Origin of the sequence: Kosakonia radicincitans DSM 16656, assembly GCF_000280495.2 — a bacterium.
In the GTDB taxonomy this organism is placed as follows: Bacteria; Pseudomonadota; Gammaproteobacteria; order Enterobacterales; family Enterobacteriaceae; genus Kosakonia; species Kosakonia radicincitans.
This window is the reverse complement of the sequence record NZ_CP018016.1, coordinates 1,432,807-1,490,477: the sequence shown is the minus strand read 5'-3', so window position 1 is coordinate 1,490,477 and position 57,671 is coordinate 1,432,807. Positions and strand designations below refer to the sequence as shown.

Annotated in this window: 49 protein-coding genes (1 of these 49 running past the window's edge); 30 read left to right on the top strand and 19 right to left on the bottom strand. The window is 56.1% G+C overall.

Going from position 1 to position 57,671, the window contains the following annotated elements:
* A protein-coding gene (gene amiA / locus Y71_RS07375) for an N-acetylmuramoyl-L-alanine amidase AmiA (protein ID WP_007370895.1) crosses the window boundary here: on the top strand, nucleotides 1–385 show its 3' portion. Its footprint begins 491 nt before the window's first position; only the last 385 of its 876 coding nucleotides appear in the window; its start codon lies off the left edge, out of view; its stop codon occupies nucleotides 383–385.
* Nucleotides 385–1,284 carry an oxygen-dependent coproporphyrinogen oxidase gene (gene hemF / locus Y71_RS07370; protein ID WP_007370894.1) on the top strand — a complete coding sequence of 300 codons (900 nt, stop codon included), beginning with the start codon at nucleotides 385–387 and terminating at the stop codon, nucleotides 1,282–1,284. Before amiA ends, hemF begins: the two co-directional genes overlap by 1 nt.
* Nucleotides 1,285–1,358: 74 nt before the next feature.
* On the opposite strand, the gene maeB is transcribed toward hemF, so the two are convergent.
* Nucleotides 1,359–3,638, bottom strand: a complete 2,280-nt coding sequence (gene maeB, locus Y71_RS07365; RefSeq protein WP_007370893.1) for an NADP-dependent oxaloacetate-decarboxylating malate dehydrogenase — start codon at nucleotides 3,636–3,638, stop codon at nucleotides 1,359–1,361.
* A 281-nt stretch (nucleotides 3,639–3,919) separates the two neighbouring features.
* Between maeB and tal the strand changes: the two genes are divergently transcribed.
* On the top strand, nucleotides 3,920–4,870 hold the full coding sequence (gene tal, locus Y71_RS07360; protein WP_007370892.1) for a transaldolase: 951 nt from the start codon (nucleotides 3,920–3,922) through the stop codon (nucleotides 4,868–4,870).
* Nucleotides 4,871–4,890: 20 nt separating this feature from the next.
* Nucleotides 4,891–6,885 (top strand): transketolase, encoded by a 1,995-nt coding sequence (tkt, locus tag Y71_RS07355; protein WP_007370891.1) that lies wholly within the window; start codon nucleotides 4,891–4,893, stop codon nucleotides 6,883–6,885.
* Nucleotides 6,886–6,949: 64 nt separating this feature from the next.
* Here tkt and Y71_RS07350 read toward each other — a convergent pair whose 3' ends face one another.
* From Y71_RS07350 to aegA, 3 genes are all read right to left on the bottom strand, one after another.
* Complete coding sequence (locus Y71_RS07350) at nucleotides 6,950–7,993, bottom strand: DUF1176 domain-containing protein (RefSeq protein ID WP_007370890.1); 1,044 nt, start codon at nucleotides 7,991–7,993, stop codon at nucleotides 6,950–6,952.
* Between the two features lie 123 nt (nucleotides 7,994–8,116).
* Nucleotides 8,117–8,692 (bottom strand): GDP-mannose pyrophosphatase NudK, encoded by a 576-nt coding sequence (gene nudK, locus Y71_RS07345; protein ID WP_007370888.1) that lies wholly within the window; start codon nucleotides 8,690–8,692, stop codon nucleotides 8,117–8,119.
* 67 nt (nucleotides 8,693–8,759) lie between these two features.
* A complete protein-coding gene (gene aegA, locus Y71_RS07340; protein ID WP_007370887.1) occupies nucleotides 8,760–10,739 on the bottom strand; it encodes a formate-dependent uric acid utilization protein AegA in 1,980 nt (659 codons plus the stop codon).
* Nucleotides 10,740–11,187: 448 nt separating this feature from the next.
* On the opposite strand from aegA, the gene acrD reads away from it, so the two are divergent.
* The gene (acrD, locus tag Y71_RS07335) at nucleotides 11,188–14,301 is read left to right on the top strand and encodes a multidrug efflux RND transporter permease AcrD (protein WP_007370886.1); all 3,114 of its coding nucleotides are present in this window, start codon (nucleotides 11,188–11,190) and stop codon (nucleotides 14,299–14,301) included.
* Between the two features lie 96 nt (nucleotides 14,302–14,397).
* Here acrD and ypfM read toward each other — a convergent pair whose 3' ends face one another.
* Nucleotides 14,398–14,457 carry a protein YpfM gene (gene ypfM / locus Y71_RS29925; protein ID WP_100181659.1) on the bottom strand — a complete coding sequence of 20 codons (60 nt, stop codon included), beginning with the start codon at nucleotides 14,455–14,457 and terminating at the stop codon, nucleotides 14,398–14,400.
* Between the two features lie 186 nt (nucleotides 14,458–14,643).
* On the opposite strand from ypfM, the gene Y71_RS07330 reads away from it, so the two are divergent.
* From Y71_RS07330 to Y71_RS07315, 4 genes are all read left to right on the top strand, one after another.
* On the top strand, nucleotides 14,644–15,081 hold the full coding sequence (locus tag Y71_RS07330; RefSeq protein WP_007370885.1) for a GNAT family N-acetyltransferase: 438 nt from the start codon (nucleotides 14,644–14,646) through the stop codon (nucleotides 15,079–15,081).
* A 91-nt stretch (nucleotides 15,082–15,172) separates the two neighbouring features.
* On the top strand, nucleotides 15,173–15,529 hold the full coding sequence (locus Y71_RS07325; protein ID WP_007370884.1) for an ArsC family reductase: 357 nt from the start codon (nucleotides 15,173–15,175) through the stop codon (nucleotides 15,527–15,529).
* Between the two features lie 3 nt (nucleotides 15,530–15,532).
* Nucleotides 15,533–16,660, top strand: a complete 1,128-nt coding sequence (gene dapE, locus Y71_RS07320; RefSeq protein WP_007370883.1) for a succinyl-diaminopimelate desuccinylase — start codon at nucleotides 15,533–15,535, stop codon at nucleotides 16,658–16,660.
* Between the two features lie 17 nt (nucleotides 16,661–16,677).
* Entirely contained in the window at nucleotides 16,678–16,878 is a 201-nt protein-coding gene (locus Y71_RS07315) for a YpfN family protein (protein WP_007370882.1), read from the top strand.
* Nucleotides 16,879–16,920: 42 nt separating this feature from the next.
* Here Y71_RS07315 and ypfH read toward each other — a convergent pair whose 3' ends face one another.
* The 6 genes from ypfH to dapA all read right to left on the bottom strand — a co-directional run bounded on the left by ypfH (nucleotide 16,921) and on the right by dapA (nucleotide 23,463).
* Nucleotides 16,921–17,613, bottom strand: coding sequence for an esterase (ypfH, locus tag Y71_RS07310; RefSeq protein ID WP_007370881.1), 693 nt, complete (start codon nucleotides 17,611–17,613; stop codon nucleotides 16,921–16,923).
* Between the two features lie 76 nt (nucleotides 17,614–17,689).
* Nucleotides 17,690–19,705: a tRNA(Met) cytidine acetyltransferase TmcA gene (locus Y71_RS07305; RefSeq protein WP_007370880.1), complete on the bottom strand. Its 2,016-nt coding sequence runs from the start codon at nucleotides 19,703–19,705 to the stop codon at nucleotides 17,690–17,692.
* Nucleotides 19,706–19,714: 9 nt separating this feature from the next.
* Complete coding sequence (gene ypfJ, locus Y71_RS07300) at nucleotides 19,715–20,581, bottom strand: KPN_02809 family neutral zinc metallopeptidase (RefSeq protein ID WP_071531983.1); 867 nt, start codon at nucleotides 20,579–20,581, stop codon at nucleotides 19,715–19,717.
* Between the two features lie 129 nt (nucleotides 20,582–20,710).
* Nucleotides 20,711–21,424 (bottom strand): phosphoribosylaminoimidazolesuccinocarboxamide synthase, encoded by a 714-nt coding sequence (gene purC, locus Y71_RS07295; protein WP_007370878.1) that lies wholly within the window; start codon nucleotides 21,422–21,424, stop codon nucleotides 20,711–20,713.
* A gap of 109 nt (nucleotides 21,425–21,533) precedes the next feature.
* A complete protein-coding gene (gene bamC, locus Y71_RS07290) occupies nucleotides 21,534–22,568 on the bottom strand; it encodes an outer membrane protein assembly factor BamC (protein WP_007370877.1) in 1,035 nt (344 codons plus the stop codon).
* A 16-nt stretch (nucleotides 22,569–22,584) separates the two neighbouring features.
* Nucleotides 22,585–23,463, bottom strand: coding sequence for a 4-hydroxy-tetrahydrodipicolinate synthase (gene dapA / locus Y71_RS07285; protein WP_007370876.1), 879 nt, complete (start codon nucleotides 23,461–23,463; stop codon nucleotides 22,585–22,587).
* A 145-nt stretch (nucleotides 23,464–23,608) separates the two neighbouring features.
* Here dapA and Y71_RS07280 point away from each other — a divergent pair, with 145 nt between their 5' ends.
* From Y71_RS07280 to focA, 14 genes are all read left to right on the top strand, one after another.
* Nucleotides 23,609–24,181, top strand: coding sequence for a glycine cleavage system transcriptional repressor (locus tag Y71_RS07280; RefSeq protein WP_007370875.1), 573 nt, complete (start codon nucleotides 23,609–23,611; stop codon nucleotides 24,179–24,181).
* Nucleotides 24,181–24,651: a thioredoxin-dependent thiol peroxidase gene (bcp, locus tag Y71_RS07275; RefSeq protein WP_007370874.1), complete on the top strand. Its 471-nt coding sequence runs from the start codon at nucleotides 24,181–24,183 to the stop codon at nucleotides 24,649–24,651. The genes Y71_RS07280 and bcp overlap by 1 nt, the downstream gene beginning before the upstream one ends.
* A gap of 267 nt (nucleotides 24,652–24,918) precedes the next feature.
* Nucleotides 24,919–25,539 (top strand): 4Fe-4S dicluster domain-containing protein, encoded by a 621-nt coding sequence (locus Y71_RS07270; protein WP_007370873.1) that lies wholly within the window; start codon nucleotides 24,919–24,921, stop codon nucleotides 25,537–25,539.
* Nucleotides 25,539–27,560 carry a hydrogenase 4 subunit B gene (gene hyfB / locus Y71_RS07265; RefSeq protein ID WP_007370872.1) on the top strand — a complete coding sequence of 674 codons (2,022 nt, stop codon included), beginning with the start codon at nucleotides 25,539–25,541 and terminating at the stop codon, nucleotides 27,558–27,560. Before Y71_RS07270 ends, hyfB begins: the two co-directional genes overlap by 1 nt.
* Before the next feature lie 13 nt (nucleotides 27,561–27,573).
* The gene (locus tag Y71_RS07260) at nucleotides 27,574–28,521 is read left to right on the top strand and encodes a respiratory chain complex I subunit 1 family protein (protein ID WP_090396346.1); all 948 of its coding nucleotides are present in this window, start codon (nucleotides 27,574–27,576) and stop codon (nucleotides 28,519–28,521) included.
* Nucleotides 28,522–28,537: 16 nt separating this feature from the next.
* A complete protein-coding gene (locus tag Y71_RS07255; protein ID WP_007370870.1) occupies nucleotides 28,538–29,977 on the top strand; it encodes a hydrogenase 4 subunit D in 1,440 nt (479 codons plus the stop codon).
* An 11-nt stretch (nucleotides 29,978–29,988) separates the two neighbouring features.
* Nucleotides 29,989–30,639, top strand: a complete 651-nt coding sequence (gene hyfE / locus Y71_RS07250) for a hydrogenase 4 membrane subunit (protein WP_007370869.1) — start codon at nucleotides 29,989–29,991, stop codon at nucleotides 30,637–30,639.
* Between the two features lie 4 nt (nucleotides 30,640–30,643).
* Nucleotides 30,644–32,227, top strand: coding sequence for a hydrogenase 4 subunit F (hyfF, locus tag Y71_RS07245; RefSeq protein WP_035942133.1), 1,584 nt, complete (start codon nucleotides 30,644–30,646; stop codon nucleotides 32,225–32,227).
* 68 nt (nucleotides 32,228–32,295) lie between these two features.
* A complete protein-coding gene (locus Y71_RS07240; protein WP_090397560.1) occupies nucleotides 32,296–33,957 on the top strand; it encodes a hydrogenase large subunit in 1,662 nt (553 codons plus the stop codon).
* An 11-nt stretch (nucleotides 33,958–33,968) separates the two neighbouring features.
* Nucleotides 33,969–34,517 (top strand): hydrogenase 4 subunit H, encoded by a 549-nt coding sequence (hyfH, locus tag Y71_RS07235; RefSeq protein WP_007370866.1) that lies wholly within the window; start codon nucleotides 33,969–33,971, stop codon nucleotides 34,515–34,517.
* A complete protein-coding gene (locus Y71_RS07230) occupies nucleotides 34,514–35,290 on the top strand; it encodes an NADH-quinone oxidoreductase subunit B family protein (RefSeq protein ID WP_035888107.1) in 777 nt (258 codons plus the stop codon). The genes hyfH and Y71_RS07230 overlap by 4 nt, the downstream gene beginning before the upstream one ends.
* Complete coding sequence (locus Y71_RS07225) at nucleotides 35,283–35,696, top strand: formate hydrogenlyase maturation HycH family protein (RefSeq protein WP_007370864.1); 414 nt, start codon at nucleotides 35,283–35,285, stop codon at nucleotides 35,694–35,696. Before Y71_RS07230 ends, Y71_RS07225 begins: the two co-directional genes overlap by 8 nt.
* Nucleotides 35,697–35,963: 267 nt before the next feature.
* Nucleotides 35,964–37,913 (top strand): sigma 54-interacting transcriptional regulator, encoded by a 1,950-nt coding sequence (locus Y71_RS07220; RefSeq protein WP_007370863.1) that lies wholly within the window; start codon nucleotides 35,964–35,966, stop codon nucleotides 37,911–37,913.
* 123 nt (nucleotides 37,914–38,036) lie between these two features.
* Nucleotides 38,037–38,894 (top strand): formate transporter FocA, encoded by an 858-nt coding sequence (gene focA, locus Y71_RS07215; protein ID WP_007370862.1) that lies wholly within the window; start codon nucleotides 38,037–38,039, stop codon nucleotides 38,892–38,894.
* Nucleotides 38,895–38,934: 40 nt separating this feature from the next.
* Here focA and Y71_RS07210 read toward each other — a convergent pair whose 3' ends face one another.
* Nucleotides 38,935–39,996, bottom strand: coding sequence for an AI-2E family transporter (locus Y71_RS07210; protein ID WP_081120716.1), 1,062 nt, complete (start codon nucleotides 39,994–39,996; stop codon nucleotides 38,935–38,937).
* Nucleotides 39,997–40,217: 221 nt separating this feature from the next.
* On the opposite strand from Y71_RS07210, the gene bepA reads away from it, so the two are divergent.
* Together bepA and arsC are read left to right on the top strand one after the other, a co-directional pair.
* Nucleotides 40,218–41,681 (top strand): beta-barrel assembly-enhancing protease, encoded by a 1,464-nt coding sequence (gene bepA, locus Y71_RS07205; protein ID WP_007370860.1) that lies wholly within the window; start codon nucleotides 40,218–40,220, stop codon nucleotides 41,679–41,681.
* 12 nt (nucleotides 41,682–41,693) lie between these two features.
* On the top strand, nucleotides 41,694–42,053 hold the full coding sequence (gene arsC, locus Y71_RS07200) for an arsenate reductase (glutaredoxin) (RefSeq protein ID WP_007370859.1): 360 nt from the start codon (nucleotides 41,694–41,696) through the stop codon (nucleotides 42,051–42,053).
* Nucleotides 42,054–42,136: 83 nt separating this feature from the next.
* Here the strand turns inward: arsC and Y71_RS07195 are convergent, their stop codons facing one another.
* The 3 genes from Y71_RS07195 to upp form a co-directional block, all read right to left on the bottom strand.
* Nucleotides 42,137–42,838, bottom strand: a complete 702-nt coding sequence (locus Y71_RS07195) for a DnaA inactivator Hda (RefSeq protein WP_216637211.1) — start codon at nucleotides 42,836–42,838, stop codon at nucleotides 42,137–42,139.
* Between the two features lie 96 nt (nucleotides 42,839–42,934).
* Entirely contained in the window at nucleotides 42,935–44,224 is a 1,290-nt protein-coding gene (gene uraA, locus Y71_RS07190) for a uracil permease (RefSeq protein ID WP_007370857.1), read from the bottom strand.
* A 109-nt stretch (nucleotides 44,225–44,333) separates the two neighbouring features.
* Nucleotides 44,334–44,960 (bottom strand): uracil phosphoribosyltransferase, encoded by a 627-nt coding sequence (upp, locus tag Y71_RS07185; RefSeq protein WP_007370856.1) that lies wholly within the window; start codon nucleotides 44,958–44,960, stop codon nucleotides 44,334–44,336.
* Nucleotides 44,961–45,195: 235 nt separating this feature from the next.
* Here upp and purM point away from each other — a divergent pair, with 235 nt between their 5' ends.
* The 4 genes from purM to ppx all read left to right on the top strand — a co-directional run bounded on the left by purM (nucleotide 45,196) and on the right by ppx (nucleotide 50,812).
* The gene (purM, locus tag Y71_RS07180) at nucleotides 45,196–46,233 is read left to right on the top strand and encodes a phosphoribosylformylglycinamidine cyclo-ligase (RefSeq protein ID WP_007370854.1); all 1,038 of its coding nucleotides are present in this window, start codon (nucleotides 45,196–45,198) and stop codon (nucleotides 46,231–46,233) included.
* Nucleotides 46,230–46,871 (top strand): phosphoribosylglycinamide formyltransferase, encoded by a 642-nt coding sequence (gene purN, locus Y71_RS07175; RefSeq protein ID WP_007370853.1) that lies wholly within the window; start codon nucleotides 46,230–46,232, stop codon nucleotides 46,869–46,871. Before purM ends, purN begins: the two co-directional genes overlap by 4 nt.
* 335 nt (nucleotides 46,872–47,206) lie before the next feature.
* On the top strand, nucleotides 47,207–49,267 hold the full coding sequence (gene ppk1, locus Y71_RS07170; RefSeq protein WP_007370851.1) for a polyphosphate kinase 1: 2,061 nt from the start codon (nucleotides 47,207–47,209) through the stop codon (nucleotides 49,265–49,267).
* Between the two features lie 3 nt (nucleotides 49,268–49,270).
* Complete coding sequence (gene ppx / locus Y71_RS07165) at nucleotides 49,271–50,812, top strand: exopolyphosphatase (RefSeq protein ID WP_035888122.1); 1,542 nt, start codon at nucleotides 49,271–49,273, stop codon at nucleotides 50,810–50,812.
* A 12-nt stretch (nucleotides 50,813–50,824) separates the two neighbouring features.
* Here ppx and Y71_RS07160 read toward each other — a convergent pair whose 3' ends face one another.
* A complete protein-coding gene (locus tag Y71_RS07160) occupies nucleotides 50,825–53,041 on the bottom strand; it encodes an EAL domain-containing protein (protein ID WP_035942128.1) in 2,217 nt (738 codons plus the stop codon).
* 341 nt (nucleotides 53,042–53,382) lie between these two features.
* Between Y71_RS07160 and Y71_RS07155 the strand changes: the two genes are divergently transcribed.
* Entirely contained in the window at nucleotides 53,383–53,574 is a 192-nt protein-coding gene (locus tag Y71_RS07155) for a YfgG family protein (RefSeq protein WP_071531982.1), read from the top strand.
* A 129-nt stretch (nucleotides 53,575–53,703) separates the two neighbouring features.
* On the opposite strand, the gene Y71_RS07150 is transcribed toward Y71_RS07155, so the two are convergent.
* The 3 genes from Y71_RS07150 to Y71_RS07140 form a co-directional block, all read right to left on the bottom strand.
* Entirely contained in the window at nucleotides 53,704–54,981 is a 1,278-nt protein-coding gene (locus Y71_RS07150) for a DUF4062 domain-containing protein (RefSeq protein ID WP_007370847.1), read from the bottom strand.
* Between the two features lie 49 nt (nucleotides 54,982–55,030).
* Complete coding sequence (locus Y71_RS07145) at nucleotides 55,031–56,992, bottom strand: tetratricopeptide repeat protein (protein ID WP_007370846.1); 1,962 nt, start codon at nucleotides 56,990–56,992, stop codon at nucleotides 55,031–55,033.
* Between the two features lie 127 nt (nucleotides 56,993–57,119).
* Entirely contained in the window at nucleotides 57,120–57,503 is a 384-nt protein-coding gene (locus Y71_RS07140; protein WP_007370845.1) for a hypothetical protein, read from the bottom strand.
* Between the last annotated feature and the right edge of the window lie 168 nt (nucleotides 57,504–57,671).

The following is a 57,671-nucleotide window of genomic DNA, read 5'->3' as shown; positions in this document are numbered from 1 at the left end:
GTCGGATAAAGAGAACGCCGCGGATGAAGTTGCCGGGAAAAAAACCACCGATAAAGACCATCTGCTGCAGCAGGTGCTGTTCGATCTGGTACAAACGGACACCATCAAAAACAGCCTGACGCTCGGCTCGCATATTCTCAAGCAGATCAAACCGGTCCACCGTCTGCACAGCCGCAATACCGAGCAGGCCGCGTTTGTGGTGCTAAAATCCCCGTCGATCCCCTCGGTACTGGTGGAAACCTCCTTTATCACTAATCCGGCGGAGGAGAAGCTGCTCGGCACCACGGCGTTTCGCCAGAAGATTGCCACCGCCATTGCCGACGGTATTCTGAGCTACTTTAGCTGGTTCGATAACCACAAAGCCCATGTGAAGAGACGCGGATGATGACCCCAGAGATAGCGCCAGTAAAAAACGCCCTGCTTGCCCTGCAGGATAAGATCTGCCGCCAGCTTAGCGACATCGACGGCGCGACGTTTGTTGAAGACGCCTGGCAGCGCGCGGAAGGCGGCGGCGGACGCAGCCGCGTGCTGCGTGACGGCGGCGTATTTGAACAGGCCGGGGTCAATTTTTCCCACGTCCACGGCGATGCGATGCCCGCATCCGCCACAGCGCACCGTCCTGAGCTGGCGGGTCGCAGCTTCGAAGCGATGGGCGTTTCGCTGGTTGTGCACCCGCGTAATCCCTATGTTCCCACCAGCCATGCTAATGTGCGTTTCTTTATTGCGCAAAAACCCGGCGCCGATCCGGTGTGGTGGTTTGGCGGCGGTTTCGATTTAACGCCCTACTACGGTTTTGAAGAAGATGCGATCCACTGGCACCGCACCGCCCGCGATATCTGTCTGCCGTTTGGTGAGGAGATCTATCCGCGCTACAAAAAATGGTGCGATGACTATTTCTACCTCAAGCACCGCAATGAGCAGCGCGGCATCGGTGGGCTCTTTTTTGACGATTTGAACACGCCAGATTTTGACCACTGTTTTGCGTTTATGCAGGCCGTCGGCAACGGTTATCTCGACGCGTATTTGCCCATCGTCGCGCGCCGTAAAGCGCTGCCTTACGGCGAGCGCGAGCGCGATTTCCAGCTCTATCGCCGTGGCCGCTACGTAGAGTTCAATCTGGTGTGGGATCGCGGAACGCTGTTCGGTTTGCAAACCGGCGGGCGTACCGAGTCGATTTTAATGTCGATGCCGCCGCTAGTGCGCTGGGAGTATAACTATCAACCCGCCGAAGGCAGCCCGGAAGCGGCCCTCAGCGAGTTTATTCAGGTTAAAGATTGGGTGTAATGGCAGGTTTTACAGGCCGGATAAGCGCTTACGCGCCATCCGGCCAATAATGCCTGAACAGGCCTGCAACACATTTACAGCGGCTGGGTCTGCGCTTCCACCACCGCCAGCGCCACCATGTTGACGATACGCCGTACTGAGGCGATTGGCGTCAGCACATGCACCGGTTTGGCAACGCCCATCAGCACCGGCCCGACGGTCACCCCTTCTGAACTGGAGACGCGCAGCAGGTTGTAGCTGATTCGCGCAGCTTCAACGTTCGGCATAATCAGGATATTCGCCGCCCCTTTCAGCGGGCTGTCCGGCATCCGCTCATGGCGGATACTCTCATCGAGCGCCGCATCACCATGCATTTCGCCATCGATCATCAGATCCGGCGCGCGTTGACGCACCAGTGTCAACGTATCGCGCATTTTCACCGCAGCGGGCGCACTGGATGAGCCAAACTGCGAGTGCGACAGCAGCGCCACACGCGGTTCGATACCAAAGCGCCGCACGGTTTCCGCTGCCAGCAAGGTGATCTCCGCCAGTTGTTCGGCGCTGGGATCTTCATTGACATAGGTATCAGCAATAAACGTGTTACCGCTGGGCAGCAGCAGCGCATTCATCGCCCCGGCCGCATGCACATTATCGCGATAGCCGAATATCTCCTGCACTACACTGAAGTGCTCATGGTAATCGCCGATGGTGCCGCAAATCATTGCGTCGGCTTCGCCACGATGTACCATGATCGCGCCGATCACCGTGGTGTTGGCGATCACAGCGCGCTGCGCCTGCTCTTGCGTAATCCCCCGACGCTTCATGATGCTGAAGTATTCCGTCCAGTACTCTTTAAAGCGCGGATCCGACTCGTTGTTGACGATCTCAAAATCGACGCCCGGACGAATTTGCAGGCCGAGCTTCTGAATGCGCATCTCAATCACGCCCGGTCGCCCGACGAGGATCGGTTTCGCCAGCCCCAGCGTAACCAGCTCCTGCGTTGCATGCAGCACGCGCGGCTCTTCGCCTTCGGTCAGCACCACGCGTTTCGGCGCATTGCGGGCCTGGGAGAAAACCGGCTTCATAAACAGGTTGGTTTTGTAGACGAACTCGGTGAGCTTATCGACGTAGGCATCGAAATCAGCAATCGGCCGTGTCGCCACGCCGGAAGTCATCGCCGCTTTCGCTACTGCGGGCGCGATTTTAACAATCAGCCGTGGGTCGAAAGGTTTCGGGATCAGATAATCCGGGCCAAAGCTCAAATCCTGATCGCCATATGCCGAAGCCACCACCTCGCTCTGCTCCGCATGCGCCAACTCAGCGATAGCATTGACCGCCGCCAGCTTCATCTCTTCGTTGATCGCCGTAGCGCCCACATCCAGCGCGCCGCGGAAGATAAACGGGAAACAGAGCACGTTGTTTACCTGATTCGGGTAATCGGAGCGGCCGGTACAGATAATCGCATCCGGGCGCACCGCTTTCGCCAGATCCGGCAGGATCTCCGGCTCCGGGTTCGCCAGCGCAAGGATCAGCGGCTGCCGCGCCATGCCTTTTACCATCTCCGGCGTCAGCACTTTTGGCCCGGAGCAGCCGAGGAAGATATCCGCGCCCGCGACCACATCCGCCAGCGTTCGTCTACCGTCATCGTCAACGGCGTAGGCCGCTTTGGTCTCGGCCATATTCGGCTCACGGCCTTTATAAATAACGCCTTTTGAATCGCAGACCACAATATTGTGTTTCTGCATTCCCAGCGCCACCAGCAGGTTCATACAGGCGATAGCCGCCGCACCCGCCCCCGACACCACCATGCGCACGTCAGAGAGGTTCTTCGACACGACGCGCAGGCCGTTAAGAATGGCGGCAGTGCTGATAATCGCCGTGCCGTGCTGATCGTCATGAAAAACAGGAATGTTCATGCGCTCGCGCAGTTTGGCTTCAATATAGAAGCACTCCGGCGCTTTGATATCTTCAAGGTTGATACCGCCGAACGTCGGTTCCAGCGCGGCAACCACGTCGATCAGTTTGTCCGGATTTTGCTCATCCACTTCAATATCGAATACGTCGATACCGGCGAATTTCTTGAACAATACACCTTTGCCTTCCATCACCGGCTTACCGGCCAATGCGCCGATATTGCCAAGCCCCAGCACCGCAGTGCCGTTAGAGACCACCGCCACGAGGTTGCCGCGCGCGGTGTATTTGTAGGCCGCCAGCGGATCTTTTTCGATTTCAAGGCAGGGCGCAGCAACGCCCGGAGAGTATGCCAGCGCCAGATCGCGCTGCGTGGCCAGCGGTTTTGTCGGGGAGACCTGAATCTTTCCCGGTCGCGGGAATTCATGGAAGTCGAGGGCACTTTGTTTTAGTTGGTCGTCCATTTGAGGTTCCTTTCGCGTTTTGCTTTCAGAGTGATACCGCGTGATGTCTATCCCAATACGGCGCTTAGTATGGCCGCTGTTGCGATGGCAAACTTTGAACATAGCCAAACTCTCACCATACATAAGCAAAATTGTTATCAATTTATCGCATCTTTGTTACATCCCAGAAAAAGCAGGCCGGGACGCTTCTGCTATGCTTTTTTGTTATGCATCTCTCATTCTTATCAAAGTGCGAACGGAAGCACTCCAATAACACATTGCTTTTAAAGGAGTTATTTTTCATGAATTACTTAGACGGCCTGAAACAATTCACCACCGTTGTGGCAGACAGCGGCGATATCGAATCGATCCGCCACTATCAGCCGGAAGATGCCACGACTAACCCTTCTTTACTGCTGAAAGCAGCCGCGCTGGAGCATTTCTCCCATCTGATTGATGACGCGATTGCCTATGGCAAAAAGCGCGGCAAAACGCAGGAGCAACAAGTAGCGGAAGCCAGCGACAAACTGGCGGTCAATTTTGGTGCGGAAATTCTGAAAAGCATTCCAGGGCGCGTTTCAACCGAGGTGGATGCGCGCCTCTCTTACGATAAAGCGAAAAGCATTGCCAAAGCGCACCGCCTGGTTGAACTGTATGAGGAACAGGGCATTCCGAAATCCCGCATTCTGATCAAACTGGCCTCCACCTGGGAAGGTATTCGCGCGGCAGAGGAGCTGGAAAAAGAGGGTATCAATTGTAACCTGACGCTGCTGTTCTCCTTCGCCCAGGCGCGCGCCTGCGCCGAAGCCGGGGTCTTTCTCATCTCGCCATTCGTTGGCCGTATTTACGACTGGTACAACGACCGCAAACCGCTCGATCCCTACGTGGTGGATGAAGATCCTGGCGTGAAATCGGTGCGCAATATTTACGATTACTTCAAACAACATCGCTACGAAACCATCGTCATGGGCGCCAGCTTCCGCCGCACGGAACAGATCCTGGCGCTGGCCGGTTGCGATCGCCTGACTATCTCTCCGGCGTTGCTGAAAGAGTTGCAGGGACAAGAAGGGGTCGTGGAACGCAAGCTGGTTCCTTCCCGCCAAACCTTCCACCGCCCGGAACCGCTTACGGAAGCGGAGTTCCGCTGGGAGCATAACCAGGATCCGATGGCCGTCGACAAACTGGCCGACGGTATCCGCCAGTTCGCCGTCGATCAGCGCAAACTGGAAGATCTGCTGGCCGCCAAACTTTAACTTTTGCCAAGGAGTGAACGATGTCCCGTAGAGAGCTTGCTAACGCCATTCGCGCCCTGAGTATGGACGCGGTGCAAAAAGCCAATTCCGGCCACCCTGGCGCGCCGATGGGGATGGCGGATATCGCCGAAGTGCTGTGGAATGATTTTCTTAAACATAACCCGGCCGATCCCACCTGGTATGACCGTGACCGTTTTATCCTGTCCAACGGTCACGCTTCAATGCTGCTGTACAGCCTGCTGCACTTAAGCGGGTATGATTTGCCGCTCGAAGAGCTGAAAAATTTCCGCCAGTTACACTCGAAAACACCGGGTCACCCGGAAATTGGTTACACGCCGGGCGTGGAAACCACCACCGGTCCTCTGGGCCAGGGGCTGGCGAACGCGGTCGGGCTGGCGATTGCCGAACGTACGCTGGCCGCGCAGTTTAACCGCCCCGGCCACGATATCGTCGATCATTACACCTATGTCTTTATGGGCGACGGCTGCCTGATGGAAGGCATCTCCCATGAAGTCTGTTCGCTGGCGGGAACACTGGGGCTGGGCAAGCTGATTGGTTTCTACGACCACAACGGTATCTCGATTGATGGCGAAACCGAAGGCTGGTTTACCGACGACACCGCCAAACGCTTCGAGGCGTATCACTGGCATGTGATTGGCGATATTGATGGCCACTCTCCGGAAGCGGTGAAAAAGGCCATCGAGGAAGCGCAAAGCGTGAAGGATAAGCCGTCGCTGATTATCTGCCGCACGGTGATTGGTTTTGGCTCGCCGAATAAAGCCGGTAAAGAGGAGTCGCACGGCGCAGCGCTGGGTGAAGAAGAAGTAGCACTGACCCGGCAAAAACTGGGCTGGAAATACCCGGCGTTCGAAATTCCCAAAGAGATCTATCAGGCGTGGGATGCCCGCGAACGCGGGGCGAAGCAGCAGCAATCATGGAATGAGAAACTGGCGGCCTGGGAGAAAGCGTACCCGGAACTGGCTGCCGAGTTTAAACGCCGCATGAGCGGTGGTCTGCCGGAATCGTGGGAGAAAACCACCAGCGAATGGATCAATAATTTGCAGGCGAATCCGGCGAAAATCGCCACCCGTAAAGCCTCGCAGAACACGCTGAATACGTATGGTCCGGTACTGCCGGAGCTGCTTGGCGGCTCGGCCGATCTGGCGCCCAGCAACCTCACCATCTGGTCGGGCTCTAAATCGCTAAAAGAAGATCTTGCCGGTAACTACATTCACTATGGCGTGCGCGAATTCGGCATGACCGCCATTGCTAACGGCATTGCCCACCACGGCGGCTTTGTGCCTTACACCGCCACCTTCCTGATGTTTGTCGAATATGCGCGTAACGCAGCGCGCATGGCTGCGCTGATGAAGGCGCGGCAGATTATGGTCTACACCCATGACTCCATCGGTCTGGGGGAAGATGGCCCGACGCACCAGGCCGTTGAACAGCTTGCCAGCCTGCGTTTAACGCCGAACTTCAGCACCTGGCGACCGTGCGATCAGGTTGAAGCTGCGGTTGGCTGGAAGCTGGCCATCGAGCGCCATAACGGCCCGACAGCGCTGATTCTGTCGCGGCAAAATCTGACGCAAATGGAGAGAACGCCGGAGCAGGTGCAGGCCATCAGCCGCGGCGGCTACATTCTGAAAGAGAGCGCCGGGAAACCAGATCTGATCCTGATTGCCACCGGTTCGGAGATGGAAATCACCGTCAAAGCCGCTGAGCAACTGAGCGCCGAAGGCGTGAATGTGCGCGTGGTTTCCCTGCCTTCAACGGATATCTTTGATGCCCAGGATGAAGCGTGGCGCGAAGCGGTTCTGCCGTCGGATGTCAGCGCACGCGTCGCGGTAGAAGCGGGGATCGCCGACTACTGGTACAAATATGTCGGCCTGAAAGGAGCGATTGTCGGGATGACCGGCTACGGTGAATCCGCGCCAGCGGAAAAACTGTTCCCGTACTTTGGCTTTACCGTCGAAAACGTGGTGGCGAAAGCCAAAGCGGTACTGAAAAAATAAACCTGCGGCGCGCCAGCTTGTCACGGCTGGCGCCCCCCTTTCTTTCACACCCGTCGGGCGCGCTCTAGCGCGTCACCCACAGCGTGGGCCACGCATCAGGGCCATGCCAGCCATCGCAGGCCGGTTCCTGAGCGTAACGTACCAGGCGAAAACGCTGGCCATCAAAACGCCAGCGGCTCGACACGCCACAATCCTGCAAACCACGGCCTTTCGACAATGTGTTCAGCTCGCCGCTTTTCTCGTCAAACACCGCGTTCATCAGCTCCATCTCATCGTTACCATTATCCGGCGTAAACGGCAGATGCAGGCGAACGGGTTGTGAGGCGAACGGTTTCTGCCGCGACACCAGCCACGCCAGATCGACAATGTTATACGCACCGGCTTCACAGTCGATCATCAGCAACGCTTTGTCATCGGTGAGCGCCGAGACGCGAACCTGGCGGCGCATCGGATCCAGCGAACACTGGCTGTTGTTCATGCGCCAGTTGCCGTAATCCAGCAAATCATTCAGTTCCGCATGGGTCAGCGGCGTCGGGGTCACGCTCGCCTGAGCCACCTCTTTCAATGCGGGCGCAGGCGGGACGCTAAGCGGCGGGCCATCGCCCTTTTTAATCCACGCCGTTTCGCTGCCGACGCGTTTTTGCAGCGAATCAATGAACAGCAGCGAGGCTTTCAGCCCCACCAGCGAAATCATCCCTTTGCTGCCCTGCAAGGTAATGGCCTGCCCTTCCTGAATGGTTTGCAGAAAACGGGCGATGGTTTCGCTGTCACTGGTTATCAGATGCCAGGGTGTGATTTGCCAGCGCGCTCCGGCCAGCGTTAACGGTTGTTCGTCAAGCTGCAGGCGGCCAGCGATGGGCGGCTCTTTGGCCGCAGGCAGATCAAGCCCGCCCAGATCGATACGCAGCGTCGCATCGGTTCGCGCACCGGCGCTACGCTCTAATGTCATGACCAAGCCATTGTGTTCGCCGGTGTTACGCGCAACGCAGAAATTCTGGTTATTGCAGGTCACCTGCCAGTCGGAAAAAGATTGTTGTGCAGGCGCAGCCCACAGCAACGGCGCAGAGAAAAGCCCGAACAGCAGAGTGAAAACGCCGCGATAACGCATGAATGGTACAACCCCGGAAGAAGAGACGCAGAACCTGCGTATCTTCTATCTCCGGCTTCGCTTGCTCAATCGGATTTATCGGATAGCTTCATCTGAAACTGCCCGCTATTAACCCTTTAAAATTCAGTCCATTAACCCGGATAATTTCAGGTACTGCAATAAAATCACCGCCTTGCCATCGCGAATCTCGCCGCTGGCGACCATTTCCAGTGCCTGGCTGAACGGAAATTCCAGCACTTCAATATCTTCATCTTCCACGCCGCCGCCATTATTGACCCGCTGCGCATCGCCATATTCAGCAATAAAAAAGTGTACCAGCTCAGTCACGCCGCCCGGCGACATATAGAGTTCGAAGACTTTACGCACCTCGCCGACCTGGTAACCGGTCTCTTCAATCGCCTCTTTGCGAATACAGACTTCCGGTTCATCGTCATCCAGCAAACCGGCGCAGCTCTCAATCAGACGGCCATCCTCATTGCCGTTTACCCAGGTCGCCACCCGGAACTGGCGGATCAGCAGGACGCTCTTTTTATCGCGGTTATACAGCAGGATCGTTGCGCCGTTGCCCCGGTCATAAACTTCGCGTTTATGGCGGATGACTTCGCCGTTGCTACGGGTCAGTTCATAGGTGATATTGCGCAGAACAAAGTAGTTCTCAGAAAGGATTTTATCTTTGATGACGTTAATTTTCAGTGACATACAGGCTCCAGGGCACTAACACTTAGCGTTATAGTATGCCGAAGAGCCTGTTTTGTCGCGCCAGGTGTTAATGCGTATCCGGCGTTTTTACCCCTAACCAGTCCAGCATGCCTTGCGCGGCATGACGCCCTTCCGCCATGGCCGTCACCACCAAATCGGCACCTCGTACCGCATCGCCACCGGCGAAAATTTTTGGATTGCTGGTCTGGTAACGGTACGGGCTGTTAACGCTGGCGGCAATGCGTCCCCACTCATCCATGCGCACACCCTGACGCTCCAGCCACGGCATGGAATGTGGGTTAAAGCCAAACGCCATGATCACCGCATCGGCAGGCATGACAAACTCGCTGCCCGCAATCGGCACCGGGCGACGGCGCCCTTTGGCATCCGGTTCGCCCAGTTGCGTCCGCAGCAGACGGATGCCGCAAACCTTGCCGCTTTCATTCAGCTCCACGTTCACGGGTTGCACATTAAATTCGAATTCCGCCCCTTCATCGCGAGCGTTTTTCACCTCTTTTTTCGAACCGGGCATATTGGCTTCGTCGCGCCGATACGCGCAGGTCACTTTGCTCGCCCCGTGGCGCAGCGCCGTGCGCACGCAGTCCATCGCCGTATCGCCGCCGCCCAGCACCACCACATTCAGGCCTTCGGTATTGATAAACGGCTCTTGCGCAATTTCCGGTAGCCCCATCAGTTGTTTCGTATTGGCGATCAAAAACGGCAGCGCATCATACACGCCAGGTGCATCGTCGTTCGGCAAATTGGCCTGCATTGAACGGTACGTACCCACGCCGATAAACACCGCGTCGTAATCACTCAGCAGCGTATCCAGCGCGATATCCTTGCCGATCTCGCAGTTCAGCTCGAAACGGATGCCCATCGCGCTGAAGATTTCCCGGCGGCGCGCCAGCAGGGATTTATCCAGCTTGAAGGAGGGAATACCAAAAGTCAGCAGACCGCCGATTTCGGGGTGACGGTCAAAGACGGTCGCGCTGACGCCATGACGCGCCAGCACATCCGCGCAGGCCAGCCCGGCAGGACCGGCACCGATAATAGCGATGCGTTTATCCACTGCCTGCACCTGCCCTAAATCTGGTCGCCAGCCCTGCGCCAGCGCCCGATCGGAAATGTAACGCTCGATATTGCCGATGGTCACCGCGCCGTACTCATCGCGCACCGTGCAGGCGCCTTCACATAAACGATCCTGCGGGCAGACGCGCCCGGTGATCTCCGGCAGGCAGTTAGTTTGATGGGAAAGCTCAACGGCGGAGGCAATATCGCCCTCTTTCACCCGCGCAACCCACTGCGGAATATGGTTGTGCAGCGGACAGGTCCATTCGCAGATGCTGTGTTCACCGCAGCTCAGACAACGTTGCGCTTCACGCTGCGCCTGGTCAGCGCGAAACGGCAGATAGATTTCATCAAAACCGCACTTGCGTGCCGCCAGTGGCAGTTTATCCGGCTCTCCGCGCGCGGGCGTTTTACGCATCTGCAGCACCTTGCGATCGTCAAACGCAGAAGTCTGCGCCGCAACACTGTGCCACGGCTGAGCTTCATGGCCTGCAGTACGCAGACGACGTGTTTTTGCCAGATTCGCCAGCACGTCGCTATTAACCAGTTGCATCGCGTCTGCCGGACAATTTTGCACGCAGGCCGGACCGTCAGCGCGACCCGCGCAGAGATCGCATTTGTGCGCTGTCGCTTTTACCTGGCCTTCGCCAACGGGGGTAACAAGCACTTGCATGGTGCCGAATGGACAGGCGACAACGCAGGATTTGCAGCCAATACATTTCTGCTGGTTAACCTGTACGGAATCATCAACGCGGCTAATGGCGCCGTTCGGGCAACTGCGGGCACAGGGCGCAGCTTCACAATGATGACAGGTCACCGCGCTGCGCTGCTGTTGATTTTTAATAACTGTAATTCGCGGATGAAATTGTTCGGGGCTTAATACATGTAGCTCATTGTTATGCGCCATCACGCAGGCAACTTCACAGGCACGACATCCTATACATTGTTGGCTGTTCGCCATAATAAAACGATTCATGGCAACCTTCTTTTTATTTAATTTGTTTAACCCTGGTTTTAATCAGGCATTTTATTTACCGGGAGTCTCAGAGACAGGCAATGTTCAATTGCCCAGGAAGGTTATCTATTTGTCACGAACTTGTAGCAGATCAATTTCCAGACGCATTTTGGAACAAATGCGTCTGATTGGCAGGGTTAAAAAGGGCTCCGTGCGGCGCGACCATCAGGCGGGTGTTTTTTGCTGCCAATAGCGCAAATAATCAATAACTGTAAAAAAACGTCTTTAGACTGACGAAATGACGGAAGAAAATTTGGGTTAAAATAGGTTCTGCATAGATACGCCTTAAACAGGCATGATAATTTACATTTTCTCCTTTTTTTCTCCACGATTGGTTTCTGCATTGCCGCTACATTGATGCAAGCAATGTGACTATAACGATACGCAGCGATATGAGGTTTTCTTTCTGATGGCGAATTTTTTTATTGATCGCCCCATTTTTGCGTGGGTGCTGGCGATCCTGATCTGTCTTACGGGGACACTTGCCATTATCTCTTTACCCGTCGAGCAATATCCTGATTTAGCACCACCGAACGTTCGTATTACTGCTAACTACCCTGGCGCTTCAGCGCAAACTCTGGAAAATACCGTCACCCAGGTTATCGAGCAGAATATGACTGGCCTCGATAATCTGATGTATATGTCATCGCAAAGTAGCGCAACCGGCCAGGCGACGGTGACGCTGAACTTTAGTGCCGGAACCAACCCGGATGAAGCCGTGCAACAGGTGCAAAACCAGTTGCAGTCCGCGCTGCGTAAGCTGCCGCAGGCGGTACAGAATCAGGGCGTAACGGTGCGTAAAACCGGTGATACCAACATCCTGACCATCGCCTTCGTATCCACCGACGGCTCGATGGATAAACAGGATATCGCCGATTATGTCGCCAGTAATATTCAGGACCCTATCAGCCGCGTCAACGGCGTCGGCGATATCGACGCGTACGGTTCGCAATATTCGATGCGCATCTGGCTCGACCCGGCAAAACTCAACAGCTACCAGCTCACCGCATCCGACGTTACCAAAGCCATTTCGTCGCAGAACGCGCAGATCGCTGTCGGCCAGCTTGGCGGTACGCCTTCCGTTGACCGCCAGGCGCTTAACGCCACCATCAATGCGCAGTCGCTATTACAAACGCCGGAACAGTTTCGCAATATCACGCTGCGCGTCAACCAGGATGGTTCCGAAGTGCGGCTGGGCGATGTCGCAACGGTGGAACTGGGCGCAGAAAAATATGATTACTTAAGCCGCTTTAATGGTAAAGCCGCCTCCGGTCTGGGGGTGAAGCTGGCCTCCGGCGCCAACGAAATGGAGACCGCCGAGCAGGTGATCAACCGGCTTAACGAGCTGGAGCCCTTTTTTCCGCATGGTCTGGAATATAAAGTCGCTTATGAAACCACGTCGTTTGTAAAAGCCTCCATTATCGACGTGGTGAAAACCCTGCTGGAAGCGATCTTACTGGTATTCCTGGTGATGTATCTGTTCCTGCAAAACTTCCGTGCCACCCTGATCCCCACCATTGCCGTACCGGTCGTGCTGCTCGGCACGTTCGCGGTGCTTTATTCCTTCGGTTACAGCATCAACACACTGACCATGTTCGCCATGGTGCTGGCCATCGGTCTGTTGGTGGACGATGCGATTGTGGTGGTCGAGAACGTCGAACGCATCATGACCGAAGAGGGGCTTTCGCCCAGGGAAGCGACGCGCAAATCGATGGGGCAGATCCAGGGCGCGCTGGTCGGGATTGCGATGGTGCTGTCGGCGGTATTTGTGCCGATGGCTTTCTTTGGCGGCACCACGGGCGCTATCTACCGTCAGTTCTCCATCACCATTGTGTCGGCGATGGTACTGTCGGTGCTGGTGGCGATGATCCTCACCCCGGCGCTGTGCTCGACGCTGCTGAAGCCGCTGCACAAGGGCGAGTTACACGGGCAGAAAGGGTTCTTTGGCGCATTTAACCGTATTTTCGACCGCAATGCGCATCGCTATGAAACCGTGGTTGGGAAAATCCTCCACCGCAGCCTGCGCTGGATTGTTCTCTACGTGCTGCTGATTGGCGGCATGGTGCTGCTCTTCCTGCGCCTGCCCACTTCGTTTCTGCCGCTGGAAGACCGCGGGATGTTCACCACTTCCGTGCAATTACCGAGCGGCGCAACGCAGCAACAGACGCTGAAAGTGGTGCAAAAAGTCGAAGATTACTTTTTCACTCATGAAAAAGAGAATGTCGAATCGGTCTTCTCTACCGTCGGTTCCGGTCCTGGGGGGAACGGGCAAAACGTTGCGCGCCTGTTTGTCCGCCTGAAAGACTGGGATGCGCGTAACCCGACAACCGGCAGCGCCGCCGCCATTATTGAACGCGCCACCAAAGCCTTTAACCGCATTAATGAAGCCCGCGTCTTTGCCAGCAGCCCGCCAGCCATCAGCGGGATGGGCAGTTCCGCCGGTTTTGATATGGAGTTGCAGGATCACGCCGGAGCGGGCCACGATGCGCTGATGGCGGCACGTGACCGGCTGCTGGAGATGGCAGCGAAAGATCCGGCGCTGACCCGTGTTCGCCATAACGGCCTCGACGACAGCGCACAGTTGCAAATTGATATCGATCAGCGCAAAGCGCAGGCGCTGGGCGTGTCGATTGATGATATCAACGACACGCTGCAAACAGCCTGGGGTTCCAGCTACGTTAATGACTTTATGGATCGCGGTCGCGTGAAGAAAGTCTACGTACAGGCCGCCGCGAAGTACCGTATGTTACCGGACGATATCAACCTCTGGTACGTGCGCAACAGCAGCGGAACGATGGTACCCTTCTCAGCCTTTGCCACCTCGCGCTGGGAAACCGGTTCGCCGCGCCTCGAACGTTACAACGGCTATGCTGCGCTGGAGATTATCGGGGAGTCCGCTCCCGGCGTCAGTACCGGTACGGCAATGGATGTGATGGAGAAGCTGGTCAAACAGTTGCCGACCGGTTTTGGGCTGGAGTGGACGGCGATGTCCTATCAGGAACGGCTCTCCGGCGCGCAGGCGCCTGCGCTGTATGCCGTGTCGCTGCTGGTGGTGTTCCTGTGTCTGGCGGCACTGTATGAGAGCTGGTCGGTGCCGTTCTCGGTAATGCTGGTCGTGCCGCTCGGCGTGATCGGTGCGCTGCTCGCAACCTGGCTGCGCGGGCTGGAAAACGATGTTTATTTCCAGGTCGGTCTGCTGACGGTTATCGGCCTGTCGGCGAAGAACGCCATTCTGATTGTTGAATTTGCCAACGACATGAATGCGAAAGGTGAAGATCTGCTGGTTTCAACGCTGCATGCCTGCCGCCAGCGTCTGCGCCCTATTTTGATGACCTCGCTGGCCTTTGTCTTCGGCGTACTGCCGATGGCGACCAGCACCGGGGCAGGTTCCGGCAGCCAGCACGCGGTCGATACGGGCGTTATCGGCGGGATGCTCTCGGCCACCATCCTGGCCATCTTCTTCGTCCCGCTGTTCTTTGTGCTGGTACGTCGCCGCTTCCCGCTGAAAGAGCGCGCGCAATAAAGCCAGCAAAAAGGCGACTCCGTGGAGTCGCCTTTTTTTATGTGATTGGTCACATTTTATTTTTAAGCCGTCACTGCTTAACTATTCGTCAGGAAATTATTTACGAAGCATGCCTTCGATAAAATCTTTCCAGTTCCCCAGTTCATGTTCAATCATAACAACCTCTCTTATTATCGCCGCCATTCTACTAAACGCCCCGATGACTGTGAAGGTATTTTAACTGATTGCTTCACTCATCATTAGCAGGGTATTTTTAATGGAGCTGTGTTAACTATGCGCCGGCAATTCGGTTTTTACTGTGAGTGATAGCAATATTCCACAGGCTCTATAAGGATAAATAAAATGGCGATCACATTGTACGATAAATCCGCAATTGAACATGTTGACTGGCAGGAAGTGACAGCGCTGCTCGCCGCCGGTGGGCTCAACCAGCGCGACCCGGCATTAGTCGAGCAGGCATGGCGTAACAGCACCTTCTGCTGGTTCGGTTACCATGAGGGGAAACTGGTCGCCACGGCGCGCGCCATCAGCGATCTGACATGGGCCAGCTATGCGGCGGATATTGTTGTTGCGCCTGAAATGCAGGGCCGCGGTTATGGTAAGCAGTTGATGATCAATATTGTTAAAACGTTATTACCCTTCGGCAAAACATTTATATATTCAGTTCCGGAAAAGACAGGATTTTATCAACAATATGGTTTCCGTTTTTTAACCACTGGAATGGTATGCGCAACATCTGAAAGTTTATTCAAACTGGAACAAAGCGGTTACATTCGTTAAAACCGTATTAGCAGAAGAATGATATTTTAATTACATTCCGTTATTCTAATTTCTTGTGCAAATATCCAAAAATGAGACAAAAGGATTCACCATGATCACAATGTACGGCATTAAAAATTGCGACACCATCAAAAAAGCGCGCCGCTGGCTGGAAGCGAACCAGATGGACTATCGCTTTCACGATTACCGCGCTGACGGCCTTGATGCCCAATTACTGCGTACATTTATTGATGAACTTGGCTGGGAAGCCTTGCTGAATACCCGCGGCACCACCTGGCGTAAGCTGGATGAAAGCCTGCGTGCCACTATTACCAACGCCGATGCCGCCGCCGCGCTGATGCTTGAAATGCCGTCAATCATCAAACGCCCATTGCTCTGCGCGCCCGGTAAGCCTATGCTGCTGGGTTTCAATGAATCCAGTTATGAGAAGTTTATCAACGAGGTGTAGTTTATGTCGTGCCCGGTTATTGAGCTGACACAGCAGCTTATTCGTCGCCCTTCTCTGAGTCCAAATGATGAAGGTTGCCAGGCGTTAATGATTGAACGTCTGCGTGCCATCGGTTTTACCATCGAGCCGATGAACTTTGGCGACACGCTCAACTTCTGGGCATGGCGCGGCCAGGGGGAGACGCTGGCGTTCGCCGGGCATACCGATGTGGTGCCTGCCGGCGATGCCGATCGCTGGATCAACCCGCCGTTTGAACCGACCATTCGTGATGGCATGCTATTTGGCCGCGGCGCGGCAGACATGAAAGGTTCGCTGGCCGCGATGGTAGTCGCCGCCGAACGTTTTGTCGCACAGCACCCGCAACATAAAGGACGCCTTGCCTTTCTGATCACGTCTGATGAAGAAGCCAGCGCTGCCAACGGTACGGTAAAAGTGGTCGAGGCGCTGATGGCGCGCAACGAACGTCTTGATTATTGCCTGGTTGGCGAACCCTCCAGTTCGGAAGTGGTTGGCGACGTGGTGAAAAACGGTCGTCGCGGCTCCCTGACCTGCAACCTGACAATTCACGGTGTGCAGGGCCATGTGGCTTACCCGCATCTTGCCGATAACCCGGTACACCGCGCTGCGCCAATGCTCAACGAGCTGGTGGCAATTGAGTGGGATCGCGGCAACGAATACTTCCCGCCGACCAGCATGCAGATTGCCAATATCAAAGCAGGCACCGGCAGCAATAACGTCATTCCTGGCGATCTGTTTGTGCAGTTTAACTTCCGTTTCAGCACTGAACTGACCGACGAGATGATTAAAGCGCAGGTACAGGCGCTGCTGGAAAAACATCAGCTGCGCTACACCGTAGACTGGTGGCTTTCCGGGCAGCCTTTCCTGACCGGGCGCGGCAAGCTGGTCGATGCGGTGGTGAACGCTATCGAGCACTATAATGAGATCAGACCGCAACTGTTAACCACAGGCGGCACGTCCGATGGGCGCTTTATCGCGCGTATGGGCGCGCAGGTCGTTGAACTGGGGCCAGTGAACGCGACCATTCATAAAATCAACGAGTGTGTGAATGCGGCGGATTTACAGCTGCTTGCCCGCATGTATCAACGCATTATGGAACAACTCATTGCCTGACGGGTCTGGAGGATTGCATGGACTGGCTTGCTAAATATTGGTGGATTCTGGTGCTGGTGTTTTTACTTGGCGTACTGCTGAACGTGATCAAAGATCTTAACCGCGTCGATCACAAAAAATTCCTCGCCAATAAACCCGATCTGCCGCCGCATCGTGATTTCAACGACAAATGGGATGACGATGATGACTGGCCGAACAAGGACCAGCCGAAAAAGTAACCCCGCTAACGCATTCACCCCCAGCCGGGGGTGAATTCGCTTTTACAGCAATTCAATAATATCGTCATCGTTCGGCTTACCGCCGCTTAACGCTTCGTCAAAGTAGTGTTTCGGCACGGTGTAACGCAGATGATTTAACGCCAGTTCGATACTGCGATCGTCAATCGCATGGCCTAAATCATCGACGATATCCAGCGTCACATCACCGCCAAGATGCAGCAGTGCTTCCTGTGCGCTTACCGCCCATGCCAGATCGATCACCCGATCTTCGCCACCGTGAATGAGATGGATCGTCTGGGCGCTGACGGCATTTTCCGGCAGACTGGCGTAACGACCGTTAAAAGCAATCACGCGTGATGCCAGATCCGGCTGCGCCTTCATCCCTTCCAGCGCCATAATTGCGCCCTGCGAGAAACCGATAAGCGCCGTCGCCAAAGGGCTGACACCGCTCTGCTGCTGCCAGTAACGCACAATGTCGATAAACTGCGGCATCACCGCATCCACACGCTGCTGGCGATTCTCTTCCGTCACACCCTCAACGGAGAACCATTGGCGTCCCGCGCCTGCGGCTTCAATGCCGCCAATGCTGACAATCAGTGCATCGGGAAAGTGCGGAACAAACCAGCTACCAATTTCGCCCATGGAGACCGGATTATCGCCAACACCATGGAACAACAGCAGGAGCTGTTTAGCCGGGGCGAGTGGGCTTTGCACAACAAAATGGTCATGTTTCATGATGGTCTCCTTAATCGTTGAGTGCAGTTTACGCCCGGCAGTAATAATGACCATGTCATTTAACTGAATGAGATAGTTAAAAAAACTGCATTTTCTGCACCCGTTCTTTCAGGGTAAGCGTGCGCTGCGCATCGAGCTGTTGCAGCGCCTGCGCGGCTTCACTCCGCTGCTGCGTCAGCAACGCTTTGCGCCCGTGAAGCGAAAGGCGCAGGCACACGGTCTGCTCGCTCTCACCGTCTGAAAGCTGCCCGCGCAGCGCCACCAACGGTAACGCACTGTGTTGCAGCAGGCGGGATAACGCGCCGATGGCCGCAGAGAGTGGACGATGAGCAAAAGCAAACCCGGCCAGCTCCTGCCAGTCCTCTTCATTAAGGGTAGACGCCTGCACGGCGGGTAAGGACAACTTTTCCTCACGCCAGGGCGCAAGCCAGGGAAGATCGCGCGCCAGGCGCTGCTGTTCACGTTCCGCCAGCGCCTGGCCTGACGTCGTCAGGGGCAATATGGCCATCGCCGTATAACAGCCGCTACTGGCTTCCCGGTGGCTACCCAGACGCACCAGCACAAACCCGCAACGCTGCCAGAAACGCCACAGCGCAGGCGTGAAGCCAAAACTGACCGACAGATAATCGCAGCCGTCGGCCTGCGTCTGCGCACGGGCAATCAGCGCCCGGCCAATGCCTTCACGCTGGCAACCGGGATGCACGGCGATACGGCTGACGCGCAGCCCACGCAGCGTGGCGGCAAGCGGATTTCCGCCATGCGCCGCCAGCGATTGCGCCACCAGGTTGCCGCGTGGGCGACGAAAACCAGCCCACACCGCCTGGCTCAGCGCCGGGCTTAATCCGCCCTCCTCCACCAGCCAGAGTGCAGCAACCACGCTCTGCGCCTTTTGCGCCAGCCAGAAATGCTGCCCTGGCGCATCCATCATGCGTCGCAGATCGAGCGGCGAAGTGCGGTAGTGGGCGCTCGCCAGCAAACGGTATAACGCCGCAGGCCGCGAGGGCATTCGCTGCCAGGCATCTTGCGCCAGCGGCAGGATTGTCGCCTCGCCAGCAGGCGCCTCGCCAATCTGCGCATCATCAAACAGCAGCAGGTTTTCAATCACCTGCTCCAGCGGACAACCTGATGCCCAGCGCAGCGGCGTATTCAGTGCCTCAAATTGCAGATGGGGAAACCCGGCGCAGAATTTCAGCAGAAACCCCTGCCCGGTGCCTTCATAACCCTGAACCGTGGTGGTGAGCAGAACATGCCGAAAGGCCGAGACAAGCGTATGCAGCAAAGGGCCGGGGATGGCAGCCGCTTCATCCACCACCAGCCAGCCAGGCTGGCTGCCGCTGTGCGCAATCCGCTGCGCCAGCACATCCGGCGCCATAAAGGAAAAATGTTCTCCGGCGTAAGCCGCCAGCACATCCGTGGCAGCACGCGCAGGTGCGGTTACCGTGGCGGGAACCGACAATCGCGCAATATGCATACCCGCCAGAGCCGATTTCCCTCTTCCGCGCGGCGCAGTAACGACCATTACGCCGGGCGGCATCGTCTGTAATCGTGCAAGGATCCGCGCCTGCTCCTGCGCTGGCGCCCCGGTTGCGGGATGCCAGTCGGCACGCGGAATTTCAGCGGGGAAAGTGAGTGGTTGACCTTCACGCCAGATCAGCGCCTGGCTGTCAGTCAGTACGGTTCGACAAAAATGCCCGACAAAAACCGGCACCGGAATGGGCTCAATGGTATCGCTCCAGCGTGCGCTGTCAGCATCCGGCTGTTGCGGCCATACGCTGAAGGGCGGCGTAAGCAACACCAGCCAGCTACCGGCGGTTAATGTCCCGGCGAGCGCAGCAAACGCGGCGACATCAAAACCCGTGCGGGCGTCAAACACCGCATGTTGAAACTCGCGCCCCAGCAGCGTCGTCAGTGCCCGCGGCGCGCAGTGCAGCGGCCAGGATGCGGTTTCGCCCACCCACAGCCAGTCTCCGGGAAGATTTTCGCGCAACGTGCAGGCCTGCGCCTCACACCAGCCGGGCGAGCCGCTGACCACCAGCAAGCGGCGGATGCCCTGCCGTGCCATCTGTGCGCTCAGTTCAGAAAACGGTGACATAGCAGAAGGTCAGAGACGCCCGCTAAAGGTGTCGCACTGCGCCGGATCGCCGTTGTCCATACCGCGTTTAAACCAGCTGTAACGCTGCGCGGAAGTACCATGGGTGAAGGTCTCCGGGAATACTGCGCCCTGGCTGCGCTGCTGCAACCGATCGTCGCCTATCGCCTGCGCGGCATTCAGCGCCTCTTCCAGATCGCCCGCTTCCAGCACGCCTTGCTGCTGCATGCTGTGGCCCCAGACGCCCGCATAGCAATCGGCCTGAAGCTCCATGCGTACTGAGAGTTCATTGGCCTCTTTTTGCGTCGCATTCTGTTGCAGGCGACGAACTTTGGCTTCTGTTCCCAGCACCTTCTGTACGTGATGCCCCACTTCATGGGCAATAACGTAGCCCTGGGCAAAATCGCCGCCCGCGCCAAGTTTATTTTTCATCTCGTCATAAAAGGAGAGATCAATGTAGACCTTGCTGTCCGCCGGGCAGTAGAACGGCCCCATGATCGATTGCCCTGTGCCGCAGCCTGTGTTGGTATGGTTGCGATACATAACCAGCTTAGGTTGTGGATAGGTTCGCCCCATCTTTTGGAAAATTTCGCCCCAGGTATCTTCCGTCGAAGCGAAAATCACGCTGGTGAAGCGGGCAGATTCATCTTCCTGCGGGCTGATACTCCGTTGCTGCTGCGGAGCGGTATTGATCGGCTGCCCGGTGAGCAAATCTGTCAGATCAACGCCGTAATAGCTGGCCACCATCACCACAAACAGCAGGATCAACCCGCCTTTACCGCCTGGCAGGCGAAACCCCGGACCGCGCATTGACGGCCCGCCCGACTCATTGCGCCGGTCTTCTACGTTGCTACTTTCTCGACGCCCTTGCCAGCGCATAACTTACTCCCTATCCCAATGATGGACACTGTATATATGATCGTAGGCGCTCAGGGAAGGATTAGCACGGGAAAAAAGATGCGAAATCCAGAGGATGCAAGCATCCTCTGGCGGTAATGCGGGGTGGGTTTAGTCTAATTTCACGCCCAGACGATGGGCAACGGCTTCATAAGCCTCGATCAGGCCGCCGAGGCTCTGGCGGAAACGATCTTTGTCCATTTTATCCAGTGTTTCTTTATCCCACAGGCGGCTACCATCCGGTGAAAACTCATCGCCAAGTACCACTTCACCTTTGAACAGGCCGAACTCCAGTTTGAAGTCGACAAGGATCAGGCCAGCATCATCGAACAGTTTTTTCAGCACGTCGTTAGCTTTGTAGGTCAGCTCTTTCATACGCGCGAGGTTTTCTTTGTTTACCCAACCGAAGGTTTCGCAGTAGGATTCGTTGACCATCGGATCGTGCATTGCGTCGTTTTTCAGGAACATATCGAACAGCGGCGGGTTCAGCTCGATGCCTTCTTCAATGCCCAGACGCTTAACCAGCGAGCCAGCCGCGCGGTTACGGATCACACACTCAACCGGCACCATATCCAGCTTTTTCACCAGGCATTCGGTATCGGAGAGCAGTGCTTCCATCTGGGTCGGGATGCCCGCTTCCTGCAGTTTGCTCATAATGAAATGGTTGAACTTGTTGTTCACCATGCCTTTACGATCGAACTGCTCAATGCGCGCGCCATCCCCTGCTGACGTATCGTTACGGAATTCGAGCACCAACAGATCCGGGTTTTCGGTACTGTATACGGTCTTCGCTTTGCCGCGATACAACTCAGCTTGCTTTTGCATCTTTCTTACTCCAGGTGTGATGATTTAGAGACGATTTCGCTATTTTACGCCGACGCACACGTTTGCGTCACCAAAATTAAAAAAGGCCGGAGTTTTCCGGCCTTAGGGATTAATGGTTGAACGCTGACTGGAATGCCGCGACCAACGCATCGTTTTGCGACTGCGTCAGAGTATGACCTTTCGGATCGATAAACTGGAGGCTGCTGCGGTTATCCAGATCGCCGACCTGCAGCTTGTAGTCACCGGCGGAGAGGCCCGGATCGCGCGCGCCCAGATCCCGCCAACCGCTGTCAGACAGTAGCTTGTAGGTAACGGAAATGCTGCCGGTAGAACGGGTGCTGTCGGTCACTTTCATGCCCACTTTTTCCAGCACACCCGGCAGGCGCTGCCATACGATATTGAACGGACCACGCACCACCAGCATTGGCAGACCGGTATCATCCGCGCTGCTCTGGACATCCAGCGAGGTTACGCTGCGTTTTTCAGCGGCGTTCTGCGCGTCGGTCGCGGATTTATCCAGACCGCCGGAGATAACGTTCAGCATTTCGGTGCTGTAGCGCTGCAACGATGCCGCGTCAGCCACCGGTTTGCCCGCCTGCTCCAGGTTCAGCAACTTAACCACCACTGACTGCTGATAGCCCTGCGGTTTCACCGAGATTTGATAACGGCCGCGATACTGCTGATCTTCATCGAGACGGTTCCAGTCAACCCAGCCGGTGGTCAGGCTCTGCGAGGCATCGTCACGTTTGTCGATGCTGTAGTTTTGCGCCTGAATGATGCTGACGACCTGCGGCCACAGCGTGCTGTTGCGGCCGTTTTCTACCATCAGCGTTGCGGTATCGCCCGTAAACTGGGTACGTGCGCCACTCACCAGCGCCAGCGGCTGTGCTGGCGGGCGGATATCCAGCGCTTTGCCGACTGCGCCGCTGCCGTTCGTGACAGGGATGTTGTAATCACCGTTTTGCAGCGGAAGGATCATTCCTGCCGGCGCATGAAGTTCAGCAAGCGGTGTGGCATCCAGATAGGATTCGTCACCGCTAACCTGACGCTTGTAACGTGAATCGGAACTACAGGCGGCGAGCAACATCACAAGTGAAACACCCGCTACCTTCGCCAGGCGCGACTTCTGTACTGAGTAAGCCATCAAATCTCCCTAAACTTTACAGCAGACCGGCATGCTTAAGCGCTGCACGGACAACCTCACGACCACTATTGGTGATCGGCGTCATCGGCAAACGTAGCGTATCGGTTGCTACAAGCCCCAACTCCTTACATGCCCATTTGACCGGGATCGGATTGGGTTCGACAAATAGTTTGTTGTGTAACGGCATCAGACGCTGGTTAATCACGCGCGCTTCGGCGAAATGCCCCTGGGTAGCCAGTTTGCACATTTCTGCCATATCTCGCGCCGCGACGTTAGCGGTCACGGAAATAACGCCGTCGCCGCCGAGCTGCATAAAGTCCAGCGCGCTGGCATCATCACCGCTCACCAGAATAAAGTCATCTGAAACCAGCTCTTTGATCTGATGAACACGCGTTAAGTTCCCGGTTGCTTCTTTAATACCGACAATATTTTTAATTTCCGCCAGGCGACCCACGGTTTCCGGCAGCATATCGCAGCCGGTACGCGACGGCACATTATACAGAATTTGCGGCAGGTCAGTATGTTCGGCGATGGCTTTAAAATGCTGGAACAGACCTTCCTGAGTAGGACGGTTGTAGTACGGCGTGACGGTCAGACAGCCGACAATACCGCTGTTATTAAAGCGTTTCGTCAGGCTGATGGCTTCTGCGGTGGCGTTTGCGCCCGTCCCGGCAATAACAGGGATGCGCCCTTCGGCCAGTTCCACGGTCATCATCACCACATCGGCATGTTCTTCGTGGCTTAGCGTGGCGGATTCACCGGTAGTCCCTACCGATACGATCGCCGAGGTTCCGTTGGCGACATGATAATCAATCAGTTTCTTCAGGCTTGAGCGGCAGACTTTACCTTGCGAATCCATCGGCGTGACAAGCGCGACAATACTTCCCGTGAACATGGGCCATCCTCTGTGCTAACAAGATTCTCAATGGTACGTGCGGTGCTGTAAGAAAAGCAAGAGACCTGAGGCTCAGTGGCGGTTGTATGCCGGTTTTTTTTATGCTTTCCTTATGATTACCTCACGTTTGACAGGAAGCACAGGTTTGACAACCTCATCACAACATTTTTTGGTTATCACTGCGCTGGGGGCCGACCGGCCTGGCATTGTGAACACGATCACACGCCACGTCAGTAGCTGCGGTTGTAATATTGAAGACAGTCGACTGGCGATGCTGGGGGAAGAGTTCACTTTTATTATGCTGCTTTCCGGGTCGTGGAATGCCATTACGTTAATTGAATCCACCTTGCCGCTGAAAGGCGCAGAGCTGGATTTGCTGATCGTCATGAAGCGCACCGACGCCCGTCCACGCCCTGATATGCCCGCCACCGTTTGGGTGCAGGTTGAGGTTCCTGATTCACCGCATTTGATTGAGCGCTTTACGGCGCTGTTTGACGCACACAAGATGAATATTGCCGAGCTGGTTTCGCGCACGCAGCCTGGAAATAAAGATGAAGTCCCGCAGTTATTTATCCAGATCACCGCTCACAGCCCGGCCTCACAAGACGCATCAAATATTGAGCAGGCGTTCAAAGCCCTATGTACAGAACTGCACGCGCAAGGCAGTATAAACATCGTTAACTATTCTCAGCATGATGAACAGGATGGAGTTAAGTAATGAATCCACTGAAAGCCGGTGATATTGCACCGAAATTTAGCTTGCCCGATCAAGACGGAGAACAAGTAAATTTGACCGACTTCCAGGGACAGCGTGTTCTGGTCTACTTCTACCCGAAGGCGATGACACCAGGCTGTACTGTCCAGGCCTGCGGCCTGCGCGATAACATGGACGAGTTGAAGAAAGCGGGCGTAGAAGTGCTGGGTATCAGCACGGATAAGCCTGAAAAACTGTCCCGTTTTGCCGAAAAAGAGCTGCTCAATTTTACGCTGCTGTCTGATGAAGACCATCAGGTATGCGAGCAGTTTGGCGTCTGGGGTGAAAAATCCTTTATGGGTAAAACCTACGACGGCATCCACCGTATCAGCTTCCTCGTGGATGCAGACGGCAAAATTGAACATGTGTTTGATGATTTCAAAACCAGCAACCACCACGACATCGTGCTGAACTGGCTGAAAGAAAACGCCTGATTGCGCCTCCTTTTCCGAGGGCGAATCTCCCAGATTCGCCCTTCTCGCTTCTCTCTTCGCGCCTTATTTGAAGTCGATCACATTTCTTTCCCGCGTCTCGACACTAGTGCCGACAGGTTATTTTTCGCTCAGTGCTGACCATCACTTTTGTCCATCCCTGTCCGTTCAAGAACACACAACTCACTGAAATACAAAGATTTAACATTCTGGCATACCTTGTGCTAAGGCAGGTTCAACGAATTTTGCCTTCATTAACAAGGAGCCGTCATGAACCGCTTTGTGATTGCCGATCCCGAGTGGTGTATAGGATGCAACACCTGCCTTGCCGCGTGTTCGGATGCGCATAAACTTCAGGGATTACAACAGCATCCGAGGCTCACGCTGGTGCGAACGCAGACGAAAACCGCACCCGTGCTCTGCCGCCACTGCGACGACGCGCCCTGTAAACAGGTGTGCCCGGTCAACGCCATCTCCTTCAAGGATGAGGCGGTTTATCTCAATGAAACCCTGTGTATCGGCTGCAAGCTGTGCGGTCTGGTCTGCCCATTCGGCGCGATCACGCCATCCGGCAGCCGTCCACTGAATATTCCCGCGCGTTACGAACATCATCTGCCGGAAGAGCAACTGCGCGATGTACCCGCCAGCCCGAACACCGACCACCCTTTTTTGCGCTGGAATGCAGGTGTGCAAACCATCGCAGTGAAATGCGATCTCTGCCACTTCCTGCCGGAAGGGCCATCCTGCGTACGGGCCTGCCCGACCAACGCCCTGCATCTGGTGACGGATTCCGCCATGCATAAACAGTTAAAAACCCGCAGAGAGCTGGCCGCCCTGAGTTCTACAGAGATCACTTTCGCGGCCGTTTCCCCTTCATCGGAGCAACGCTAATGGATGCCCTGCAATTATTGATGTGGTCAATCGTGCTGTACGTTGCCGGTGGCGTGGCCTCGCTGTTGCTCTCCCGTCAGCAAATTCTGGCCATCAACGTCGCCGGCATCTCGGCAATGCTCGGCGGATTATTAGGTATTGCCAGCGCACTGGTCGCACTTGGCGGCGGCGAAACGCTCGTCTGGCAGGCCGCCGGGCCGTTTGATTTCGCCCACTTTATGGTGCGGCTGGATAGCCTGAGCGCCTTTATGCTGCTGGTGATTTCCCTGCTGGTCACGCTATGTGGGCTTTATTCGCTGGCCTATGTCCGCGAGTACCTCGGCAAAGGGCCGGGTGCGATGGGGTTCTTTATGAATCTGTTTATCGCCTCGATGGTCGGGCTGGTGGTGATGGATAACGCCTTCTGGTTCATTGTGCTGTTCGAAATGATGTCGCTGGCCTCGTGGTTTTTGGTTATCACCGACCAGGATGACGAATCGATCCGCGCCGGGATGCTCTACTTCTTTATTGCCCACGCCGGTTCTGTGCTGATCATGATCGCCTTCTTCCTGATGTGGCGGCAAAGCGGCAGCCTGGATTTCGCCAGCTTCCGTACCCTGTTGCTGTCACCGGGCACCGCTTCGGCGGTGTTCCTGCTCGCCTTCTTCGGCTTTGGCGCCAAAGCCGGGATGTTGCCGCTGCACAGTTGGTTGCCGCGCGCCCACCCGGCAGCCCCGTCCCACGCCTCGGCGCTGATGTCCGGCGTGATGGTGAAAATCGGGATCTTCGGCATCATCAAAGTCGGCATCGACCTGCTTGGTCATAGCGGCATTCCGCTGTGGTGGGGCGTGGTGGTGCTGGCTTTTGGCGCAGTTTCTTCAGTGCTCGGCGTACTGTATGCGCTGGCCGAGCACGACATCAAACGCCTGCTGGCGTGGCACACGGTGGAAAACATCGGCATCATTTTGATGGGCGTCGGCGTCGGCATGGCGGGGATTGCGCTGCACCAGCCGGTGATTGCCGCTGTCGGCCTGCTGGGCGCGCTGTTCCACCTGCTCAATCATGCGTTGTTTAAAGGGCTGCTGTTTCTCGGCGCCGGGGCGATTATCTACCGTCTGCACAGCCGCGATATGGAAAAAATGGGCGCGCTGGCGAAGCGGATGCCATGGACAGCGGGTGCATTTCTTGTGGGCTGTCTCGCCATTTCCGCAATGCCGCCGCTCAACGGTTTTATCAGCGAGTGGTACACCTACCAGTCGCTCTTCTCCCTGACGCGCATCGACGCCATCATTCCACGCCTCGCCGGTCCCGTCGCGATAGTGATGCTGGCGATCACCGGGGCGCTGGCCGCGATGTGCTTCGTCAAAGTCTACGGTATTAGTTTCTGCGGTAACCCGCGCAGTGAAAAAGCCGATCAGGCACGGGAAGTGCCATGGCCAATGATTGCCGCCATGCTGGCACTGGCGCTGCTCTGTATTGTGTGCGGCGTCGGTGCCAGCGTCGTCGCGCCGCACCTGTTGCAGGTTGCGCTTTCACTTACCGCCAGCACGTCTCTTGCCGTCACTCAGGGCGCAACGCTGGTTCCCGGCGACGCGCAACAGGCCATGCTGACGCCCTCCACCCTGTTCCTGCTGCTGATTGCTCTGCCGCTGCTGCCCGGCGTGTTCTGGTACATCAACCGCCAGACGCGCGGCAACTGGCGACGCAGCGGCGATGCCTGGGCCTGCGGTTACGCATGGGAGAAAGGCATGGCACCTTCAGCGGGCAGCTTTACCCAGCCGCTACGGGTGATGTTCGGCCCGCTGTATCGCCTGCGTAAACAGCTCGATCCCACCACGCCTCTGCAACAAAGCCTGGGAGGCATTACGCAGATAGCCAGCCGTACCGAACCCTTCTGGGACGACAAAATTATCCGTCCGCTGGTCAGCACGACTCAGCGTATTGCCCGTCAGGTGCAGTACCTGCAAAGCGGGGATTTCCGTCTCTATTGCCTGTATGTGATTGCCGCGCTGGTGATCCTGCTGCTGACGATTGCGCTGTGAGGAGGGAATGACGATGTTAGAACAGACTTCTGCGTGGTCACTGGGGTTGTTTGCGCTGTGCCAGGCTGCCCTGTTGCTGGCGCTGACGCCGCTATTTACCGGTATTTCGCGCCAGATCCGCGCCCGCATGCACTCAAGGCGAGGGCCTGGGATCTGGCAGGATTACCGCGACCTGCAAAAACTTTTGAAACGCCAGGCGGTGGCGCCCGCCTCTTCCGGGCTGATGTTCCGCGTGATGCCGTGGGTGCTGCTCAGCAGCATGTTGCTGGTAGCGATGACATTACCGCTGTTTATCCGCACCTCGCCCTTCGCTGGCGCAGGCGATCTGATCACCCTGATTTATCTCTTTGCGCTGTTCCGCTTTTTCTTTGCCCTTTCCGGCCTTGATACCGGCAGCCCCTTCTCCGGCCTCGGTGCCAGCCGCGAACTGACGCTGGGCATTCTGGTGGAGCCGATGTTGATCCTTTCGCTGTTGGTGCTGGCGCTGCTGGCCGGTTCCACCAATATCAGCGCCATCAGCAACACGCTGGCGTCAGGCTGGATCTCACCGGTCGCCACTCTGCTAGCGCTACTCGCCTGCGGGTTCGCCTGCTTTATTGAGATGGGCAAAATCCCCTTCGACGTCGCAGAAGCCGAGCAGGAGTTGCAGGAAGGGCCGCTGACCGAATACTCCGGCGCGGGTCTGGCGCTGGTGAAATGGGGCATCGGGCTGAAGCAGGTAGTAATGGCCGCGCTGTTTCTGGCGCTGTTTTTCCCCTTCGGCAATGCCGCCAGCCTGAGCATCGGCGCGATGGCGCTGTCGCTGATTATCACGCTTATCAAATTGCTGGTGGTGTTCGTTCTGGCGTCGCTGGTGGAGAACTCGCTGGCGCGCGGACGCTTTTTGCTGACGCATCACCTTACCTGGCTCGGCTTCAGTCTGGCTGCGCTGTCGTATGTTCTCTGGTTAACCGGTCTGTAAGGAGCACAGGAAAACGATGGAAACTCTTGCTTTGACGACGCTGCTGCTGCCCTTTATCGGCGCGCTGATCGTCTCACTGTCTCCCCGGCGAACCGCCCCGCAGCTTGCCACGCTGTTTGCCCTGCTGGCGACGGCGGCGACGCTGTCGCTGGCGCTCAGTTTCTACAGTGCCGGACGCGAAGCGGTGGATATTCCGCTGCTGGCGGCAGGACAGATAGCGCTGTTTGGCCTCACGGTCGATCGCATCAGCACGCTGATCCTGTTTGTGGTGGTGTTTCTCGGCCTACTGGTGGCGCTCTATTCGACCGGCTATCTGACGCGCGGCAACCGCGAGCATCCGCACGATGGCAGCAATCGCTACTACGCGTTTTTGCTGATTTTTATCGGTGCGATGTCCGGGCTGGTGCTCTCTTCAACGCTGCTGGGTCAACTGCTGTTTTTCGAAATTACCGGCGGCTGCTCCTGGGCGCTGATCAGCTATTACCAGAGCGAAAAATCACAGCGCGCGGCCATGAAAGCGCTGCTGATTACCCATGTTGGTTCGCTGGGATTATATCTGGCCGCCGCCACGCTGTTCCTCAACACCGGCACCTTTGCCCTGAGCGCCATCAGCCAGTTGCAGGGCGCGCCAACCTTGCTGGTGTATGGCGGCATTCTGTTTGCCGCCTGGGGGAAATCAGCCCAGTTGCCGTTACAAGCCTGGCTGCCGGATGCGATGGAAGCACCAACCCCGGTGAGCGCTTACTTACACGCCGCGTCAATGGTGAAAGTCGGCGTCTATATTTTCGCCCGCGCCATCGCCGAAGGCGGCCAGATACCCCATGTCATCGGCTGGGTCGGTGTGGCGATGGCAACGATAACGATGGTCTACGGCTTTTTGATGTACCTGCCGCAAAAAGATATGAAGCGGCTGCTGGCATGGTCGACCATTTCGCAACTGGCATGGATCTTCCTCGCGCTGTCGCTCTCCACCTTCGGTTCGCCGCTGGCCTTCAAAGCGGGGATTGTTTACATCTTCAACCACGCTTTCGCCAAGAGCCTGTTCTTCCTCGTCGCCGGTGCGCTGAGCTACAGCTGCGGCACTCGCCTGTTGCCGCGCTTGCGTGGGGTGATGCGCACGCTGCCGCTGGCGGGTATCGGCTTTTGCGTTGCCGCACTCGCCATCACTGGTGTTCCGCCGTTTAACGGCTTCTTCAGCAAATTTCCCCTCTTTGCCGCCGGGTTCGCGCTGTCGAATAGCTACCCGATCCTGCTGCCGGTGATGGTGCTGGCGCTGGTGGAATCGGTCGCCAGCTTCGGCTGGTTTATCTACTGGTTTGGCCGCGTCGTACCGGGCGAAGCGAGTGAAGAGGTGGCGCAGGCCGCACCGTTGCCGTGGGCAATGAAACTGGTGCTGGTCATTCTGATTGTGATGTCGCTGTGCTCAAGCGTGATTGCTGCGGCGTGGCTTGGATAAGGGAGTCGATGATGACGGGAACTTTGCTTGTTAACAATCTGGCGGGGCTGATGATGTTCACCTCGCTGCTGGTCACCTGCGCCAGACGCTACTCCGTCTCCTGCTGGTTGTATGCCCTGCAATCACTGGTGCTGGTCTCCATCTTTTTCACGCTGTCGCAGTTGCTGGATGCGGAACAACTGCTGATGTGGTCGTTCAGCGCCTTCTTCACCAAGGTGCTGCTGGTGCCGCTGATTATGGGCTATGCGTTTCGCAAGATGGCGCCGGATGGCGCAGGGGAACGGCTGTTTGGCCCGGCAACGCTGGTGCTGATGGCCGCAGCCATTGTGCTGCTGTGCTGGTTTGTCGTCCATCCGGTGCAACTGCCGATGGTCGCCCAGCTTAAACCAGCGCTCTCTGTCGCCCTCGGTCACTTCCTGCTGGGTCTGCTGTGCATCATCAGCCAGCGCAATATTTTGCGCCAGGTATTCGGTTACTGCCTGATGGAAAACGGCTCGCATCTGGTGCTGGCGCTGCTCGCCTGGCGCGCGCCGGAACTGGTTGAGATCGGTATAGCGACGGATGCCATTTTCGCCGTGATTGTGATGGCGCTGCTGGCAAGGAAAATCTGGCGCACCCACGGCACGCTGGATGTTAACAACCTTACGGCGCTGAAGGGGTAATACCATGAGTCATGCATTGATGTTCACGCTGTTGCTATTGACGCCGCTGGTTGTCTCTGCGCTCTGTTTTGCCTGCCGGTTGAGCGGGAATGCGGCGCGGACGCTGGTCACGGTGGTGCACTCACTGGGCATTACGCTGTTACTGATTGTCGCATTGTGGACGGTGGCAGAAGCCGTGCAGGAAGGGGAAATTTTCGGCGCGCACCGCTGGCTGCACATTGATAGTTTGAGCGGTCTATTTTTGTCGCTGCTGGGGATTATCGGTTTTCTCACCGGGCTGTATTCGATTGGCTATATGCGTCATGAAGTCGATCACGGCGAAATCAGCGTATCCACGCTCTGTTACTACTACGGTTTCTTTCATCTGTTCCTGTTCACCATGTTACTGGTTGTGACCAGCAACAACCTGATTGTGATGTGGGCAGCAATTGAGGCCACCACCCTCAGCTCGGCGTTTCTGGTGGGTATTTACGGTCAACGCTCCTCGCTGGAAGCAGCGTGGAAATACATCATCATCTGTACCGTTGGCGTGGCATTTGGCCTGTTCGGCACCGTGCTGGTGTATGCCAATGCCGCCAGCTTTATGGCCGAGCCGGATCACGCCATTTTCTGGACGGAAGTGCTGAAAGAGAGCAGCAAACTCGACCCGACATTAATGGTGCTGGCTTTTGTCTTTGTGCTGATCGGTTTTGGGACCAAAACCGGCCTTTTCCCGATGCACGCCTGGCTGCCGGATGCGCACAGTGAAGCCCCCAGCCCGGTGAGCGCCCTGCTCTCGGCGGTGCTGCTCAACTGCGCGCTGCTGGTGCTGATTCGTTACTACATCATTATTTGTCACGCCATTGGCGACAGCTTCCCCAATACGCTACTGCTGGTGTTCGGCATGCTGTCGGTTGGCGTTGCCGCCTTCTTCATCCTGGTACAGCAAGATATGAAACGCCTGCTGGCCTACTCCAGCGTAGAAAATATGGGGCTGGTGGCGGTGGCGCTCGGTATCGGCGGACCGCTCGGCATCTTCGCCGCGCTGCTGCATACCCTCAATCACAGCCTCGCCAAAACGCTGCTGTTCTGCGGCTCCGGCAATGTGCTGCTGAAGTACGGCACCCGCAATCTGGATGTGGTATGCGGCATGTTGAAAGTGATGCCGCTGACCGCCGTGTTGCTTGGCGGCGGTGCGCTGGCGCTCGGCGGTATGCCGCCATTCAACATCTTCCTCAGTGAATTTATGACTGTCACCGCCGGGCTGGCGGCTGAGCACCTGGTGGTAACGCTGGTGCTGCTGTTGCTGCTGACGCTGGTACTTGGCGGGCTGGTGCGCATGGTCGCCAAAGTGCTGTTCGCCACGCCGCCGCAGCAGGTTGCCAGCGGTGAACGGGGCTGGCTGACCACCGTTCCGATGGTGCTGTTACTGGTGATGATGCTGGTGATGGGTACCCATATTCCGCAGCCGGTCAGCCGTTTGCTGGCCGGAGCCTCAAGCATCGTACTGTCCGGCGACGATGAGCGCCCCACCCGGCTGAGCTGGCTGTGGGTCACGTTTGATACTACCGCCACGTCGGCAACACCATCGCACGTCCAGGGAGAGTGAAAGTGAGTTATTTAGCAAGCGTGAACCACCAGCAGCCGCGCGGCAATGCCTGCCTTGCGGCGTTGAAAATGCAGTTTCCCGGCGCGGTGCTGGAAGAAGAACGCCAGACCTTCGAACAAGTCACCATTACGGTGAAGATCAACCTGTTACCGGAGATTGTTCACTATCTCTATTACCAGCATGACGGCTGGCTGCCGGTACTGTTTGGCAACGACGAACGCAGCCTTAACGGCCATTATGCAGTCTATTACGCACTGTCGATGGAAGGGGCGGAAAAGTGCTGGATCGTGGTGAAAGCGTTGGTTGATGCCAATACGCGGGAATTCCCGTCGGTGACGCCGCGCGTACCCGCTGCCGTGTGGGGCGAACGTGAGATCCGCGATATGTACGGGCTGATCCCGGTTGGCCTGCCGGATCAACGTCGGCTGGTCTTACCGGACGACTGGCCGGACGATCTGCATCCGCTGCGCAAAGACACCATGGATTATCGCCTGCGTCCGGAACCGACCAGCGACACGGAGAATTACACCTTTATCAATGATGGCGGCAATTCTGCGCGCATCGTGCCGATTGGCCCGCTGCATATCACCTCTGACGAACCTGGCCACTTCCGTCTGTTTGTCGATGGAGAGCGGATTGTCGATGCCGATTACCGTCTGTTCTATGTGCATCGCGGCATGGAGAAACTGGCGGAAACCCGCATGGGCTATAACGAAGTCACCTTCCTCTCGGATCGGGTTTGCGGCATTTGCGGTTTTGCCCATAGCGTTGCCTATACCACCTCGGTGGAAAACGCGCTGGGCATTGTGGTGCCACAGCGTGCGCACACTATCCGTTCGGTGCTGCTGGAAGTAGAGCGGCTGCACAGCCACCTGCTTAACATTGGCCTTTCCAGCCACTTTGTCGGTTTCGACACCGGGTTTATGCAGTTTTTCCGCATCCGCGAGAAGTCGATGACGATGGCGGAGCTGCTGACCGGCTCGCGCAAAACCTACGGTCTGAACCTGATTGGCGGTATTCGCCGCGACATTCTGAAAGAGCAACGCGTCAAGACCATCCAACTGGTGAAAGAGATGCGTGCCGAAGTGACGCAACTGGTGGATATGCTGCTCTCGACGCCGAACATGGCACAGCGCACCCAGGGCGTCGGCATTCTTGACCGCCAGGTCGCACGGGATTTCAGCCCGGTGGGGCCGCTGATTCGCGGCAGTGGTTTCGCCCGCGATCTGCGCTTCGATCACCCTTATGCCGACTACGGCAACCTGCCGAAAACCCTGTTCACCTGGCCGGATGGCGATGTCTTCTCGCGCCTCATGGTGCGGGTAAAAGAGGTGTTTGATTCGCTGGCGATGATTGAGTTTGGCCTCGATAACCTGCCGGACACGCCGCTGCTGACCGAAGGCTTCAGCTACCAGCCGCATAAATTCGCCCTCGGTTATGTTGAAGCGCCGCGCGGGGAAGATGTGCACTGGAGCATGCTCGGCGACAATCAGAAGCTCTACCGCTGGCGCTGCCGTGCGGCCACCTACGCCAACTGGCCTGTGCTGCGCTATATGCTGCGCGGCAACACCGTCTCCGACGCGCCGCTAATTATCGGCAGCCTCGATCCCTGCTACTCGTGCACGGACCGCGTCACGCTGGTTGACGTGCGTAAACGTAAATCGACGACCGTGCCCTATAAAGAGATCGAACGTTACGGCATTGAACGTCGCCACTCGCCGCTGAAGTAAGGAAAGAAACGATGCTGAAATTGTTGAAGACCATTCTCAGGGCGGGCGAACCCACGGTGAAATACCCGTTTGCGCCGCTGGAGGTGTGCCCCGGTTTTCGCGGTAAACCCGAACTGGATCCGTTGCAATGCATTGCCTGCGGCGCCTGCACTACCGCCTGCCCGGCGAATGCGCTGACCATGGAAACCACGCCAGAGGAAAACCGCCGCGTCTGGCAGTTGTTTATTGGCCGCTGCATTTACTGCGGCCGTTGCGAAGAGGTGTGCCCGACGCGGGCTATCCATTTGTCAGAAGAGTTTGAACTGGCGGTCACCCGCAAAGCCGATCTGTATGTGCGCGCGACATTTCGTTTGCAGCACTGCACCGAATGCGGCGTGCCTTTCGCGCCGGAAAAATCGGTCACACTGGCGGTTGAACTGCTGACCCTCAGCCAGAACAACCTGGAACTGGCCGATTCCCTGCGCGCGCAGGCGTGCATCTGCCCGGCCTGTCGGCGTCGTGCCGCGCTGGAACACCACAACAGCACCAACATTCATTACTATCTTGAGGAGCAAGCATGAGTTCCGACCTGAAGATACTGTCGCAGCATGTCAGCCAGCCGGTGCAGCTTGATGAGTCAGCGCAAAAAATCAAACAGCTTTTGCTGCGCGATATCCAGCGTTCCGCCTATGTTTACCGCGTGGATTGCGGTGGCTGCAACGGCTGTGAAATCGAGATTTTCGCTGCCATTACGCCGCTGTTCGACGCCGAGCGCTTTGGCATCAAAGTAGTGGCTTCGCCGCGTCACGCCGACATTTTGCTGTTTACCGGCGCGGTGACCCGCGCGATGCGCATGCCCGCTTTACGCGCCTGGGATGCCGCGCCCGATCATAAAATTGCTATCTCCTACGGCGCATGCGGCGTCGGCGGCGGAATTTTCCACGATCTTTACTGCGTGTGGGGCGGCAGCGACACCATCGTGCCGATTGATGTCTGGATCCCCGGCTGCCCGCCGACGCCGGCGGCCACCATTCATGGTTTCGCGGTAGCACTGGGCCTGCTGGAGCAGAAACTGCACGCGGTTGACCATATCCAGACACCAAACGAAACGGCCAGCGTCAACTGGCCTGCTCTGCCGCTGGCGCTGCGCGTGACCCTTGAGCGCCAGGCGCGGCAACTGGCGGGTTATCGCCAGGGGCGCGAAATCGTCGATCATCTTTTTGCGTTGCTGAGCGAAGGCGAGATCGGCCAGCGCGCATCACGGGTGAATGCCTGGCTGCAACAGGCGGCGGATCCCCGTCTGACGGCGATCGTGCAGCAATTAATGAGTGAGCTGGAGCGCCACCATGTCTGAGCAAACCGCGCAGGTGATGTTCTGGACGCTGCGGCAAAAGTTTGTCGATGACAGCGTTGAACTGGAGGAGAAAAGCCGTCAGGTGATGTACTACTCGCTGGCTATTGGTCATCACGTTGGGGTGATCGATTGCCTCAACGTCGCGCTGGCCTGCCCGCTGGATGCCTACCAACAGTGGCTGACGCTGATGGAGGACGCCGACGCGCGGCGTAAAATGCAGGGGCTGCTCACCTTCGGCGAAATCGTCATCGACGCCAGCCATGTCAATCTGCTGGCGCCCGATTTCGCCCGGCTGGCCAAAACGGCGGAGGAACCGTGGCGAGGCTGGAGCCGCCAGCTATTACAACACTTACAGGATATGGCCCACGAACCGGCGCTCTATCTGATGGTACGCCGGGTGGATTAATTTCATTCACCTTGTTTATACGTGAAGCCTGTAACATTACAAATTAGAGGGGTATTGTACCCTTGTGCTGGTTTTTACGTCCGAGGACATAACAACAGTGAAAACCGGTTAACTGGTGAGAAAACTGCGTTTATTTGCATGCTTTTTAGCAGGTCATTCAGGTTGCAGTCAGGGAAAACGCAGCGAATCTGGCATCAGCCGGGCAAGGAAAGGCAACGCACCTGCGGCTTAAATGACGCTCGCTAAATCTGGAAGGGCGACGTATCCATGATCTTACAGCAGTTGCTGGAACAGAATGATAAGGCTTCACTTCTTCAGGCGTTTATCCCCCTGCCGCCCCCCTTCAGCCCCGTGCAGTTTATTGAATTACGTCTCAATAACGCCCCTTTCTGGCGCTGTTTTGATGATGGCAGCGCGGCGTTTTGCACGGCCGAATACGGCGACACAATCAGCGACAGCTCGCTGCACGTGGTGCTGCTGGAAGGCAGCGATGTGGCAGAACTGCGCTTTGTGCGCACCGACGGCGGCACTTTCAGCCCGCAAGAGAATGCGCTGTTTGCCTGGCTGACGCGGCTGGCGACGCAGGCGCTGGAGGAGATGCTGGCGAGCGAAAAACTCCGCCAGTCAGTCACGGCGTTGCGCGAAGAGCGCGATCACCACCGGGTGCTGGTGGACATCACTAACTCGGTGCTGTCGCATCTCGATCTTGACGATCTGGTGGCGGATGTTTCGCAGGAGATCCACCGCTTTTTCGGCATCGATAATATTCGCATGGTGCTGCGCGATACGCTGCATTCACACCAGCTTAACTGCCATGTCACCCATTTTCCCAGTTGCCCGCCGGAAACAGAGCGATTCCCGCTACGCAGTGAAAGCCCGGTTTTGCTGGCCGCGCTGAACGAACATCGCGGCGCGCTGCTCCAGCAGGATCAGGATGCGGCGCTGTGGCACAGCGATGCGGTGCTCAGCCAGTTGGCGCTGCAGGGGCTGAACACGGTGTTTATTTTGCCGCTGGCCTACAGCCACCAGTCCACGGGCGTGCTGCTACTGGCGCACCATGAGGCATCCGTTTTCACTGAACAAAATTGTCGATTGCTACAGCAGATCGCCGACAGAATTGGTATCGCCGTCGATAATGCCGACGCGTACCGCAAAGTTATCCATCTGAAAGAGAATCTGAACAGCGAAAACCGCCAGCTCAACGAGCAGATCGCCTCCAGCCAGAGTTTCGGCGACATTATTTACCAGAGCGAGGCGATGCGCGACGTGCTCCAGCAGGTCAATATTGTCGCCCTGAGCGACAGCACGGTGCTGATCCTCGGCGAAACCGGCACCGGGAAAGAGATCATCGCCCGCGCGCTGCATCAGATGAGCCCGCGTAAAGATAAACCGCTGGTGAAAATCAACTGTGCCGCGATCCCCTCCAGCCTGCTGGAAAGCGAACTGTTTGGTCACGATAAAGGTGCCTTTACCGGCGCGATTAACACGCACCGCGGACGCTTTGAAATGGCCGATGAGGGTACGCTGTTCCTCGATGAGATCGGCGATATGCCGCTTGAACTGCAACCCAAGCTGCTGCGCGTATTGCAGGAGCGCGAGATCGAACGCATCGGCGGCAACCGGACCATCCCGGTGAATGTGCGGGTGATTGCCGCCACCAACCGCGATCTGCGCCAGATGGTGATCGACCGCGAGTTTCGCAACGATCTCTTTTATCGCCTGAATGTCTTCCCGCTAGTGCTGCCGCCGCTGCGCGAGCGCCCGGATGACATTCCGCTGCTGGCACGCTATTTCACGCAAAAACTGGCGCGTCGCCTGAACCGCACCATTGATACCATCCCGGCAGAGACTCTCCGCCAGTTGATGCGCTACGAATGGCCCGGCAACGTGCGTGAACTGGAGAACGTGATTGAACGTGCGGTATTGCTTTCACGCGATAACACACTGAATCTGCACCTCAATGCGCAGCCAGTCAGTATGGTGCAGCCGGTGGTTCACGATCCTTTTCCCTTCCCGCTGCCGAAAGTGGCGGAGATGATGCACCCCGAACCGCCGGAAAATGACGAAGAGGAACGGGCACGCATTATTCAGGTACTGCGCGAAACCAACGGCATTGTCGCTGGCCCTCGCGGTGCGGCTGCGCGGCTTGGTATGAAGCGCACCACGTTGTTATCACGCATGCAGCGCCTCGGTATTGCGGTACGCGAAGTGCTGTGATCATTTTTGTGAACGGGTTGACACTTTCCCGCTGATTCTCCTGCCCCGGCTGGTACGGGCTATGCATATGACGGCGAGTGGCCTGAAGCCACGCCTTCATTGACATTGCATCAGGAGAATCAAATGGATACCGGCAACGCGTTTGACCTGCGACTTCCTGCGGAAATGGCAAAAGTCGCCGAACAGTCAGGTTTGTATAAAGTCAGCAAGAAGAAAGAGTTGTCGTTCTTTCTCGCGGTAACGGCGGGCGTATTTATCTCGATTGCTTTTGTCTTTTATATCACCGTCACCAGCGGGCCTGCGCCTGCCACCGCGCTGGCAAAACTGGCGGGCGGCGTCTGTTTCTCGCTGGGGCTTATTCTGGTGGTGGTGTGCGGCGCGGATCTCTTTACCTCAACCGTACTGACGGTGATGGCGAAAGCCAGCGGCCTGATAAGCTGGCGGCAACTGATCGGCAACTGGGTCATTGTTTATCTCGGCAATCTGGTCGGTGCGCTGTTTTTTGTCGCGCTGATTTGGTTTGCCGGGCAGACGATGAGCAGCAACGGCCTGTGGGGGCTGAACGTGCTGCAAACCGCCGATCATAAAATGCATCACACCTTTATTGAGGCGGTGTGCCTCGGGACGCTGTGTAATCTGATGGTCTGCCTGGCGGTGTGGATCAGTTATTCCGGCCATACGCTGACGGACAAAATTATGGCGATGCTGCTGCCGATCGGCATGTTTGTCGCCAGCGGTTTTGAACACAGCATTGCCAATATGTTTCTGCTGCCGCTGGCGGTCATTATCCGCGATTTTGCCCCGGCAAGTTTCTGGGCGACGGTGCACAGTTCGCCGGATAACTTCCCGGCGTTAACCTTCGGCAGGGTAATTACGGATAACCTGATTCCGGTCACGATTGGCAATATCATTGGCGGCGGAGTGTTAGTCGGCGTGACGTACTGGATTATCTATCTGCGTAATGACCATGCCGGACATTAAGCCCGATGCCGGGCGGCAATGCGTGCGCCGCCCGGTGGCGCTACTCTTCGATGGCAGGCGAATCCGGCCAGGCGTGGATCACCGCCTGAATCAGCGTGGCGAGCGGAATGGCAAAGAAAACGCCCCAAAAACCCCAGAGCCCACCGAAAATGATCACCGACAGAATGATCACCAACGGATGCAGGTTTACCGCTTCGGAGAACAGCACCGGCACCAGCAAATTGCCATCCAGCGCCTGAATAATCAGATACACCGCAAAGCAGCTCCAGAACTCAGTGCCGAGGCCAAACTGGAACAGCGCCACGCCGACCACCGGAATGGTGACCACAAAAGCGCCGATGTAAGGGATCAACACCGAGAAACCGACCAGCACCGCCAGCAGCAGCGAATAGTTAAGGCCAAACAGAATGAAACCAATCCAGGTGGCGATGCCGACGACAATCATCTCCAGCACTTTGCCGCGAATATAGTTGGTGATCTGCTGGTTCATCTCTTTCCACACCTGTCCCGCCAGCCCGCGATTGCGCGGCAAGACGCGGCGCACGGCGTTAAGCATCTGCTCTTTGTCTTTGACAAGAAAAAAGACCATCAGCGGCACCAGCACCAGATAGACCGCCAGCGTCAACAGCCCGACCAGCGAAGCGAGGGAGTATTTCACCACCGAATCGCCCATTGTCAGCATGCGCGAGCGCATATTTTCCGCCATCGCATCAATGATGCCCGCATCCATTAGCGCCGGATAACGGCGCGGCAGCGTGGCGGCGAAATCAGAGAGTTTGCTCAACATGCCGGGCATGTCGCGGATCAGGTAAATCCCCTGCTGCCAGACTACCGGCATCACCACAAAGGCCATCACCAGCAGAATGCCGACAAACAGCACCAGCACAATCGACGCCGCCCAGTTGCGCGAACAGCCGATTCTTTCCAGACGAACGGTTGGCCACTCCAGCAGGTAAGCGATAACCAGCGCCACCAGCAGCGGCGCAAGCAGGCCGCTAAAGAAGAAGAGGATACAGAATCCGGCAAGCAGAATGACCAGCAGCGCAATCGCCTCCGGGTCGCTGAAGCGACGGCGATACCACTGCATCAACATTTCAAGCATAACGTTCCTTCATAAGCCTTGTGGGCTGAGGAGTAAGAAGTGGAATTGTATCGAAATGTCACAAAAAAGACTTCGCTTTTCGTACGCTTTACGAGAAACATAACATGCGGTCGTTCGGGATGTTTTTTCGCGGCGAAGACCGCTAAACTTGCCAGGCGTTTACCGGAACGAAGCAAGAAAAATCCGGTCATACAGGTGTTTCCAAACAAACAGGTGAGGTTATGTTCAGGCAGTTGAAACGAACGCTGGTCGCAACCCTTATCGCTACAGTGGCGGCAGGTACGGTTATTCCGGCATGGGCCGATTCGGCAGACAACCTGCCAGATATGGGCACGTCCGCCGGCAGTACGCTCTCCATTGGACAGGAGATGCAGATGGGCGACTACTATGTGCGCCAGCTACGCGGCAGCGCGCCGCTGATTAACGATCCACTGCTGGTGCAGTACATTAATGCACTGGGCATGCGGCTGGTGGCGCATGCTGACTCCGTAAAAACCCCGTTTCACTTCTACCTCGTCAATAACGACGAAATCAACGCCTTCGCCTTTTTCGGCGGCAATGTCGTGTTGCACTCTGCGCTTTTCCGTTACACGGACAACGAGAGCCAGCTCGCCTCGGTGATGGCGCACGAAATTTCCCACGTCACGCAGCGCCACCTGGCGCGCGCGATGGAAGATCAAAAACGCAGCGCCCCGCTCACCTGGGCCGGCGCGCTGGGTTCAATCCTGTTAGCGATGGCCAGCCCGCAAGCGGGGATGGCGGCGCTTACCGGGACGCTGGCGGGCACGCAACAGGGCCTGATCAGCTTTACCCAGCAGAACGAACAGGAAGCGGATCGTATCGGCATCCAGGTGCTGCAGCGTTCCGGTTTCGACCCGCAGGCAATGCCGACATTCCTCGAAAAACTGCTCGATCAGTCACGCTATTCAACCCGTCCGCCGGAAATTCTGCTGACGCACCCCCTGCCGGAAAGCCGCCTTGCCGATGCGCGTAACCGCGCTAACCAGATGCGTCCGGTGGTGGTTCAGTCTTCGGAAGCGTTCTACATGGCCAAAGTCAGAGCGCTCGGCATGTATAACTCCGGGCGTAACCAACTGACCGATGACTTGCTGGATGGCTGGTCGAAAGGCAATGTGCGCGAGCAGCGCGCCGCGCAATATGGCCGCGCCCTGCAGGCAATGGAAGCGAAAAAATTCCCTGAGGCGGCGAAAGCGTTGCAACCGTTGCTGAGCGCCGATCCGAATAACGCCTGGTATCTCGATCTGGCGACCGATATCGATTTGGGGCAGAACAAAAGCGCCGATGCGATTAAGCGCCTGAACGCCGCCAGCGAGCTGAAAACCAACCCGGTGTTGCAGCTCAACCTGGCGAACGCCTACCTGGAAGGCGGGCAACCGGCGGAAACGGCGCGAATCCTCAACCGTTACACCTTTACCTATAAAGATGATGTGAATGGCTGGGATCTGCTGGCGCAGGCGGAAGCCGCGCTCGGCAATCGCGACCAGGAACTGGCCGCCCGCGCGGAAAGCCTGGCGCTGGTGGGCAAACTGGATCAAGCCATCACATTATTGAGCAGCGCCAGTTCGCAGGTGAAACTCGGCAGCCTGCAACAGGCACGTTATGATGCGCGTATTGATCAGCTGCGCCAGTTGCAGCAGCGCTTCAAACCGTATCAGAAGATGTAACAAGGAGAAGAGATGTCAGACGCGGTGCAAATCTACCATAACCCTCGCTGCTCAAAGAGCCGTGAAACCCTGAACCTGCTGAAAGAGAACGGCGTCGAGCCGCAGGTGGTGCTCTATCTGGAGACGCCGCCGGATGCGGCGACCATCAAACAACTGCTGCAGATGCTCAGCATGTCCAGCGCACGGGAACTGATGCGCACGAAAGAGGATCTGTATAAGTCCCTGAACCTTGGTGATAACACATTATCCGAACAGGAATTGGTGCAGGCGCTGGTGGATAACCCGAAGCTGATTGAGCGCCCGATTGTGGTGGCAAACGGTAAAGCGCGTATCGGCCGTCCGCCGGAGCAGGTTTTAGACATTATCGGTTAAATTTGATTGCCCGGTGGCGCTACGCTTACCGGGCCTGCAAACCGTGCAGGCCGGATAAGACGTAACCGCCATCCGGCCATGATTTATAACTTGAGAATATCTTTCACAAACGGGATGGTCAGCTTGCGCTGGGCGGTGATGGAAGCGCGATCCAGCACATCGAGAGTATCGAACAGCGTACGCATTTCTCTGTCCAGCCGTTTGAGCAGAAAACGGCCCACATCTTCCGGCAACTCAAAACCACGAATGCGCGCACGCAGCTGCAGCGCCTGTAGCTTGTCTTCATCGGAGAGCGGTTGCAGCTTGTAGATCTGCCCCCAGTCCAGCCGCGAAGCCAGATCCGGCAGCCCAAGATTCAACTGGCGCGGCGGACGATCGCCGGTGATCAGCAGACGGGTTTTGCCCTGTTCAAGAATTCGGTTATAGAGGTTGAAGATCGCCATTTCCCACGGCTCGTCACCGGCAATGCATTCGATATTATCGATACACACCAGCGAGAGTTGATCCATACCCTCCAGCACTTCCGGTACGAACCAGGTGCGTTTATCCAGCGGCACATAGCCAACGGCATCGCCGCGCCTGGAGAGCTCCGCACAGGCGGCGTGCAGCAAATGGCTACGCCCGGCGCCTTCACGCGACCAGAAATAGATGTATCCGCTGTGTGCCTGGCGCAGAACGTTTTGCAACGCCGCCAGTAAAGAGGGGTTATCACCCGGCCAGAAACTCGCGAAGGTTTCATCGTCGGGTAAATATAATGGCAAAGAGAGCTGTGCCGGTGTGTTCAGAGGGACCTCAACAGGGCTTACAAAAAACGCAGCGAGTTTACCATAAAACATGGCAAAGTTTGAACCGGGCGCGAAACCCGGCTCAAACAGCAGGCATTAACCCTTCGCGGCGTCGTTGTCCTGCGCGTCCAGCACCACTTCTTCCGGGCGCAGTACGCTAATCAGTTTGAAGATCAGGCTCAGACAAACGCCAACAATGGTCGCCAGCGCCATGCCCTTCAGTTCCGCCGCGCCAATGTGCACTTTCGCGCCGCTGACGCCGATGATCAGAATGACGGAAGTGAGGATCAGGTTCTGCGCTTTGCTGTAATCGACTTTCGATTCAATCAATACGCGAATACCGGATGCGCCAATCACGCCGTACAGCAGCAGCGATACACCACCCATGACCGGAACCGGGATGATCTGGATCGCCGCCGCCAGTTTGCCGACGCAGGAGAGCAGGATCGCGATAACAGCCGCGCCGCCGATAACCCAGGTGCTGTAAACGCGGGTGATGGCCATTACACCGATGTTCTCACCGTAAGTGGTATTCGGCGTGGAGCCAAAGCAGCCGGAAATGATCGTCGAGAAACCGTTAGCAAACATCGAACGATGCAGGCCCGGATCGCGAATCAGATCTTTTTTGATGATATTCGCCGTCACCACCAGATGCCCCACGTGCTCGGCAATCACCACCAGCGCCGCAGGCAGAATGGTGAAAATGGCAAACCACTCGAAACGCGGCGTATAGAATGTCGGCAGCGCAAACCAGTGCGCCTGCGCGATCGGCGTGGTATCGACAACGCCCATGACGAAGGAGAGCGCGTAGCCCGCCAGCACACCAATGAGGATCGGGATAATCGCCATAAAGCCACGGAACAGCACGGAACCAAACACCGTTACGCCCAGCGTGACCATCGAAATGATCACCGTTTTGCTATCCGCGCTTTGGCCTTCAGCCGGCAACAGACCGGCCATATTCGCCGCCACACCCGCCAGTTCCAGGCCGATAACCGCCACGATAGCGCCCATTGCCGCAGGCGGGAACATCACATCCAGCCAGCCGGTACCGGCTTTCTTAACGATAAAGGAGACGATGCAGAACAAGACGCCGCACATAATGAAACCGCCCAGCGCCACTTCATAACCGAGCGGCAACAGCAGCAGCACCGGCGAGATAAACGCAAAGCTGGAACCGAGGTAAGCCGGGATTTTCCCCTTACAGATGAAGAGATAAAGCAGCGTCCCGATACCATTGAACAGCAGCACGGTGGCCGGGTTAATGTGAAACAGGATTGGCACCAGCACGGTCGCGCCAAACATGGCGAACAGGTGCTGCAAACTAAGCGGGATCGTCTGCAAAAGCGGCGGTCTTTCACTCACCCCGATAGCACGGCGCGTCATAATGTTTTTCCTCTGAGTGTTGTTGTTTATCTCCCCGTCCTTTGCGGCGGGCAGTTTATGAATCCAAAAAAAAGCCGACTATCAAAGTCGGCTTTCGATTTGTCATGCGTTACTTCGTACCAAAGATTTTGTCACCGGCATCGCCGAGGCCCGGAATAATGTAGCCGTGCTCATTGAGGCCCTTGTCGATCGCCGCGGTATACAGCTCAACGTCCGGGTGCGCTTTCTCCAGCGCCGCCAGACCTTCCGGCGCGGCAACCAGCACCAGAACTTTGATGCTGTGACAGCCTGCGTTTTTCAGCAGATCGATGGTGGCAATCATTGAACCACCGGTCGCCAGCATCGGGTCAACCACCAGCGCCATACGCTCGTCGATGTTGGACACCAGTTTCTGGAAGTACGGTACCGGCTCCAGCGTTTCTTCATTACGGTAGATACCGACCACGCTGATGCGCGCGCTCGGCACGTGCTCCAGCACGCCTTCCATCATGCCCAGACCGGCACGCAGAATCGGCACCACGGTAATTTTTTTACCTTTGATCTGCTCAACCTCCACCGGGCCGTTCCAGCCTTCGATGGTGACTTTTTCGGTTTCGAGGTCAGCCGTCGCTTCATACGTCAGCAGGCTGCCCACTTCTGAGGCGAGTTCACGAAAGCGTTTGGTGCTGATATCGTTTTCACGCATCAACCCAAGCTTGTGTTTGACGAGTGGGTGTTTAACTTCCACGACCTTCATACTCTTCTCCTTTCCCCTGACAGGTGGCAGCCACAAAAAAAATCGCCGGATTATACCGCTTTTTTTCCGTTGCGCTACAGATAGCCGCTTGATCGCGATCAATCAGGCTGGAAAATAGTATATCGGAACTTATAAGGTACGCCCGGCAATAATAGGCTCGCAAACGTTTGCCTGGGCTGCTAGAATTGCGCCGAATTTTATTTCTACCGCAAGAAAACGCGTGGGGACTGAAGCAGTGACCGATAAAACCTCTCTCAGCTATAAAGATGCCGGTGTTGATATTGATGCAGGCAATGCTCTGGTTGACCGAATCAAAGGCGTGGTGAAGAAGACCCGCCGTCCGGAAGTGATGGGCGGTCTGGGCGGCTTCGGCGCGCTGTGCGCTCTGCCGCAAAAATATCGTGAACCGGTACTGGTTTCCGGCACTGATGGCGTTGGCACCAAGCTGCGTCTGGCAATGGATCTGAAACGTCATGACACCATCGGTATCGACCTGGTCGCCATGTGTGTAAACGACCTGGTGGTACAGGGCGCTGAGCCACTGTTCTTCCTCGACTATTACGCCACCGGCAAGCTGGACGTGGATACCGCCGCCAGCGTGATCAATGGCATCGCCGAAGGTTGCCTGCAATCCGGTTGTGCGCTGGTTGGCGGCGAAACCGCAGAGATGCCGGGCATGTATCACGGTGAAGATTACGACGTGGCCGGTTTCTGCGTGGGCGTGGTAGAGAAAGCAGAAATTATTGACGGCTCCAAAGTGGCCGACGGCGACGTGCTGGTGGCGCTGGCTTCCAGCGGTCCGCACTCCAACGGTTACTCGCTGGTGCGTAAAGTGATAGAAGTAAGCGGCTGCGATCCGCTGACCACCCAACTGGAAGGCAAACCGCTGGCCGATCACCTGCTGGAACCGACGCGTATTTACGTGAAATCGGTGCTGGAGCTGATTGAAAACGTTGATGTACATGCTATCGCTCACCTGACGGGCGGCGGTTTCTGGGAAAATATCCCGCGCGTGCTGCCAGATAACACCCAGGCAGTTATCGACGAATCCTCCTGGCAGTGGCCGGCGGTCTTCAACTGGCTGCAAAGCGCCGGTAACGTCAGCCGTCATGAAATGTACCGCACCTTCAACTGTGGCGTCGGTATGGTTATCGCGCTGCCTGCCGCGGAAGCGGATAAAGCCATCGCCCTGCTCAATGCCAAAGGTGAAAACGCGTGGAAAATCGGTATTATCAAAGCATCCGATTCCAGTGAGCGTGTGGTCATTGAATGAAAAACATTGTGGTGCTGATTTCCGGTAACGGAAGCAATTTGCAGGCGATTATCGACGCCTGCAAACAGAAGAAAATCAACGGCACCCTGCGGGCAGTATTCAGTAACAAGGCCGACGCGTTCGGCCTTGAACGTGCGCGGGAAGCGGCAATTCCTGCGCATGCCCTTCTTGCCTCGCAGTTTGCCAGCCGCGATGCCTTCGATCGTGAACTGATGCATGAAATTGACGCCTACGCGCCGGATGTGGTGGTGCTGGCAGGTTACATGCGCATCCTCAGCCCGGCATTTGTTGCCCATTACGCCGGACGTCTGCTGAATATTCACCCTTCACTGCTGCCGAAATACCCAGGCCTGAACACGCACCGCCAGGTGCTGGAAAATGGCGATGAAGTACACGGCACCAGCGTGCATTTTGTGACGGAAGAGCTGGATGGCGGCCCGGTCATTTTGCAGGCCAAAGTCCCGGTGTTTGACGGCGACACGGAAGAAGAGATCACCGACCGCGTACAAGCGCAGGAACACGCGATTTATCCGCTGGTGGTGAGCTGGTTCGTTGATGGCCGCCTGAAGATGGAGAATAACAGCGCGTGGCTCGATGGCGTCTGTCTGCCTCCTGAAGGCTATGCGGCCGACGAATAATCGTCCCCCTTTATTGTTCTGCTGCCGGATGGCGCGATGCTTATCCGGCCTACGCTGTTTTCCTGGGCCGATATCAGGCCGGATAAGCCGAAGCCGCCATCCGGCGTCAAACGCGCCCAATGTATTCTTATCCCCGCAGTATTTTCATCACCTTAAGTCAGAAAAAAGATTACTGTCATACTTTTTTGGCACAGTTGGACATCTTAGGGCTAAGCTCGCCATAATAAGTTGTGTTATACGAAGGAACGCCAGCAACGTTCACCTGTCAGTCGCGGACACCGTAAGAGTGAGAAGATATTGCTGTGTCCCGAGTAAGAACCGGAGTGTAAACAGGAATGGGTCAGGAAAAGTTATATCTCGAAAAAGAACTAAGCTGGTTGTGCTTCAACGAACGTGTTCTCCAGGAAGCGGCAGACAAAAGTAACCCGCTAATCGAGCGCATGCGTTTTTTGGGAATCTATTCCAATAACCTCGATGAATTTTATAAGGTGCGTTTTGCCGAACTGAAACGCCGGTTGATCATCAGCGAAGAGCAAGGCACCACTACCAACTCACGTCATCTGCTGGGCAAAATTCAATCCCGCGTGCTGAAGGCCGACCAGGAATTCGACAGCCTGTACAACGACCTGCTGCTGGAGATGGCACGCAACCAAATCTTCCTGATCAACGAACGGCAACTGTCGCAAAACCAGCAAAGCTGGCTGCGCAACTACTTCAAGCAGTATCTGCGCCAGCACATTACGCCGACGTTGATAAACCGTGAAACCAACCTGGTGCGGTTCTTAAAAGATGATTACACCTATCTGGCGGTCGAGATCATTCGCGGCAACGATATCCGTTACGCCCTGCTGGAGATCCCGTCGGACAAAGTACCGCGTTTCGTGAATCTGCCGCCGGAAACGCCACGTCGCCGCAAACCGATGATCCTGCTGGACAACATTCTGCGCTACTGCCTTGATGACATCTTTAAAGGCTTCTTCGATTACGATTCGCTGAATGCCTACTCGATGAAGATGACCCGTGATGCCGAATACGATCTGGTGCACGAGATGGAATCGAGCCTGATGGAGCTGATGTCGTCGAGCCTGAAACAGCGTCTGACCGCCGAACCGGTACGCTTTGTTTACCAGCGCGATATGCCCGACGCAATGGTGGCAATGCTGAGTGAGAAGCTGACCATCTCCCGTTATGACTCCATTATCCCCGGCGGGCGTTACCACAACTTTAAAGACTTTATTGGCTTCCCGAATGTCGGCAAAGCCAACCTCGTCAACAAACCGATGCCGCGTCTGCGCCATCTCTGGTTTGACAAATTCCGCAACGGTTTCGATGCCGTTCGCGAACGCGATGTACTGCTCTATTACCCCTACCACACCTTCGAGCACGTGCTGGAGCTGCTGCGCCAGGCGTCTTTCGACCCGAGCGTGCTGGCGATTAAAATCAATATCTATCGCGTGGCGAAAGACTCACGCATTATTGATTCGATGATCCATGCGGCGCACAACGGCAAAAAAGTGACCGTGGTGGTGGAGTTGCAGGCGCGTTTCGATGAAGAAGCCAACATCCACTGGGCGAAACGGCTGACGGAAGCGGGCGTGCAGGTGATCTTCTCGGCACCAGGTTTAAAAATTCACGCCAAGCTGTTCCTCATCTCCCGCATGGAAGGTGAAGAAGTGGTGCGCTACGCGCATATCGGTACCGGGAACTTTAACGAGAAAACTGCACGTCTATATACCGACTACTCGCTGATTACGGCCGATGCGCGCATTACCAATGAAGTGCGCCGGGTGTTTAACTTTATTGAGAACCCGTATCGCCCGGTGAATTTCGATTACCTGCTGGTGTCGCCGCAAAACTCGCGCCGCCTGCTGTATGACATGATCGATGCCGAGATCGCCAACGCGCAGAATGGACAGCCTTCCGGCATTACGCTGAAGCTGAACAACCTGGTGGACAAAGGGCTGGTGGATCGCCTCTATACCGCTTCCAGCTCCGGCGTGCCGGTGAATCTGCTGGTGCGCGGTATGTGTTCGTTGATCCCGGAGCTTGAAGGCATCAGCGAAAATATTCGCGTGATTAGCATCGTTGACCGTTATCTTGAGCACGATCGCATCTATATTTTTGAGAACGGCGGCGATAAGCGAGTCTGGCTCTCTTCCGCTGACTGGATGACCCGTAATATTGATTACCGTATCGAAGTGGCAGCACCGCTGCTCGATCCACGGCTTAAACAGCGCGTTCTGGATATCATTGACATTCTGTTCAGTGATACGGTAAAAGCCCGGTACATTGATAAAGAACTGAGCAATCGCTACGTGCCGCGCGGCAATCGTCGCAAAGTACGCGCACAGCTGGCGATTTACGATTACATCAAATCACTCGAGCAGCCCGATTAATCTATGCCGATACAAGAAAAGATGCCCCGCCCGGAGGAGTTCGCCGCGGTCGACCTGGGTTCCAACAGTTTCCATATGGTGATTGCACGCGTGGTGGACGGGGCGATGCAAATCATCGGCCGCCTGAAGCAACGTGTGCATCTGGCAGATGGTCTGGACAGCAATAACATGCTGAGCGAAGAGGCAATGGAGCGCGGGCTGGCCTGCCTGTCGCTGTTTGCCGAGCGCCTGCAAGGGTTCGATCCCTCCAGCGTCTGCATCGTAGGCACGCACACGTTACGCCAGGCGCTGAACGCCACGGAGTTTCTCAAACGTGCCGAAAAAGTGATCCCCTACCCTATTGAAATCATTCCGGGCAACGAAGAAGCGCGACTGATTTTTATGGGCGTGGAACATACGCAGCCGGAGAAAGGTCGCAAGCTGGTGATTGATATCGGCGGCGGTTCGACGGAGCTGGTTATTGGCGAAGATTTCGAACCGAAGCTGGTAGAAAGCCGTCGCATGGGCTGCGTCAGCTTTGCGCAGATGTACTTTCCCGGCGGCACCATCAATGGTGAAAACTTCCGCCGCGCGCGCATTTCCGCCACGCAAAAGCTGGAATCGCTGGCCTGGCAGTTCCGCATTCAGGGCTGGAATGTGGCGCTGGGCGCGTCCGGCAGTATCAAAGCAGCGAATGAAGTGCTGATCGCCTCAGGCGAGAAGGACGGGTTTATTACTCCGGAGCGCCTGGAAAAACTGGTCGATGAAGTGCTGAAGTATAAAAACTTCAGCGAACTGAGCCTGCCAGGGCTTTCTGAGGAACGTAAAGCGGTGTTCGTGCCGGGCCTCGCCATTCTGTGCGGCGTATTCGATGCGCTGGCGATCCGCGAACTGCGTCTCTCCGACGGCGCGCTGCGTGAGGGCGTGTTGTATGAGATGGAAGGTCGCTTCCGTCATCAGGACATTCGCAGCCGTACGGCGCAAAGCCTTGCCAGCCAGTACAATATTGACCGTGAACAGGCTCGCCGCGTGTTGGAAACCACCACGCAGATGTACGATCAGTGGCAGGCGCAAAATCCCAAGCTCAACAACCCGCAACTGGCGGCGCTGCTGAAGTGGGCAGCGATGCTGCATGAAGTGGGGCTGAACATCAACCACAGCGGCATGCACCGCCATTCGGCCTACATTCTGCAAAACAGCAACCTGCCCGGTTTCAACCAGGAACAGCAGCTGATGATGGCGACCCTGGTGCGCTGTCATCGCAAAGCGATCAAACTCGACGAGTTGCCGCGCTTTACGCTGTTCAAGAAGAAGCAATTTTTGCCGCTGGTTCAGTTACTGCGCCTTGGCGTGTTGCTGAATAATCAGCGTCAGGCGACCACTACGCCGCCAACGCTGTTTCTGAAAACCGATGAGAATCACTGGACGCTGCGCTTCCCGCATGACTGGTTCAGCCAGAACGCACTGGTACTGCTGGATCTGGAAAAAGAGCAGGAATACTGGGAAGCGGTCACCGGCTGGCGGTTAAAAATCGAAGAAGAACAAGCTCCGGAAGTGGCGGCCTGAGCCGCCTTCCACTTACTCTTTGGCCAGCGTATCCAGCGGAGCAGGCTTACCAATCAGATAACCTTGTAGATAATCGATACCCAGCGCGACAGCCGCGCTGCGTATCTCTTCGCTTTCAACATACTCCGCCACGACCTGCATTTTCTTCATCCGCGCCAGATGGCAGATAGATGCCACGATTTGATAGTCCAGGCTGTTTGCGACGATATTACGGATAAAACTGCCGTCTATTTTCAGCATATCGGCGTTCACATCTTTCAACTGGGCGTAGCTGGCATAACCGGTACCAAAATCATCAATGGCAACCCGGCACCCCATTTGTTGTAACTGGGCGAGCGTTTGCCCGGCCTGCTGTATATTCGGCATCATGCTGTTTTCGCTGATTTCAAAAATCAGTTGCCACGCTTCGATAGCGTAATCCCGCAGCAGGGTTTTTACCTCCTGCGCGAACTGCGCACGGCAGACAGAGGCCGGAGAAAGGTTGATCGAGAAACGCTGTGCTGGCAGCGTCTTGCGGTTATGCGCCATAAAGCGCAGCACATTTTCAATCACCCACAAATCAATCCGCGACGACAGACCGAACTCCTGCGCTACCGGTAAAAACTCACTCGGTCGGATACAATGTTGCGGATCCTCGCCCAGGCGCAGCAGAATTTCATAGTAGCTATCGCCGCGCACGCCGGAAATCAACTGCGCCATCAGCAGAAAATGATCCGCTTCCAGCGCCTTTTGCAGGCGATTCATCATCTCGGCTTTGCTTTTCAGACTACGTTGCAGGTTTGCCACGCCCCGGTTCTGCAGGTTTTCCGGCCGGTTGGTAACCAGCGAAATATCGGCCGTGGTGATCATCTCGCCAAGCAGCAGATAAAGATGCTGAACAGGCGAACGGACATAGCAATAGCTGATACCAACGGGTAACTGCACCTGCATCTCGTCCCAGATGAAACGAAACTGTTTGATGTGCGCATCCAGTTCATCAATACGCGTCTGCCAGGCGTGGGTATTCAGGCGAATCACCAGATCGTGGCCCGAAAGCTGGTGAACAGCCTCCCCCTTCTGTAATAACGGCTTTAACCAGTTAGCCAGGTGCTGTTTAAACTGGATGCGAAACATCACGCCATAGCTGCGTCCTAAAAGTTCAAGCGCCGGTATGCGCAGGAAACAGAGCACCGACCATGGGGTATTCGCCAGCTCGCGGCTTAGCGCCCGCAGATTCGGTAAATGCGTCATCGGATCGACCGACGCCAGCCGGCGGGTTCGGTTAAACACCGCTCGCCGCCGACTCGCGATTCCTGCCAGCACGAGGATCATGAATGTGAACGTCAGGTAACGGGAAGAGATGATAGCGATCTGCACATCTCTGGAGGTAAAACAGGACAAACTGCGATAAAAATAGTGGATCGTCAGAATCAGCAGCGGCGACCAGACAAACGACATAAACCGGAAGCCGTAACGCATCGATCCCCACAGCATCACTGGCAGCAGCAGCGAGAGCGTATAGTTGGTGTTAAAGATAATGCTGCAACTGGTGGAAGGCATTAACAGTTGGTACTGCAACCCCAACACCAGAGAGAACCAGACACACAGTTCCAGCCAGGTTACTTTAGGATCAAATTCCATGCGCAGCTGGGAAAACCATGAAAGCGCATAGCGTGGGTGGCGAATAATGCGGATCAATAAATAACTTAATGTAACCCCCGTTACCGCCCCCGCTAACAGCCCCTGCCAGGTGATCAACAGCGACATATCCAGCACCATCCTCGACGACTCGCTCGAGTGCTTGCCGAAGAGATTCAGCCAGTTCCCTAGTTCCAGAAGAAGCAGATATAGCGTTGCAGGGCATAATACGTGCCAGAGAATGCGCTGATAAATCAGCGATGACGTACCATATGTGACCAGATGTCGGCGAGTGACAAATATTCGATAACCGACCCAGCTAAACAGGACAGGAATAAGCTCTTGCACGCTTTTCAGGAGCATACCCAATGGCCCCAAATGCCAGTTATGCCAGATTAACGCAACGATCATGCCTGGCAGCACGGCCCAGCCATAAAACATCATCAGACCGATCAAGAGCGACATTGGCAGGTAATAGAGAATAACGTTCTGCCCGTAAATCGAAGTAAATACATTAGCCAGACTAAATAATGGATAAAAGATAACGGGAAGAACGAACGGCAATGCCCACCATTTATCCTTTAGGGAATTATACTTGTTAATTAATGACATAGACGCTCAAAGACGGTAGCCTGATCCGGGCTGAAATTTAAGCCAGGCATCCAGCCTGGCTTAACAAGACACAAGGGGAAAGCACTCGCAGTAACAGGGTGAAATTTTAGTTCTGCACGGTAAGCGAAAGTTGATATAAATCAAAATAAACGTATCGGCGGGTTTTATTTCCATGTGATTTGTCTGTATTTTTGTTTTTATATTCGCAGCGTAAATATTTAATTTTTCTTATATAATCCCAATATATGTTTTAACGGGCTGCAGGCTTAATTGACCTTCCCCGGAGACTGTGCCTTAATAGCCTTGTCGCCCGTTAATCGGGTATTCCTAAAGGAACCACAGTGAGTCAGGCAACCAGTATGCGAAAACGACATCGATTTGACAGTCGCATGACCCGTATCGTACTTCTCATCAGCTTTGTCTTTTTCTTCGGCCGTTTCGTCTATTCCACCATTGGCGCCTGGTATCATCATCAGGATAAAGTCCAGTCGCAACAAATCAGCCAGACTATCGATCCCACCGCACAACGTTAAGATTTAACCCGTTTTTTGTACACGCTCAGACGCGTGGGTTTGCGCTTGCCCTTTAAAAACTGCAAAAAAATCGCCAGCAAATCGTTTGATATTGCTGACGATAAAAGGACACATTGCGCCTGATGGCGTTTACATCACGCTGTCGGGATCGAAGCTGGCAAGAAACGCATCGGCTTTCTGCGGTTTCGCTTGCAGGTTAAAGCGTTGCAGGATGATATCCGCCGCAGGCCCCGGATTAGGGCTCACATAGACGCCCGGCCCGGATACGCCGGATTCGGTCAGCGCCTTTAACACATGAGCATCGCGTAAAGCATGTCCGACAACCGCGACTTTGCGGCCAGCGAGGCTCTGTTTGATCACCGTAAAGAACGCCTCATTGGCCATCACATCCTGGAGATCCTTCGCCGTCAGCCGCAGGCTTTCCAGTTCGGAGAGGGTTCCGCTGAGCTTAATGATCGAGACTTTGCCCTTTTCCGGTAGCTTCGGATCGGACGGCGTGATCACCACATACGGAATGCTGCTCGTCATGCAGGCGATTTCGAAGAGTGGATCATAGTTGGTGGTGAGGATGGTTTTGAATTTCTTCACTGCCTCAAAATGGGCTCCGGTCGGCCAGACCTTCTGTGGCGTATCCAGTAACGCTTTAACATCCTGCAGCAATGCCTCGCGCCCGCGCTGGCTTTCGTAATACTCCGCCACTTCGTCAAATGAGTAGCGGGTGTAAATGTCGCTGGCCGCAACATCCGGCCAGAGCTGCGCAGCCAGGCTACTGATAATCAGATTCGCTGTCGGATAACCGGCAGATATCGATAGCCCTGCGCCACCGAGAAGCACCCATTTATCATCATCATGCACCGGAAGTGATTCGGCTGATTGCACAGCGGCAGGCGGCGGCGTTAACTGCACATCGCGCAGGCGCAGCAGCTCTTTCAGCGCCGTCTGGGTACAAAAATCCACCAGCGCTTTCGCCACTTTATCTGCAAGATCCTTCGCTAACTCAAATTCCGCGCGAAAATGCCCCGTATCCCACGCGGCCACGGCCTCGCGAAACGCATCCCGCAGCTTGTCCTCTTTGCTTCCATATTCCAGCTTTTTTATAAAGGGCAACACGGGAATATTCAGCGCGCGAGCGGCGTCATATTCAAGATGCGTGACGGATTTCCCCTCTCCACCGCCATAACCGCTCTTCGGCTCCCAGCCGTAGCTGTCGCCAAGAAGCAGGACAAACAGGTGACAATCGCGGATTTTCGGCTCAATCACTTCCCAACTGGTCTGCCCGTTTGGGCTAAACTCTTCGGCATTCACCGGCTCAAAACCAAGAAAATTTAACCGCTCGACCACCTGCTGTCGCTCGTTACGCAGATCCTTCATCGTGCTGCTAATGAACACGCGTAGTTTATTGGCCATTTATTGCCCCTTAGATTTATCAACGCCTTCCCGACACAGCTTCAAACAACTACTTCTCCGCGACCCGCGCCAGCCAGTCGCCATACGCACTGCCCGCATCCGCTGGCAGATTTTGCCGGTGCGCGGCAAATTCCTCGTTCATACCGAAGATTTTCCACACCAGCGGCGTCAGACGCGCCACCGGGCTATTATTGCGTTCGGCTTCGCGCAGCAACTCCAGCGTACGGCTTTGGTATTCGGCCAACGCCTCCGAGTGATAATCAAAGGCTTTTCCCAGCCCGGAGAGATACATCAGTTTCGGCACCTCAACCTGCGGCCACTGGAGCGCCATATGCAGCGGCCAGTCGAGCATCGCCCGCTCGCCCCACATCACCTCGCGCGGCGTGGTTTTGTTCACCACCAGCGTAAGCGTAAACGCCTGCGCCAGCTCGCCCAGATAAATCTCCATCGCCTCCGCAGACGGGCGCAGATAAAACGCATCCAGCGGTTGCTGGCGCGTGAGACCAATTACAGCGAGCAGACGCTGTTCAAGATCGAGCACCAGCGCGCCCAGCTCAGCCTGTTTGCTACGGCCCGCTTCGGCAGCTTTTTTCGTACGCGTTGCGCAGTCCCACAGGCTCAACGTGATGTGCCACTCGCGCTGTTCACCTTCCCCGCTGCAACTTACAGCCCCCGTAACAAAGTAATTCATGGCTGGCGGGACGATATCGAACAACACGTTGCCATCCATTTCACCGCCAATCAGTACCGGCCCGCCGCCTTCGACAACCTGTACATAAAAACGGCTGGCGTAATCGCTCCAGTAGTGTGCCGCTTCGGCAAAATAGAGCGGGATAGCCCGCGCCAGACGGCCAATATCATCCTCGCGCTGTGATTCGCTGCGTTCAGGGCCGTCGTAGAGTTTCGACAGGGCAAAGAAACCAATGGTCGGCGCCCCTTCCGGCTTCTGTGTGAACAGCCAGTTGGCGTTGCACAGGCCGTAATGCCAGATCGGTTGAGTGAGCGACAGCGTGCTGAATTTCAGTTCGGAAGCATCAGCAGGCGTGGAAGTAGCCGCGTGTTTCTGCATCTCCTGAAAGGCTTTGGCGAACTCATCAAGATGCTGTTTCAGCGGCATATACCCCAGCGCGTACATCCGTGCCAGCAGCTTTTCGCCCTCCTCGACATTGCCCAGCGTCTGCCAGGCTCGCAGCAGATTAAGACCAGCCATCGGCTCGTGGCGATGCTCGTCATACACCGGAGCCACCAGCTCAGCAATCAGCGGGATCTGCCCGTTATTGCCGAGATCGCCGGAAATCATCATTAGCGCGCTGCCGTCATACAGACCGGCACTCAGGACTTCCTGATAGAGCGCGCGGGCAGCAGCAATATCCTGATGTTCCAGATAATGACGCGCCAGCCATAACTGCGCACGCCAGCTACCAGGCAGTGCAGACGCGATTTTCAGCGCGGCAACATAAGCGTTTTCCCCGCCGCGCTCCTGCTGAATGCTCACCCACCATAACAGGCCGTTGTCCTGATTCGGATCGGCCTGAATCGCCTGCCACAATGTCTCTTCCGCGCGCTGCTCTTCACCGCGCTCGGCAAACACTTTGGCTAAATTGGTCAGCAATGTGCCGGTTTCGCCCACTTTGGCGATGCCCGCCCGCAGCGTATTTTCCGCCGCCGCCAGCTCGCCATTTTTCATCAGCACGATGCCCTGGATGGTGTGACTGCGCTCGGGAAGATAGTCAATCTCCACCAGGCGTTCGGCGGCAGGGATCAAATCCGCGGCAAAACTATCGTTCAGCCCGCCGATAATCGCCTGATAGAGTTCGGCGGCATCATTGCGTTTCTCTTCCAGCGACGGCAGAAACACCTTCTCGCGCCACTCGCTGCGCGGGATGTGCATCTCCCGCCCGTAGGCGTCGTACGCCACGATCAGCTCATCGCTTTGCGGTGGTTCAGGAGAATGAGTTTCGGTTTCCGGCGTTTTTTTGCCGCTAATGGCAGAAAGGAGGCGTTTAAACATGGCGTTTGCCTTGTCGGTTGGTGGGTTTTTGGCTGTATCAGCGTAGACCTTAACCGTCGCCGCGTCTAAAGAAAAGCCACTAAATACGAGGGGTTAGTGAGGCTATGCACCAGGTTTCAATATCCGATCAGTTCATCGCGAGGCGTTTCAGGATTTCTTTTACATAGTGCTCAATTGCGATGTTATGTTGCTGACCGATCCGCGTAATAAAAGCCTGGAGAGCATCGCTGGTGGAGTGAAGCACATCAGCCACAAGATTGTCGAAATCGCTTTGGGTCAAACGGGGATTTCCCTTCAGCGTGGAATGCTGAAGCACCGTGTGCGCGACGATTTCGAGCACCGCGCGCCGGAAATTATCGGTACGCAGAACATCCAGATCGCGCTGACGGATATCAAAGGTGAAGTTGAAACTGACAAACCCGGAATCAACCGGTAGCGAGTAAGTCAGCCGCTCGCCTTCCAGCCAGACCTGCGGCTCATAGCCGTCGCCCAGTAGCCGTGTTCCTTGCATAGCCTTTTCCCCTGCTTTTATATTCCCCGTTACCTTAACGTTGCGGAAAACAATCCGTAAAGCTATGGCTAATGGTGGTTGCAGTTTTGTGGGAATGAGACTGAAGCCTGGAATATTACTTTTCAGAGCAGTGTTCAATGCAAGAGATGGTAGCGCCGCATTTGACAT

Bases quoted from the DNA above. Each gene is read 5' to 3' on its own strand.
- purC (WP_007370878.1), bottom strand. From the start codon at position 21,424: ATGCAAAAGCAAGCTGAGTTGTATCGCGGCAAAGCGAAGACCGTATAC.
- focA (WP_007370862.1), top strand. From the start codon at position 38,037: ATGGATACCGGCAACGCGTTTGACCTGCGACTTCCTGCGGAAATGGCA.
- hyfH (WP_007370866.1), top strand. From the start codon at position 33,969: ATGCTGAAATTGTTGAAGACCATTCTCAGGGCGGGCGAACCCACGGTG.
- Y71_RS07315 (WP_007370882.1), top strand. From the start codon at position 16,678: ATGGACTGGCTTGCTAAATATTGGTGGATTCTGGTGCTGGTGTTTTTA.
- Y71_RS07160 (WP_035942128.1), bottom strand. From the start codon at position 53,041: ATGTCATTAATTAACAAGTATAATTCCCTAAAGGATAAATGGTGGGCA.
- hyfE (WP_007370869.1), top strand. From the start codon at position 29,989: ATGACGGGAACTTTGCTTGTTAACAATCTGGCGGGGCTGATGATGTTC.
- Y71_RS07330 (WP_007370885.1), top strand. From the start codon at position 14,644: ATGGCGATCACATTGTACGATAAATCCGCAATTGAACATGTTGACTGG.
- nudK (WP_007370888.1), bottom strand. From the start codon at position 8,692: ATGTCACTGAAAATTAACGTCATCAAAGATAAAATCCTTTCTGAGAAC.
- aegA (WP_007370887.1), bottom strand. From the start codon at position 10,739: ATGAATCGTTTTATTATGGCGAACAGCCAACAATGTATAGGATGTCGT.
- ypfH (WP_007370881.1), bottom strand. From the start codon at position 17,613: ATGAAACATGACCATTTTGTTGTGCAAAGCCCACTCGCCCCGGCTAAA.
- Y71_RS07305 (WP_007370880.1), bottom strand. From the start codon at position 19,705: ATGTCACCGTTTTCTGAACTGAGCGCACAGATGGCACGGCAGGGCATC.
- Y71_RS07140 (WP_007370845.1), bottom strand. From the start codon at position 57,503: ATGCAAGGAACACGGCTACTGGGCGACGGCTATGAGCCGCAGGTCTGG.
- uraA (WP_007370857.1), bottom strand. From the start codon at position 44,224: ATGACGCGCCGTGCTATCGGGGTGAGTGAAAGACCGCCGCTTTTGCAG.
- tal (WP_007370892.1), top strand. From the start codon at position 3,920: ATGAATTACTTAGACGGCCTGAAACAATTCACCACCGTTGTGGCAGAC.
- Y71_RS07350 (WP_007370890.1), bottom strand. From the start codon at position 7,993: ATGCGTTATCGCGGCGTTTTCACTCTGCTGTTCGGGCTTTTCTCTGCG.
- dapA (WP_007370876.1), bottom strand. From the start codon at position 23,463: ATGTTCACGGGAAGTATTGTCGCGCTTGTCACGCCGATGGATTCGCAA.
- Y71_RS07225 (WP_007370864.1), top strand. From the start codon at position 35,283: ATGTCTGAGCAAACCGCGCAGGTGATGTTCTGGACGCTGCGGCAAAAG.
- hemF (WP_007370894.1), top strand. From the start codon at position 385: ATGACCCCAGAGATAGCGCCAGTAAAAAACGCCCTGCTTGCCCTGCAG.
- Y71_RS07255 (WP_007370870.1), top strand. From the start codon at position 28,538: ATGGAAACTCTTGCTTTGACGACGCTGCTGCTGCCCTTTATCGGCGCG.
- ppx (WP_035888122.1), top strand. From the start codon at position 49,271: ATGCCGATACAAGAAAAGATGCCCCGCCCGGAGGAGTTCGCCGCGGTC.
- ypfJ (WP_071531983.1), bottom strand. From the start codon at position 20,581: ATGCGCTGGCAAGGGCGTCGAGAAAGTAGCAACGTAGAAGACCGGCGC.
- Y71_RS07230 (WP_035888107.1), top strand. From the start codon at position 34,514: ATGAGTTCCGACCTGAAGATACTGTCGCAGCATGTCAGCCAGCCGGTG.
- Y71_RS07260 (WP_090396346.1), top strand. From the start codon at position 27,574: ATGTTAGAACAGACTTCTGCGTGGTCACTGGGGTTGTTTGCGCTGTGC.
- Y71_RS07150 (WP_007370847.1), bottom strand. From the start codon at position 54,981: ATGGCCAATAAACTACGCGTGTTCATTAGCAGCACGATGAAGGATCTG.
- Y71_RS07145 (WP_007370846.1), bottom strand. From the start codon at position 56,992: ATGTTTAAACGCCTCCTTTCTGCCATTAGCGGCAAAAAAACGCCGGAA.
- bamC (WP_007370877.1), bottom strand. From the start codon at position 22,568: ATGGCTTACTCAGTACAGAAGTCGCGCCTGGCGAAGGTAGCGGGTGTT.
- Y71_RS07325 (WP_007370884.1), top strand. From the start codon at position 15,173: ATGATCACAATGTACGGCATTAAAAATTGCGACACCATCAAAAAAGCG.
- tkt (WP_007370891.1), top strand. From the start codon at position 4,891: ATGTCCCGTAGAGAGCTTGCTAACGCCATTCGCGCCCTGAGTATGGAC.
- Y71_RS07270 (WP_007370873.1), top strand. From the start codon at position 24,919: ATGAACCGCTTTGTGATTGCCGATCCCGAGTGGTGTATAGGATGCAAC.
- dapE (WP_007370883.1), top strand. From the start codon at position 15,533: ATGTCGTGCCCGGTTATTGAGCTGACACAGCAGCTTATTCGTCGCCCT.
- arsC (WP_007370859.1), top strand. From the start codon at position 41,694: ATGTCAGACGCGGTGCAAATCTACCATAACCCTCGCTGCTCAAAGAGC.
- Y71_RS07220 (WP_007370863.1), top strand. From the start codon at position 35,964: ATGATCTTACAGCAGTTGCTGGAACAGAATGATAAGGCTTCACTTCTT.
- upp (WP_007370856.1), bottom strand. From the start codon at position 44,960: ATGAAGGTCGTGGAAGTTAAACACCCACTCGTCAAACACAAGCTTGGG.
- purN (WP_007370853.1), top strand. From the start codon at position 46,230: ATGAAAAACATTGTGGTGCTGATTTCCGGTAACGGAAGCAATTTGCAG.
- Y71_RS07240 (WP_090397560.1), top strand. From the start codon at position 32,296: ATGCAGTTTCCCGGCGCGGTGCTGGAAGAAGAACGCCAGACCTTCGAA.
- hyfF (WP_035942133.1), top strand. From the start codon at position 30,644: ATGAGTCATGCATTGATGTTCACGCTGTTGCTATTGACGCCGCTGGTT.
- bepA (WP_007370860.1), top strand. From the start codon at position 40,218: ATGTTCAGGCAGTTGAAACGAACGCTGGTCGCAACCCTTATCGCTACA.
- maeB (WP_007370893.1), bottom strand. From the start codon at position 3,638: ATGGACGACCAACTAAAACAAAGTGCCCTCGACTTCCATGAATTCCCG.
- acrD (WP_007370886.1), top strand. From the start codon at position 11,188: ATGGCGAATTTTTTTATTGATCGCCCCATTTTTGCGTGGGTGCTGGCG.
- ppk1 (WP_007370851.1), top strand. From the start codon at position 47,207: ATGGGTCAGGAAAAGTTATATCTCGAAAAAGAACTAAGCTGGTTGTGC.
- Y71_RS07210 (WP_081120716.1), bottom strand. From the start codon at position 39,996: ATGCTTGAAATGTTGATGCAGTGGTATCGCCGTCGCTTCAGCGACCCG.
- bcp (WP_007370874.1), top strand. From the start codon at position 24,181: ATGAATCCACTGAAAGCCGGTGATATTGCACCGAAATTTAGCTTGCCC.
- hyfB (WP_007370872.1), top strand. From the start codon at position 25,539: ATGGATGCCCTGCAATTATTGATGTGGTCAATCGTGCTGTACGTTGCC.